This window comes from Vibrio sp. 10N.286.49.C3 (assembly GCF_041469545.1).
GTDB lineage: Bacteria > Pseudomonadota > Gammaproteobacteria > Enterobacterales > Vibrionaceae > Vibrio > Vibrio tasmaniensis_A.
Genome location: NZ_JBFRKT010000004.1, coordinates 57,672 through 102,336 on the forward strand (window position 1 = coordinate 57,672; position 44,665 = coordinate 102,336).

General features: G+C 43.9%; 41 protein-coding genes, 1 riboswitch and 1 other annotated feature (1 of these 43 running past the window's edge). Of the genes, 25 read left to right on the forward strand and 16 right to left on the reverse strand.

Features of this window, described 5'->3' with window-relative positions:
* Window positions 1–724 carry the 3' portion of a serine--tRNA ligase gene (gene serS / locus AB4180_RS02100; RefSeq protein ID WP_004734554.1) on the forward strand. Its footprint begins 584 nt before the window's first position, so 724 of the gene's 1,308 nt are visible here — the last part of the coding sequence; its start codon lies beyond the left edge, outside the window; it ends in the stop codon at window positions 722–724.
* 110 nt (window positions 725–834) lie between these two features.
* Here the strand turns inward: serS and AB4180_RS02105 are convergent, their stop codons facing one another.
* Complete coding sequence (locus AB4180_RS02105) at window positions 835–2,502, reverse strand: response regulator (RefSeq protein WP_102250135.1); 1,668 nt, start codon at window positions 2,500–2,502, stop codon at window positions 835–837.
* Between the two features lie 457 nt (window positions 2,503–2,959).
* On the reverse strand, window positions 2,960–4,243 hold the full coding sequence (gene bioA / locus AB4180_RS02110; RefSeq protein ID WP_102250134.1) for an adenosylmethionine--8-amino-7-oxononanoate transaminase: 1,284 nt from the start codon (window positions 4,241–4,243) through the stop codon (window positions 2,960–2,962).
* Between the two features lie 159 nt (window positions 4,244–4,402).
* On the opposite strand from bioA, the gene bioB reads away from it, so the two are divergent.
* The 4 genes from bioB to bioD are packed head-to-tail and all read left to right on the forward strand — an operon-like array spanning window position 4,403 to window position 8,137.
* Entirely contained in the window at window positions 4,403–5,455 is a 1,053-nt protein-coding gene (bioB, locus tag AB4180_RS02115; protein WP_009848820.1) for a biotin synthase BioB, read from the forward strand.
* Entirely contained in the window at window positions 5,442–6,653 is a 1,212-nt protein-coding gene (gene bioF, locus AB4180_RS02120) for an 8-amino-7-oxononanoate synthase (RefSeq protein WP_029223964.1), read from the forward strand. Before bioB ends, bioF begins: the two co-directional genes overlap by 14 nt.
* Window positions 6,654–7,457 carry a malonyl-ACP O-methyltransferase BioC gene (gene bioC, locus AB4180_RS02125; RefSeq protein ID WP_017098151.1) on the forward strand — a complete coding sequence of 268 codons (804 nt, stop codon included), beginning with the start codon at window positions 6,654–6,656 and terminating at the stop codon, window positions 7,455–7,457.
* A complete protein-coding gene (bioD, locus tag AB4180_RS02130; protein WP_029223965.1) occupies window positions 7,454–8,137 on the forward strand; it encodes a dethiobiotin synthase in 684 nt (227 codons plus the stop codon). Before bioC ends, bioD begins: the two co-directional genes overlap by 4 nt.
* Before the next feature lie 113 nt (window positions 8,138–8,250).
* Here the strand turns inward: bioD and AB4180_RS02135 are convergent, their stop codons facing one another.
* Window positions 8,251–8,418, reverse strand: a complete 168-nt coding sequence (locus AB4180_RS02135; RefSeq protein ID WP_017078977.1) for a hypothetical protein — start codon at window positions 8,416–8,418, stop codon at window positions 8,251–8,253.
* Window positions 8,419–8,695: 277 nt separating this feature from the next.
* Here AB4180_RS02135 and htpX point away from each other — a divergent pair, with 277 nt between their 5' ends.
* The gene (htpX, locus tag AB4180_RS02140) at window positions 8,696–9,559 is read left to right on the forward strand and encodes a protease HtpX (protein WP_017098153.1); all 864 of its coding nucleotides are present in this window, start codon (window positions 8,696–8,698) and stop codon (window positions 9,557–9,559) included.
* A 309-nt stretch (window positions 9,560–9,868) separates the two neighbouring features.
* Here the strand turns inward: htpX and purB are convergent, their stop codons facing one another.
* The 3 genes from purB to mnmA form a co-directional block, all read right to left on the reverse strand.
* Window positions 9,869–11,239 carry an adenylosuccinate lyase gene (gene purB / locus AB4180_RS02145; protein ID WP_017098154.1) on the reverse strand — a complete coding sequence of 457 codons (1,371 nt, stop codon included), beginning with the start codon at window positions 11,237–11,239 and terminating at the stop codon, window positions 9,869–9,871.
* A 143-nt stretch (window positions 11,240–11,382) separates the two neighbouring features.
* Window positions 11,383–12,000, reverse strand: a complete 618-nt coding sequence (gene hflD / locus AB4180_RS02150; protein ID WP_017098155.1) for a high frequency lysogenization protein HflD — start codon at window positions 11,998–12,000, stop codon at window positions 11,383–11,385.
* Window positions 12,001–12,046: 46 nt separating this feature from the next.
* Window positions 12,047–13,183 (reverse strand): tRNA 2-thiouridine(34) synthase MnmA, encoded by a 1,137-nt coding sequence (gene mnmA / locus AB4180_RS02155; RefSeq protein ID WP_017098156.1) that lies wholly within the window; start codon window positions 13,181–13,183, stop codon window positions 12,047–12,049.
* 203 nt (window positions 13,184–13,386) lie between these two features.
* Between mnmA and AB4180_RS02160 the strand changes: the two genes are divergently transcribed.
* Window positions 13,387–13,656 (forward strand): hypothetical protein, encoded by a 270-nt coding sequence (locus tag AB4180_RS02160; protein ID WP_004734567.1) that lies wholly within the window; start codon window positions 13,387–13,389, stop codon window positions 13,654–13,656.
* Window positions 13,657–13,758: 102 nt separating this feature from the next.
* Entirely contained in the window at window positions 13,759–15,063 is a 1,305-nt protein-coding gene (locus tag AB4180_RS02165) for an inosine/guanosine kinase (RefSeq protein ID WP_009848810.1), read from the forward strand.
* Window positions 15,064–15,230: 167 nt separating this feature from the next.
* Here AB4180_RS02165 and AB4180_RS02170 read toward each other — a convergent pair whose 3' ends face one another.
* On the reverse strand, window positions 15,231–15,641 hold the full coding sequence (locus AB4180_RS02170; protein WP_012604381.1) for an H-NS family nucleoid-associated regulatory protein: 411 nt from the start codon (window positions 15,639–15,641) through the stop codon (window positions 15,231–15,233).
* 378 nt (window positions 15,642–16,019) lie between these two features.
* A riboswitch (Lysine riboswitch) is annotated at window positions 16,020–16,197 on the forward strand.
* A gap of 112 nt (window positions 16,198–16,309) precedes the next feature.
* Between AB4180_RS02170 and AB4180_RS02175 the strand changes: the two genes are divergently transcribed.
* From AB4180_RS02175 to hisIE, 9 genes are all read left to right on the forward strand, one after another.
* Window positions 16,310–17,902 (forward strand): Na+/H+ antiporter NhaC family protein, encoded by a 1,593-nt coding sequence (locus AB4180_RS02175; RefSeq protein ID WP_029223134.1) that lies wholly within the window; start codon window positions 16,310–16,312, stop codon window positions 17,900–17,902.
* Window positions 17,903–18,091: 189 nt separating this feature from the next.
* Window positions 18,092–18,227: a sequence feature (His leader region), on the forward strand.
* A gap of 53 nt (window positions 18,228–18,280) precedes the next feature.
* Window positions 18,281–19,177: an ATP phosphoribosyltransferase gene (gene hisG / locus AB4180_RS02180; protein WP_102250133.1), complete on the forward strand. Its 897-nt coding sequence runs from the start codon at window positions 18,281–18,283 to the stop codon at window positions 19,175–19,177.
* Window positions 19,177–20,496, forward strand: a complete 1,320-nt coding sequence (hisD, locus tag AB4180_RS02185) for a histidinol dehydrogenase (RefSeq protein WP_102250132.1) — start codon at window positions 19,177–19,179, stop codon at window positions 20,494–20,496. Before hisG ends, hisD begins: the two co-directional genes overlap by 1 nt.
* Window positions 20,497–20,505: 9 nt before the next feature.
* The gene (gene hisC, locus AB4180_RS02190) at window positions 20,506–21,546 is read left to right on the forward strand and encodes a histidinol-phosphate transaminase (protein ID WP_102250131.1); all 1,041 of its coding nucleotides are present in this window, start codon (window positions 20,506–20,508) and stop codon (window positions 21,544–21,546) included.
* Window positions 21,547–21,684: 138 nt separating this feature from the next.
* Entirely contained in the window at window positions 21,685–22,773 is a 1,089-nt protein-coding gene (gene hisB, locus AB4180_RS02195; protein WP_065112180.1) for a bifunctional histidinol-phosphatase/imidazoleglycerol-phosphate dehydratase HisB, read from the forward strand.
* 25 nt (window positions 22,774–22,798) lie between these two features.
* Complete coding sequence (hisH, locus tag AB4180_RS02200; RefSeq protein ID WP_008223538.1) at window positions 22,799–23,413, forward strand: imidazole glycerol phosphate synthase subunit HisH; 615 nt, start codon at window positions 22,799–22,801, stop codon at window positions 23,411–23,413.
* A gap of 43 nt (window positions 23,414–23,456) precedes the next feature.
* The gene (hisA, locus tag AB4180_RS02205) at window positions 23,457–24,194 is read left to right on the forward strand and encodes a 1-(5-phosphoribosyl)-5-[(5-phosphoribosylamino)methylideneamino]imidazole-4-carboxamide isomerase (RefSeq protein ID WP_102250130.1); all 738 of its coding nucleotides are present in this window, start codon (window positions 23,457–23,459) and stop codon (window positions 24,192–24,194) included.
* Entirely contained in the window at window positions 24,176–24,949 is a 774-nt protein-coding gene (gene hisF / locus AB4180_RS02210; RefSeq protein ID WP_004734577.1) for an imidazole glycerol phosphate synthase subunit HisF, read from the forward strand. The genes hisA and hisF overlap by 19 nt, the downstream gene beginning before the upstream one ends.
* Entirely contained in the window at window positions 24,946–25,596 is a 651-nt protein-coding gene (gene hisIE, locus AB4180_RS02215) for a bifunctional phosphoribosyl-AMP cyclohydrolase/phosphoribosyl-ATP diphosphatase HisIE (protein WP_004734578.1), read from the forward strand. Before hisF ends, hisIE begins: the two co-directional genes overlap by 4 nt.
* Before the next feature lie 244 nt (window positions 25,597–25,840).
* Here hisIE and AB4180_RS02220 read toward each other — a convergent pair whose 3' ends face one another.
* From AB4180_RS02220 to AB4180_RS02235, 4 genes are all read right to left on the reverse strand, one after another.
* The gene (locus AB4180_RS02220) at window positions 25,841–26,365 is read right to left on the reverse strand and encodes a YchJ family protein (protein ID WP_102250129.1); all 525 of its coding nucleotides are present in this window, start codon (window positions 26,363–26,365) and stop codon (window positions 25,841–25,843) included.
* A gap of 117 nt (window positions 26,366–26,482) precedes the next feature.
* Window positions 26,483–27,700, reverse strand: coding sequence for an EAL and HDOD domain-containing protein (locus AB4180_RS02225; RefSeq protein WP_017093549.1), 1,218 nt, complete (start codon window positions 27,698–27,700; stop codon window positions 26,483–26,485).
* A 123-nt stretch (window positions 27,701–27,823) separates the two neighbouring features.
* Window positions 27,824–28,558 carry a UDP-2,3-diacylglucosamine diphosphatase gene (gene lpxH / locus AB4180_RS02230; protein ID WP_017093550.1) on the reverse strand — a complete coding sequence of 245 codons (735 nt, stop codon included), beginning with the start codon at window positions 28,556–28,558 and terminating at the stop codon, window positions 27,824–27,826.
* 350 nt (window positions 28,559–28,908) lie between these two features.
* Window positions 28,909–29,403: a peptidylprolyl isomerase gene (locus tag AB4180_RS02235; RefSeq protein ID WP_004734582.1), complete on the reverse strand. Its 495-nt coding sequence runs from the start codon at window positions 29,401–29,403 to the stop codon at window positions 28,909–28,911.
* A 191-nt stretch (window positions 29,404–29,594) separates the two neighbouring features.
* Here AB4180_RS02235 and cysS point away from each other — a divergent pair, with 191 nt between their 5' ends.
* Window positions 29,595–30,980: a cysteine--tRNA ligase gene (gene cysS / locus AB4180_RS02240; protein ID WP_017078988.1), complete on the forward strand. Its 1,386-nt coding sequence runs from the start codon at window positions 29,595–29,597 to the stop codon at window positions 30,978–30,980.
* 97 nt (window positions 30,981–31,077) lie between these two features.
* Window positions 31,078–31,656 (forward strand): thymidine kinase, encoded by a 579-nt coding sequence (locus AB4180_RS02245; protein ID WP_004734584.1) that lies wholly within the window; start codon window positions 31,078–31,080, stop codon window positions 31,654–31,656.
* A 129-nt stretch (window positions 31,657–31,785) separates the two neighbouring features.
* Here the strand turns inward: AB4180_RS02245 and AB4180_RS02250 are convergent, their stop codons facing one another.
* From AB4180_RS02250 to AB4180_RS02260, 3 genes are all read right to left on the reverse strand, one after another.
* Window positions 31,786–32,478, reverse strand: a complete 693-nt coding sequence (locus AB4180_RS02250; RefSeq protein WP_102250128.1) for a YdcF family protein — start codon at window positions 32,476–32,478, stop codon at window positions 31,786–31,788.
* Entirely contained in the window at window positions 32,471–33,325 is an 855-nt protein-coding gene (locus AB4180_RS02255; protein ID WP_102250127.1) for an NAD(P)H-binding protein, read from the reverse strand. Before AB4180_RS02255 ends, AB4180_RS02250 begins: the two co-directional genes overlap by 8 nt.
* A 114-nt stretch (window positions 33,326–33,439) precedes the next feature.
* Window positions 33,440–33,670: a TIGR02647 family protein gene (locus AB4180_RS02260; RefSeq protein WP_004734587.1), complete on the reverse strand. Its 231-nt coding sequence runs from the start codon at window positions 33,668–33,670 to the stop codon at window positions 33,440–33,442.
* A 259-nt stretch (window positions 33,671–33,929) separates the two neighbouring features.
* On the opposite strand from AB4180_RS02260, the gene AB4180_RS02265 reads away from it, so the two are divergent.
* A complete protein-coding gene (locus AB4180_RS02265) occupies window positions 33,930–35,234 on the forward strand; it encodes an ATPase (protein ID WP_102250126.1) in 1,305 nt (434 codons plus the stop codon).
* Window positions 35,235–35,596: 362 nt separating this feature from the next.
* Complete coding sequence (gene focA, locus AB4180_RS02270) at window positions 35,597–36,439, forward strand: formate transporter FocA (protein WP_009848790.1); 843 nt, start codon at window positions 35,597–35,599, stop codon at window positions 36,437–36,439.
* A 383-nt stretch (window positions 36,440–36,822) separates the two neighbouring features.
* Here focA and AB4180_RS02275 read toward each other — a convergent pair whose 3' ends face one another.
* Window positions 36,823–37,617, reverse strand: coding sequence for an ABC transporter permease (locus tag AB4180_RS02275; protein WP_065678784.1), 795 nt, complete (start codon window positions 37,615–37,617; stop codon window positions 36,823–36,825).
* A gap of 436 nt (window positions 37,618–38,053) precedes the next feature.
* Between AB4180_RS02275 and torE the strand changes: the two genes are divergently transcribed.
* From torE to torA, 3 genes are read left to right on the forward strand one after another with little or no spacing between them, the layout of a single operon-like run.
* Window positions 38,054–38,236, forward strand: coding sequence for a trimethylamine N-oxide reductase system protein TorE (gene torE, locus AB4180_RS02280; RefSeq protein WP_008222628.1), 183 nt, complete (start codon window positions 38,054–38,056; stop codon window positions 38,234–38,236).
* A 50-nt stretch (window positions 38,237–38,286) separates the two neighbouring features.
* Window positions 38,287–39,468 carry a pentaheme c-type cytochrome TorC gene (gene torC / locus AB4180_RS02285; protein WP_017060299.1) on the forward strand — a complete coding sequence of 394 codons (1,182 nt, stop codon included), beginning with the start codon at window positions 38,287–38,289 and terminating at the stop codon, window positions 39,466–39,468.
* Window positions 39,469–39,492: 24 nt separating this feature from the next.
* Window positions 39,493–41,955 (forward strand): trimethylamine-N-oxide reductase TorA, encoded by a 2,463-nt coding sequence (torA, locus tag AB4180_RS02290; protein WP_009848787.1) that lies wholly within the window; start codon window positions 39,493–39,495, stop codon window positions 41,953–41,955.
* Between the two features lie 332 nt (window positions 41,956–42,287).
* On the opposite strand, the gene AB4180_RS02295 is transcribed toward torA, so the two are convergent.
* Window positions 42,288–43,502, reverse strand: coding sequence for a putative manganese transporter (locus AB4180_RS02295; protein ID WP_012604363.1), 1,215 nt, complete (start codon window positions 43,500–43,502; stop codon window positions 42,288–42,290).
* Between the two features lie 201 nt (window positions 43,503–43,703).
* On the opposite strand from AB4180_RS02295, the gene AB4180_RS02300 reads away from it, so the two are divergent.
* Window positions 43,704–44,609 (forward strand): manganese-dependent inorganic pyrophosphatase, encoded by a 906-nt coding sequence (locus AB4180_RS02300; protein ID WP_102250125.1) that lies wholly within the window; start codon window positions 43,704–43,706, stop codon window positions 44,607–44,609.
* Window positions 44,610–44,665: the final 56 nt, after the last annotated feature.

Genomic DNA, 44,665 nt, shown 5'->3' on the forward strand with positions numbered 1-44,665 from the left:
GTACGTACCGTACCTAGTGAACCACGATAGCCTATACGGTACTGGTCAACTTCCTAAGTTCGGCGAAGACTTGTTCCACACAAGCCCGCTAACTGAGCAAGTAAGTGATGTACCGCTTAAGACGTTATCGCTTATCCCAACTGCGGAAGTACCGGTAACGAACATGGTTCGTGACACGATTACTGATGAAGCTGAACTGCCACTTAAGATGACAGCTCACACTCCATGTTTCCGTTCTGAAGCGGGTTCTTACGGTCGTGACACTCGTGGTCTTATCCGTATGCACCAATTCGACAAAGTTGAATTAGTACAAATTACTAAGCCAGAAGACTCAATGGCAGCGCTTGAAGAGCTAACAGGTCACGCTGAGAAAGTACTTCAACTTCTAGAGCTTCCTTACCGTAAAGTGATTCTATGTACGGGTGACATGGGCTTCGGTTCTGCGAAAACTTACGACTTAGAAGTCTGGGTTCCAGCACAAGAGACATACCGTGAAATTTCTTCTTGTTCAAACATGTGGGATTTCCAAGCGCGTCGTATGCAAGCTCGTTTCCGTCGTAAAGGCGAGAAGAAACCTGAACTTGTACACACACTTAACGGTTCTGGTCTTGCTGTTGGTCGTACTATGGTTGCTATTCTTGAGAACAACCAAGAAGCAGATGGCCGTATTGCTATCCCAACAGTACTTCAACCATACATGGGCGGCGTAACGCACATCGGCTAATGCCAATTTTGGTTAATCAAATTTAGATTAATCTGACTTGTTAGAATATTTAAAAGGCTTTGCTGTAATGGCAAAGCCTTTTTTGTATGCGGACGTTGTTTAAATAGAAGCTACATATATGAGAAGGCAGCCTCGGAAGTATTGTTTGCTTGTTTCCAGGCCAAGTCTGCTTGCTTACATGCCAGAAGCGCCTTTCGGTAATAGTTTTGATAGTTGTTTTGTGTCAGCTCATCAATCGTATAAAGCTGTGTGATCACTTCGTCACATTGCTTGATGATGGTTAGCACTTGTTTTGCACCCATTGAATCAGGCCAAATAACAGAGAGCAATTTTATCGTATTCATACATACGTTCTTGATCATCGGACATCGTTTATGAATATCTAAGTAAGCCACAAGCACCTGTTTGTAGTCTGACTTTGCTAGTTTGATGCCGATATTCTTCTCTTTGAGCCAGTTCATTTTTGCGGTGTTGCGATGTTTCATCTCAGTGCACATCGTTATCTGACTTGAAACCACTGTCTCGCTCGCTGTTTTCACTATCAACATGCTGCAACGGTTTTCCGCAATTTTAAACTCGTTTTCACAGCTCATCCTATCCAATAACCATGCATGGTGATAAATCACAGGGAAGGCATCAAAGTCATTCTTATCGTGCAATGCGGTTAGTATAGTGACTGCTTTTTGATATTGGTTAGCTTCCATCGCGATGTGAGCTGCGATAAGTGCTAAGTCAGTTTGAAGCCCTGATCTTGCCTCGGTAGGGATCTTCGAAATTAAGTAATTGACGTGACCCAAATTCGCTTGCTTATCGATGCCATCTGAGGCGCAATAGAGCAAGAATCGTATATGACTTAGCTTCATATATAGGTTGTCTCGAAAGGTGTCCTTATTGATTTGCACATGGTTTTGGTAGTGGAATAGCGCTGTTTTAGTATCATTAACCGATAAGCATAGATTTGCGATTGCAAGCTCTCTCTCAGAGTTACCTGGTGTTAGTTTACTCGCTAACTTGAAGTGAGCAATGGCTGCCGGAACCTTATTGCTGATCAGGTTTACTTGAGCTGCTTGGTCTCGATACAAAGTGCAGGTTGGCGCAGAATTGATCAAACTTTCAATCATCGACTGTGCTTCGCTAAGCTGCCCCAAATTCGCAAGGCTGTTTGCTAATCCTGCTTGAGCCCAATCAAAACTGCCTTCATCTATCGCTTTCTGATAGACATTCTTGGCTTCCTCGTAGAGCTCTAGTTTTGATAGAAAGCTCCCTCTAAATTGCTGGATTGTTGCGAAGTATTCGGGATGAAACGCGGCAAGCCCTTCGCAATGCTCTAGGCCCGCTTCATAGTTATTTTCTCTCTCAGCCTTATAAATGTCTTGTAAAATCAGCTTCTTCCTTAAGGAACTGGTGATGCGCTGTTTTAGAGTTTCGCGGTTAAACGGTTTTAACAAATAGTTGTCAGGTCGTAGTTCAAGGATAGGGCGTATCGATAGAGCTGAATTTTCACCTGTAACAAGAATAAATATTCCGTCATCTTTTAATCTGTTGGCTTGCTTCAATTCTTCAAATAGCTGTTTGCCGTTGATCGTGTTACCAAAGTTGTAATCACAAATGATGACATCAAAAGTTGAGTCATTCGTGATGGTCATTGCAACACGAGGTGATTTCGCAATGGCAATCAAACGTTCTGAAAAACCAATATGAACCAGCATGTTACGAATGGTTGATAACACTATCGTTGAGTCATCAATGATAAGTGCATTTAGTTGGGTTAATTTCATGCTTACTTTAAATTATTTACTGACGTGAATTACGTAGCTATTGCGGATTGTCTTGATGTCTTGCACGACCGACAAAACAAGAAGCGTTAGGTTTCTACGAAGTTGATATAAGCCTTCGCTAGAATTGGATTCTTTTTTTGCGAATATTTTTATCTAATAGGAGTTAAAAATATTGGCTAATTTGATTCTGAGATGAACTCGAATAAGGAAGGTCATTCATTATATTCAGTCCCAAAATGGCGCGTATTTTATGACGGCTTTTTACCCGATAGGTAACACTCTTTTGCTAATTGTTTTTATGGAGACGATTAAATTTATTTGTGGGGTTTTTCGAGTTCAAATCAAAGATAAAACAATGGCTTGGGGTGTGTTTGTTGGCTGGTTTTTCACGTGAAGGATAAGCCGCCGTTAGTATTTTATGGGCGGCTTATAGGTTTTCTAAATGATGTTTGTTAAATCAACTTGGTTTGAAGCAAGCAGATTGTTGGAGGGCTTTGTCAATAGATGAAACAAGTTGTTCGATGTGCTCAGCCTTGCTAATGAAAGGAGGCATCATATAAATCAACTTCCCGAACGGACGTATCCAAACGCCTTGTTCAACAAAGTGAGCTTGGATGGTTTCCATATCGACAGGTGTGTGGGTTTCAACGACGCCAATGGCGCCCAACCAGCGAACATCTTTGACAAGAGCATGCTTGAGTAGAGGCGGTAGTAACTCAGAAAAGAGTTGTTCAATCTGATGAGTCTGATTTTGCCAATGACCTTGCTCTATGATGGACAAACTTGCCGCACCTACTGCACAAGCTAAAGGGTTGCCCATGAAGGTTGGCCCGTGCATAAAGCACCCGGCTTCACCGCCACATACCGTGTCGGCGACATCTTTACTCGCAAGCGTCGCTGACAGCGTCATGTAGCCACCAGTTAAAGCCTTCCCTACGCATAAGATATCAGGTTGAACATCGGCATGTTCGCAAGCAAACAATTTCCCTGTACGGCCAAAGCCGGTCGCAATCTCATCCAAGATCAGTAAGACGTTGAATTCATCACACAGCAAGCGTACTTGTCTCAGGAATTCAGGGTGGTAGATGCGCATACCGCCAGCGCCTTGAACGATTGGTTCTAAGATCACAGCTGCCACTTCTTTGTGGTGGACCGTTAGCTTTTCTCGAAAGCTATCGATGTCACTGGAGTTCCACTCATCCCAGAAGCCAGTTTTTGGTGAATCGGCAAAGACGTGTTCAGGCAAAAATCCCTTGTAGAGACTATGCATTGAGTTATCAGGATCGGTCACTGACATTGCCGCAAAGGTATCACCGTGGTAACCATCTCTTAGTGTGAGGAACTTTGAACGAGGTTGTCCTTTAGCGTGCCAATATTGCAGTGCCATCTTGAGGCTAACCTCTACGGCTACTGAACCTGAATCAGCCAAGAATACGTGCTCGAGATTATTTGGTGCTAGGTTCAAAAGTTTCTTACATAAATCGATAGCAGGCTGGTGGGTGATACCTCCAAACATAACATGCGAAACCTTATCGATTTGGCTGTGAGCTGCAGCATTGAGCTCTGGATGATTGTAGCCGTGGATGGTTGACCACCAAGAGGACATACCATCAATAATTCGTTTTCCGCCCTCTAATTCTAGGTAAACGCCGTCTGCGTTAGTGACTGGGTAGCAGGTCAGAGGTGTCAACGTTGATGTATAAGGATGCCAGATATGCTGGCGGTCAAAGGCGAGATCCATAGTAACTTCCATTCTTGGTGTGGTTAAAAAGTAACCAGATGTAAACTTTTGATATTATCAATGTGTTGACAGTCTAAAGCTTGTCGGTAGACTATCCAAGCATAAATACAATCTCTATTGATAGAGATGTAACATCAAATAATAAAAAAGGATCGACACGTGGAAGTTCGTCATGACTGGACAGTTGCTGAAGTAAGAGCACTGCTTGAAAAACCGTTTATGGATTTAATGTTTGAAGCTCAAGTGGTTCATAGACAGTACCAAGAGCACAACCACGTGCAGGTGAGTACACTGTTATCGATTAAGACAGGTGCTTGTCCTGAAGATTGTAAGTACTGCCCTCAGAGTGCTCACTACCGAACGGATGTCGACAAAGAACGCTTAATGGAAGTCGAGCGTGTTTTGGATGCGGCGCAAAAAGCTAAGAACGCGGGCTCGACTCGCTTCTGTATGGGCGCCGCATGGAAAAACCCGAAAGAACGCGATATGCCTCACCTAACTGACATGATCAAAGGTGTGAAAGGCATGGGCCTAGAAACATGTATGACACTAGGCATGTTAACGCCTGATCAAGCAGGTGAGTTAGCGGACGCAGGTTTGGATTACTACAACCATAACCTTGATACGTCTCCGGAGTTCTACGGAAGCATTATCACCACTCGTACTTACCAAGACCGTTTAGATACGCTATCTCATGTGCGTGATGCCGGTATGAAGATCTGTTCTGGTGGTATTATTGGTATGGGCGAAAGTACTAATGACCGTGCAGGCCTGCTGGTAGAGCTTGCGAACCTTCCTGTTCACCCAGAAAGTGTACCAATCAACATGCTCGTAAAAGTCAAAGGCACACCGATGGAAAACGTCGATGATGTTGAGTCTTTCGACTTCGTCAAACTGATAGCGATTGCTCGTATCATGATGCCAATGTCTGCGGTTCGTTTATCAGCAGGCCGTGAGAACATGAACGAACAGATGCAGGCGATGTGTTTCATGGCGGGTGCGAATTCTATCTTCTACGGCTGTAAGCTACTGACTACGCCAAACCCAGATGAAGACACGGACATGCAGCTGTTTAAGAAGTTAGGTATCAACAGCCAACAGGTGGCTCAGAAGCCAGACGAAATTCAAGAAAATGAACTGTTAGATCAAGTGGTGGAGCGCGTTGCTGCTCGTCCAACGAAAGATGACATGTTCTACGATGCCACTGTTTAAATCTCGCATCAAAAGTGCCCTTGCTCATCGCCGTGAGCAAGGGTTAACTCGTCAACTTAAGGTGCTCGAAAACAGCAATAGCCCTTTGCTCAATAGTGAAGGTTCTCGCTTTATTAACTTTTCGAGTAATGATTACCTAGGCTTGGCAAACGATCCTGAACTGGTCGATGCATGGCAAACCGGACTTTCCAAATATGGTGCTGGAAGTGCAGCATCGCCATTGGTCACGGGTTTTAGTCCTGCTCATCGAAATTTAGAGGCTCAGCTGTGTGAATGGCTTGGCTTTGAACGTGCCATTCTATTTAGTTCTGGTTTCAGTGCTAATCAAGCTTTGTTGTTTTCTCTGCTCGATAAAGACGACTCTCTGTTGCAAGACAAACTTAACCACGCCTCATTGATGGAAGCGGGGATGCTTTCACCTGCAACCATGAAACGCTTTAAGCACAACGACACGCAACATTTAGAGTCGCTATTGAGTCGCACTCCACAATCCTTGGTCGTGACTGAAGGTGTGTTCAGCATGGATGGCGATCAAGCGCCTCTCAGCCGGATATCTAACCTAACTCATCAATACGACAGTTGGTTGGTGGTTGATGATGCCCACGGTATCGGCGTATTAGGTGATAAAGGGGCAGGGAGCTGCAGTGCGGCACAAATCTCCCCCGATATTTTGGTGGTGACCTTTGGTAAAGCATTTGGCCTTTCTGGTGCTGCGATTCTTTGTTCGTCAGAAGTGGGTGATTACTTAACTCAGTTTGCTCGGCATCATGTGTATTCGACGGCGATGCCACCTTCACAAGCGGTGGCTTTATCTCATGCGTGTCAGATGATTCAGACGCAAGAGTGGCGTCGTGAGAAGTTGACAGAACTTGGCGCCCTTTATGCTGAGCAGATGAGTGGCGTGAAAGGCTTTATTGATACTCAGACGCCGATCAAGCCATTTTTAATCGGCGAAGCCCAAGCTGCACTATCTATTGCTGAAGAGTTAAAGCGCAATCAAGTTTGGGTAACGGCAATAAGGCCACCAACGGTGCCTATTGGGACTGCTCGTTTGCGTATTACCTTAACGGCGAACCATAGTCAGGAACAGATTCTTCAGTTAACTGACTCGTTGCTTCAAGCAATAGAGCGAAGCAACGACTCTGGAAGCAAACCAAGCATAGAATCAAGCTTTGAATTAAAGAAAGAGGCTCAGTAAATGTCACAAGAAGCAGTAGTGCATAATTACGTAAGCCAAGATAAGAGTGCGATTGCTGAAGCCTTCGGCAAAGCAGCTGCAACCTATGACAAACACGCTGAGTTTCAGCGCGATGTAGGCCACCGACTATTGGATAAGCTACCGAGTGACCTCTCTGGGTTAAAGGTGCTCGATCTAGGTTGTGGTACAGGGTATTTCTCTGAACAGTTAGTTAAGCGAGGTGCTGCAGTGGTATGTGCTGACCTTTCCAATGGAATGTTGGACGAAGCAAAACAGCGCTGTGGTGTATCAGTCTCTTCATATCAACAAGCCGATGCCGAGCAATTACCGTTTGAAGACGGGCACTTTGACATCGTTTTCTCTAGCCTTGCGTTGCAATGGTGTGACGACTTGTCGTCGCCTTTGAGAGAGATGAAGCGTGTTACAGCGGTTGGTGGACGTGTTATTTTCTCAACTTTGCTTGATGGATCACTGTTTGAACTGAAAAAGTCGTGGTCCAAAATTGACGCACATCAACACGTTAACCATTTTATTACAATCAATCAGGTAAAAATTGCGTTAGCGCAATCTAGCTGTACTGCTCATCAACTAGACTTGCCCACCATCACCGTTTGGTACGACACTGCGTTTGAACTGATGCGCGACCTTAAAGGTATCGGCGCTAATCACGTAAGTGGTCGCTCACAAGGTTTAACAAGTCGCCGAATGTTGCGGCTTGTTGAGCGGGAATATAGAGAGTTTAAAAACCATCAAGGTTTCTTACCAGCAACATATCAAGTTTGTTTAGGGGTTATTCAATTATGATTGATGCATTATTCATTGCAGGTACGGATACCGAAGTGGGAAAAACTGTGGTTTCAAAAGCGATTCTTCAAGCTTTAGCCGCACAAGAGTTATCAACAATAGGCTACAAGCCAGTTGCCGCAGGGTGTGAACAATCCCCTGAGGGATTACGTAATAGTGATGCACTGCATCTTCAAGAAGCTGCGACGCAAGATATCGCCTACGAAGACGTTAACCCGTATGCGTTGTTGCTACCATCATCACCACACATTGCAGCAAAGCATGATGGTGTCGTGATTGATGAAACCGTATTATCAGCTAAGTTGGCAGAGCATAAGCGAAACTCTGACATCGTGTTAGTTGAAGGTGCTGGTGGTTGGCGTGTACCGGTTTCTGATGAAGAATATTTGTCTAGCTGGGTCAAAAAAGAGCAGCTGCCAGTGGTATTGACGGTCGGTATTAAGCTTGGCTGTTTGAGTCATGCACTGCTAACCGCAGAAGTAATTCGTGCTGATGGACTGAACCTAGTGGGTTGGGTTGCAAACCGCATTAACCCAGGTACTGAACATTACGCTGAAATTATAGCGATGCTTGAAGATAAGCTAGGTGCACCGAAGTTAGGTGAAATTCCGTATGTGCCAAGAGCAAAGTCTAAGAACATTGGTAAGTATATTGATATACAGCCATTGCTCGACCTTTAAACTTCGAGTTATACGTTAAACAAGAAAAGGGCTGCGATTGCAGCCCTTTTGCTATGTTAAGCCTTTTGGCCATGAGTTTATAAACAACTGGCCTTTGAACAAGTCGCTATGGGTTAGTGTTCTTTTGTAAGTCCCATTAGTGCTTGCTGTGTTTCTGTGATTTTTGTCTGTGCCGTTTGCGGTGTTAGGATCCCAATCTGCTTTTTTGCTTCTTCTTCAGTAATCCCTAGGTGACAGCACAGTAAATCGATAGCCATTTGAGTGTTAGTACCTTCAACCATGATTCTTCCCTTTTTGTACATGGACTAGCCAATAAATCATCTGAAGCCACTGTAAACGGATTGTTATACCGACACCATACGACTTAGGTCTAATAGACTGGAGGTGATTCGAATATGGTCTCGTAATCAAATGTTGCAATTTAATGCTTAACCTTGTTTTCTTAATCTAAGACTATATGTATAAGTAAGTATAAGTCTTCAAGGTTGGAATAAATTGCTGTCTGCCTTGTCTATAATAATAAGTTTTATAAAAACAGCTTTCATGCGGAGATAAGTAATGAAGCGAGTAATGTTGTTCCTTGCAACCAACCTAGCGGTTGTATTGGTACTAAGTGTTGTTCTTAATATTGTATACGCAGTTACAGGTATGCAACCTGGTAGCCTATCAGGCTTATTGGTGATGGCTGCAGTATTTGGCTTTGGTGGCTCATTCATTTCATTGATGATGTCAAAGAAAATGGCGCTACGATCGGTAGGCGGTATGGTCATTGAAAGTCCACGTAACGAAACCGAACATTGGTTGATGGAGACAGTAAGCCGTCAGTCTCAACAAGTTGGTATTGGTATGCCAACGGTGGCGATTTACGATTCGCCAGACATCAACGCGTTTGCGACGGGCGCTAAGCGTAATGATTCATTAGTAGCAGTCTCTACGGGTCTGCTACACAACATGACGCGTGATGAAGCTGAAGCAGTGTTAGCGCATGAAGTGAGTCACATCGCGAACGGTGATATGGTGACCATGACGCTAATGCAGGGCGTGGTGAACACGTTCGTTATCTTCCTATCTCGTTTCATCGCCAACATTGTTGCGTCGAATGACAACGAAGAAGAGGGTGGCAGCAACATGATGGTGTACTTTGGTGTGTCTATGGTGCTGGAATTAGTATTTGGTTTCTTAGCAAGCTTCATTACGATGTGGTACAGCCGTCATCGTGAATTCCATGCCGATGCAGGTGCTGCGCACTTAGTAGGTAAAGAGAAGATGATAGCAGCACTAGAACGTCTTAAGGTGAGCCATGAGCCACAACTAGAAGGTTCTATGATGGCATTTGGTATCAACGGCAAGAAATCGCTTACTGAGCTTCTGATGAGCCACCCACCACTAGACAAGCGTATTGCATCTCTACGTAACATGTAATCGCTACGTAATTCTCAGTCGCTAGTCGACAAGAGACCTTTTAAAGGCTTCCTTCGGGAGGCCTTTTTTGATTTTGGTGTTCAAGACAGTAAGTATCCGAGGGATATGTGTCTGGTGATAGAGGGTTACTAGTGATGAAGCGTTGCGATATTTATTGGTTGATATCGCACGGACTGACATGTATAGGGTAATTAGGAGGGGGGCTATGTTCTTTTGATTACAGCTCTTGCTCAGTGCACTTTCTTCCGCTCAACAAAAAGGCTTCCACATGGGAAGCCTTAGTCTATTCTGTGATTCGAAATTCGAATCTTACAGCTTGTCAGTTAGCTCGATAGCTTGACCGATGTAGTTCGCTGGAGTCATCTCTTTCAGACGAACTTTCTCGTCTGCAGGGATTTCAAGGCCGTCGATGAATGCACGCATGCCTTCGCCATCTACACGTTTACCACGAGTTAGCTCTTTTAGCTTCTCGTATGGCTTCTCGATGCCGTAACGGCGCATTACTGTTTGTACTGGTTCTGCTAGTACTTCCCAGTTCTTGTCTAGTTCAGCAAGTAGCGCTTCACGGTTAACTTCTAGCTTACTAATACCTTTCAGAGTCGAAGTGTATGCAATGATAGCGTAGCCAACACCAACACCTAGGTTACGAAGAACCGTAGAGTCAGTAAGGTCACGCTGCCAGCGAGAAACTGGAAGTTTTTGTGCAAGGTGGCTGAATACTGCGTTTGCTAGACCAAGGTTGCCTTCAGAGTTTTCGAAGTCAATTGGGTTAACTTTATGCGGCATTGTAGAAGAACCGATTTCGCCAGCAATAGTCTTCTGCTTGAAGTGACCAAGAGCGATGTAGCCCCAAACGTCACGGTCGAAGTCTAGAAGGATAGTGTTGAAACGTGCAACTGCATCAAAAAGCTCAGCGATGTAATCGTGAGGTTCGATTTGAGTTGTGTACGGGTTCCAAGTTACGCCAAGAGATTCAGTGATGAACTCTTCGCTGAACTGGTGCCATTCAACTTCTGGGTATGCAGAAAGGTGTGCGTTGTAGTTACCTACAGCACCGTTGATTTTCGCTAGGATCTCAACGTTTTCGATTTGCTTGTATTGACGTTCCATACGGTACGCAACGTTAGCCATCTCTTTACCCATAGTAGAAGGAGAAGCAGGCTGACCGTGCGTACGAGACAGTAATGGAATGTCACGGTACTCGTTCGCAAGCGCTTTGATAGCATCAATTACGTTACGGATTTCTGGAAGAATCACTGTGTCACGAGCTTCTTTAAGCATAAGCGCGTGAGATGTGTTGTTGATGTCTTCAGAAGTACATGCAAAGTGAATAAATTCGTTTACAGCGTGAAGTTCAGGAGCGCCAGCAACTTTCTCTTTCAAGAAGTACTCAACCGCTTTAACGTCGTGGTTAGTCGTGCGCTCGATCTCTTTGATACGTAGAGCATCTTCTTCACTGAAGTTAGCAGCTAGTTCATCAAGAAACTGGTTAGCTTCTGCACTGAACGCTGGTACTTCTTTGATTGCATCTGTAGCTGCAAGCTTTTGTAACCAACGAACTTCAACGATAGAGCGGTACTTTAGTAGGCCAAACTCACTAAAGATGCTGCGTAATGCAACAGTCTTGCTTCCGTAACGGCCGTCTACTGGTGAAACAGCAGTCAATGCTGACAGTTCCATGGTGTTCTCCTGAATTGAATTTTCTAAATTTTGAGAGGTTTATACCAGTAACAATCTCAATTGTCACGCATATTGCGCAATCGTTTGCGTGAGAGTTGTGTTGGTACAAAAAACAAGCTCGCGACGAGGCGCGAGCTAATAAATCACATGCGAGCTAGCAGGATTTGAGCCTGCTCGATCATCTTCTTGCGACCGAAGATAAGGTGGCGACGTTTACCGCCAACTTGACGCCATAACACAGCGCTTCGAATTCCTGATAACAGCAGGGCACGAACCTTATGCTGGCTCGACGTCTGTTGAAGTACAGCTGGCGTACCAGAAACCTGAATACGCGGGCCGATAGGGCTCACAACATCAAGGTAGATACTGGCTAGGTTGCTGATCATTTGCTCGTCAAACAGATCAAAGTGTTCAGTTTGACGTTCTGCAGTTTGAATACGGTCGCCAAGCTGAGACATAGAGTCGTTACGAGAAGATAGCTTACGCTCAAGTGCCATCAAGCTGATGATGTAGCGAGTAATATCGCTACCAGCGGGAGTACTATCGATACCTTTTACTAAGCACTTAAGGCCAAGCTTTAGGTTCGCTTCACGTCCAAAGACACCCACGGTGTTCGCTGGATTGGTATTTAAAATGGCACTGAGTGAAGCTTCGAAGGCATCTTTATCACAATGGCCGTCTTTCGCTACTTGTTGAACCAAAGCCACAGCTTGGCAAATTCCAGCGAAAGCAATAGTACGGTCATAAAGTGTATTAGCCACGTAGTAACTCCTAGTTGTCTTCTATTGTTTGTCGTTCGATTATTGGTTAGATGCGCTTTTCAATGATACCACCACCAAGACATACGTTGTCTAGGTAGAACACTGCTGATTGACCTGGGGTCACCGCAATTTGTGGTTCGTCAAAAATAACCTTAATGTTATCATCATCAATTGGGATGATTGTACAAGGAATATCGGTCTGACGGTAACGTGTTTTTACCGTGCACGTCATAACTTCAGTAATTGGTGTGCGATTAACCCAATGAAGCTGAGAAGCGATCAAACCTTCTGATTTTAAAAGAGGGTGGTCTTTACCTTGTACCGCGATCAGAACATTACGTTTAAGATCTTTTTCACCAACAAACCATGGTTCTTCATTACCGCCGCCACCTTTGGTGCCACCGATATGCAGGCCTTTACGTTGGCCTAGTGTGTGGTACATCAAGCCTTGGTGTTGCCCAATAACTTGGCCTTCTGGTGTCTCGATGTTTCCCGGTTGAGCGGGTAGGTATTTGCCTAAGAACTCAGTGAACTTGCGCTCACCAATAAAGCAGATGCCTGTTGAATCTTTCTTTTTCGCAGTGATCAAGTCTTGCTCTTCAGCAATACGTCGTACTTCTGGCTTCTCTAATTCACCCACAGGGAATAGGCTGCGTGCCACTTGATCTGAGCTTAGCGTATAAAGGAAATAACTTTGGTCTTTATTGCCGTCTAGGCCGCGTAGCATTTCTGGCTTCGCACCAGCGTCTAGCTCTTCTTGTGTTGGGAAAGTACGACGAACATAGTGACCCATCGCGATGTAGTCTGCGTCTAATACTTCATCCGCAAACTCTAAGAATGCTTTGAATTTGATTTCTTTGTTACAAAGGATATCTGGGTTCGGTGTACGACCCGCTTTGTATTCTTCCAGAAAGTACTCGAATACATTATCCCAGTACTCTGCTGCAAAGTTGATAGTGTGAAGGTGGATACCTAACTTGTCACATACCGCTTGAGCATCAGCAAGGTCTTCAGCTGCCGTGCAGTATTCTTCGTTATCGTCTTCTTCCCAGTTTTTCATGAAAAGGCCTTCTACCTGATAGCCTTGTTGCTGAAGAAGATACGCCGATACTGACGAATCTACACCGCCGGACATACCGACAATTACTTTCTTTTCGCTGTTTCCAGAGCTGATATCTGACATGTCTAAACACCGTTACTATTACTTGGTCGCAGATTCTAACAGAAAGAGAAACACCGTGACAGATCCGAGACCGGAATCACAGTTTCATTTGCACAAATAATGCGCTGACTTCGTTAGAGAATCGCATGAACGCGAGGAGACTCGCTAGGATGTCAGATCTATATGTGGCATAGTCGCTCAAAATCCAAGAGCTGAGATAAAAAATGTCTGAACAAAATGAGTTTATGCAAGAAGAACAGTTGATCGAGATTATCGAGAACCAACTTGAAGATGGACAACCAGTAAAAGTTAAAGAGACGCTAATGCGTTTAATGATGACAGGTACACCTCGTGAAGAGGCAATTGCAGCGATGGCATGTGCACTGGCAATTGAAGTATTTGATGTAATGAAAAACGGCGCAGAGTTTAATCAGAAACGTTACGCCGAGCATTTGGGCATGCTGCCTGATCTTAGCTTTATGGAAGGCGAATAAAAAAATAGCCTAGCAAACGTTTGCTATAGTTTGAAAGATTGCCGCGTTAAATATAGCGCGGTAGAATCCGCCACCTATTTCCCCTTGACTTAGACTAGCCCTATGAAATTCCCTGGACAACGTAAATCAAAGCACTATTTTCCGGTTCACGCTCGTGACCCTTTAGTAAGCCAAGCTCAAACGAGCAAAAGAATGTCACGTACCCATATTATCGGTATTGACCAAACTTTGGTGGATATTGAAGCAAAGGTGAGTTCTGAGCTAATCGAGAAATATGGCTTAAGTAAGGGACACTCTTTGGTTATTGGTGATGAAGCTGCTGAATCTTTGTATCAAGAATTAAAAGAACAGTGCCTGATCACTAATGAATACGCAGGTGGCACGATCGGTAACACATTACACAATTACTCAGTATTGGCGGATGACCGTTCAACACTGTTAGGTGTAATGAGCCAAGATATTAAAATTGGTAGCTACGGTTACCGCTATTTATGTAATACATCAAGCAGAATGGATCTGAACCATTTACAAGGGGTAGATGGCGCAATTGGTCGCTGCTTTGCATTAATTACAGAAGATGGTGAACGTACTTTCGCAATTAGCGAAGGACAAATGAACCAATTAAAACCAGAAAGCATCCCTGAGAAAATTTTCAAAAGTGCTTCTGCTTTAGTATTAACGGCGTATTTAGTTCGTTGTAAACCAGGTGACCCTATGCCTGAAGCAACAATGAAAGCTATTGAGTACGCGAAGAAATACGATGTACCTGTTGTTTTAACGCTTGGTACTAAATTCGTTATTCAAGATGATCCAGAGTTTTGGAAAGATTTCCTTGAACAACATGTAACCGTTGTTGCAATGAACGAAGACGAGGCTGAAGCATTAACTGGTGAAAGCGATCCTCTAGCTGCTTCAGACAAAGCACTAGATTGGGTAGACTTAGTTCTATGTACAGCAGGCCCTGTGGGCTTGTTTATGGCGGGTTACACAGAAGATGCAGTGAAGCGTGAAACATCATTACCGTTGTTACCAGGCTCGATTGCTGAATTTAACCGTTATGAGTTTAGTCGTCCCGCACATAAAGATTTATGCGAAAATCCAACGAAAATCTATTCGCATATCGCACCTTACATGGGCGGCCCAGAAAAGATTAAGAATACTAATGGTGCCGGTGATGCTGCGTTGTCTGCTCTATTACATGATATGGCCGCTAATAAGTACCATAAAGAAAATGTGCCTAACTCAAGTAAGCATCAGCATTCATTCTTGACGTATTCTTCTTTCTCACAAGTTTGTAAATATTCAAACCGCGCAAGTTATGAAGTATTAGTTCAGCACTCGCCACGATTATCTCGAGGCCTTCCTGAAAGAGAAGATAGTCTAGAAGAAGCGTACTGGGAAAGATAAGGCATTTTTTTGATTTATATTTCTAATAGTGAAATATAAAAAAGGCTCCGAAAGGAGCCTTTTTTGTTTCTGAATATATTGAAGCCGTAAATAATACTTTAGTCGACTTAAATATTAATTCTATTGCTTAGTGGGTTATTGATTATTCACTTAGCAAACTCGATGCCTTAAAGAGCAAACTCTTCTAGAGATTTACCAGCATCTAGTTGTTCTTGGATAGCTGAAGGCGTACGGCCTTGACCTGTCCAAGTTTTCTCGTCGCCATTCGCGTCTACGTATTTGTATTTCGCAGGGCGAGGAGCACGTTTAGATTTTGTTGTTTTAGATTTTGCTTCACCAGAAAGTGCAGCAATAAGATCGGCAACATCGATTCCGTCTTTTGCAATTTGTTCTGCGATAGCAGAAAGTTTAGCTTCTTGCTCTGCTTTTGCTGCGCGTTCTTCAGCTTCAGACTCTTGACGTTCTTGTACAACAATAGTCAGCTTGTCTAGCGCTTCTTCAAGTTGCTCAAGAGTTAATTCACGTGAGAACGCACGAAGGCTACGGATATTTAATAGAGTTTTTGTTAATTCAGACATGATATTTCCCATCAAGGTAAACTAAATAATCCTCCTAATAATAAACAGAGGCTAAGAATAAAACAAATAGTATTTCTTCTATTAGTTATTTAAATAAAAAAATGAGACGAGTGCTTTAAGATGAAAAGATAGACCTCTAATGAACTTATAATAACTATTAAGAATATCTTTAAAAAAAACAGGTGAGATCTGATATGTGTTAAGTGGAGTAATCCGTAAAAGTTGACTATTCTTCTATTGATTACTTCATTAACAAAAAACTATTTTTCTCGGAATGATATGTTGCATTGTTGCTATTGATGGGTACAATTGCGGCTACCTGATGCGGTGCTTTGGTTAATCTGTTGTTAAACTCTGGTTTACACGGTTAATAATGTTACCGCACGTAGAGGTGCAATTATAAAGAGTAGTTTTCGTTGGGGTGATGCCAATGAACGGGAATGAAAGGTGTAATTGCCGAAGTAAATTGTATATCTAAGCAATTTGCTGGGGTTGTGCTCAATAGGTACAACACTGCCATAGTCTTAATTTTAAACTATGGAGCGCTACTGTAGGGTTGGGTGAAGTGTTCACTTCCCTTTCGCTTAGTTCAACATGAGCTTGATAAGCCGTATCAAGTTTATCTGCAGTAGATCTCTAGCCAAATAAAAAACTGGTTTTTGAAGATCATGAATTTAATAGATTTTGCAACATCGCCTTTATCGCTGCTTCCTCCCTTGGTTGCCTTGACTCTTGCTATTGTTACCCGTCGTGTATTAGTTTCCTTGGGTGTCGGTATCGTCATGGGTGCGATTCTACTTGCTGACTACTCAGTAGGTAACGCAGCTAGCTACGTCTTTACTAAAGTATCTGGTGTTTTCATCGAAGATGGTGGTATTAACACTTGGAACATGAGCATCGTTGCTTTCCTAATTATCCTTGGAATGACAACGGCATTATTAACACTGTCTGGCGGTACTCGCGCATTCGCTGAGTGGGCACAGTCTCGTGTTAAGAGCAAACGTGGTTCAAAACTACTTGCTGCCTTCTTAGGCGTATTCATCTTTGTTGATGATTACTTCAACAGCTTAGCGGTAGGTGCCATCTCTCGCCCTGTAACTGACCGCTTCTACGTATCTCGCGCTAAGCTAGCTTATATCCTAGATTCAACTGCTGCTCCTATGTGTGTGATCATGCCGGCTTCTAGCTGGGGTGCTTACATAATCACTATCATTGGTGGCATCTTAGTGACACACGGTGTGACAGAGTATTCTGCACTGGGTGCTTACGTTCGCCTTATCCCAATGAACTTCTACGCTGTGTTCGCACTATTAATGGTGTTTGCCGTTGCGTGGTTTGGTTTAGATGTTGGCAAAATGCGCGAGCATGAGATTGAAGCCTCTCAAGGCCGTGGTTTTGAAGGTGATAATGATCAAAAGCAAGCGCACGATCTAAACGAAGAGCTAGATATTCAAGAGAGCGAAAACGGTTCTGTTTCTGATCTCGTTATGCCAATCGTAGCGTTAATCGTCGCGACGGTTGCAGCAATGCTTTACACCGGTGGCCAAGCGCTTACTGCTGATGGTCAAGCATTCAACTTGCTTGGTGCATTTGAAAATACAGATGTAGGTAAGTCTCTGGTTTACGGTGGTGTTATTGGTTTACTCGTTGCGCTAGCAACGGTATTCAAACAGAAACTGCCTATGGCTGATATCACAAGAACAATGTGGATTGGTGCAAGCTCAATGTTTGGCGCTATCCTTATCCTTGTATTTGCATGGACGATTGGTTCTGTTATTGGCGACATGAAAACAGGTTCGTACCTATCCTCTCTAGCAACAGGTAACATCGATTACCACTGGCTACCGGTTATCTTGTTCCTTCTTGCTGGCCTAATGGCGTTCTCGACAGGTACATCTTGGGGTACGTTCGGTATCATGTTACCGATTGCGGGTGACATGGCTGCTGCCTCTGACATCGCGCTAATTCTTCCTATGCTAAGTGCGGTTCTTGCGGGTTCTGTATTTGGTGATCACTGTTCTCCAATCTCGGATACAACGATTCTGTCTTCTACAGGTGCGCGTTGTAACCACATTGACCACGTATCGACTCAGCTCCCTTACGCGCTGTCTGTGGCGTTCGTATCGTGTATTGGTTTTATCACCCTAGGAATGACATCATCAACTGGCATTGCATTTGGCGCAGCGTCTCTAACGTTTGTTGCGGTATGTTTTGCATTGGCTTATTTCTCTCGTTGCAAGATAGCAACGTGTAAAAGCTAATCATCATTTGATTGAATAATGAGAAGGGAGGCGTTTGCCTCCCTTTTTTTGTGTTCGTTAATTTAATTTTAAATTTCGTGAAAAAAGTTCGAATAAATGGTTGAAAAAGGGTGTCAGCTTAGTTAGTGTGGAGACAAGACAGCAAACAACCTAAGAGCTGATAAGTATGCGTAAATTAGTAATGAACATTCATCACCATCATCACCCTATCTAGTCTTTCGGGGAGATTTACGTATACCCGGGAGCAAGAATTCTCCCGGAGGTTAAGTCAAAGAATTTAGATTTAAACCCTCGGGACGACAAAGTCTTCCGAGGGTTTTTTAGTTTTAGCACTTTTAAATAATCAATAAATTCAAATATTTGCACAGGGATACAGCAATGCAGACACAACGCCTAAGAATCGCAATTCAAAAGAAAGGTCGCTTAAGTAAAGAGTGCCAAGATCTACTTAAAAAGTGTGGTGTGAAATTTAACATCATGGGTGAGCGCTTAGTTGTTCATTCACTAAATATGCCAATCGACTTGTTACTCGTTCGTGATGACGACATCCCAGGCCTTATCATGGATGGTGTGGTTGACCTTGGTTTTATCGGTGAGAATGAACTAGAAGAAGTTCGCCTAGACCGTGTCGCTCTAAAGGAGCCTTCAGAGTTTCGTACACTACGTCGTTTAGACTTCGGTGGTTGCCGCCTTTCTATCGCAATCAACAAAGATGAAGAATACAACGGCCCACAAGACCTAGCGGGTAAACGTATTGCGACAACTTACCCACAATTACTAAAAGCCTACATGGACGAGCAGGGTGTTGAATTCAGCGCTTGTATGCTAACGGGTTCAGTTGAAGTTGCCCCTCGCGCAGGTCTAGCAGACGCTATCGCAGATTTAGTTTCTACAGGTGCAACGCTAGAAGCAAACGGTCTAAAGGAAGCAGAGGCTATCTTCCAATCTAAAGCAACACTGATTCAACGTGTTGGTGATTTCGATGCAGACAAAACGGCATTGATTGAAAAACTACTGACTCGTATGCAGGGTGTTCAACAAGCGAAAGAGTCGAAGTACATCATGCTTCACGCACAAACGTCTCAGCTAGAGCAAATCAAAGCTCTACTACCTGGGGCTGAAGATCCTACGGTTCTTCCTCTATCTACAGACAAAGACAAAGTTGCCGTTCACCTCGTAAGTACAGAGAACTTGTTCTGGGAAACTATGGAACAGCTGAAAGAGTTGGGTGCAAGCTCGATTCTAGTATTACCAATCGAAAAAATGATGGGGTAGTGACGATGAGAACCGTTGTTTGGCAATCTTTAAGTGAATCACAGCAAGACTCGGTATTAGAGCGTCCAGCTATTACTGAAGGTGCAAACATCACAGCGACTGTTTCTGATGTTATTGCAAAAGTACGAAATGAAGGCGATGCCGCACTTAAGGAACTGACTGAAAAGTTCGATGGTGTGACTCCAGAATCTATCCGAGTTAGTTCGGGTGAGATCGAAGAGGCATGTGCTCGTCTAACACCAGAGATGAAGCAAGCGTTGGAGCAAGCTTACAGCAACATTGCTAAGTTTCACGAAGCTCAAAAGCCACAGCCAATTAAGGTTGAAACACAGCCTGGTGTTGTGTGTGAGCAGGTGACGCGCGCGATTAATACTGTTGGACTTTATATTCCGGGTGGCAGCGCGCCACTTCCGTCAACGGTTCTTATGTTAGGTGTACCCGCTCAAATCGCGGGTTGCCGCAAGGTTGTGCTTTGTTCACCTCCGCCAATCGCGGATGAAATCTTGTATGTCGCTAATCTTTGTAAAATCGATGAGGTTTACAATGTAGGTGGTGGTCAAGCCGTTGCGGCGATGGCTTACGGTACGGAGAGTGTCTCTAAAGTAGATAAAATTTTCGGTCCTGGTAATGCGTATGTAACGGAAGCTAAGCGCCAAGTGAGTAACGACTTCCGTGGTTCTGCGATTGATATGCCGGCAGGCCCATCGGAGGTGATGGTGATTGCAGACGAAACTGCGGATGCTGACTTCATTGCTGCTGATCTACTGAGCCAAGCTGAACATGGCCCAGATTCACAGGTTGTATTAGTAACACCATCGCCAGTTATTGCCGACCAAGTAACCGATGCGGTTCAGAAGCAACTGAAAGAACTGTCTCGTGCGAACATCGCTCAGCAAGCATTGGCTTCAAGCCTAATCATCATTGCTGAATCGATCACTCAAGCGATTGCGATTTCTAACTTCTACGGTCCAGAGCACTTGATTGTTCAGACCAAGAACCCACGTGAATTGCTGCCGTTGTTAGACAATGCAGGCTCAATCTTCCTTGGTGACTGGTCTCCAGAGTCTGCAGGTGACTACGCATCAGGTACAAACCACGTTCTTCCTACTTACGGCTATACCAAAACCTATTCAAGTCTAGGTTTGGCTGATTTCTCTAAGCGTATGACGGTACAAGAGTTAACGGCTGATGGCTTGAAAGGTCTAGCGCCAACGGTAGTCACAATGGCGGAAGCCGAAGGTTTGGATGCGCACAAACGTGCTGTGACCATCCGAGTTGAAAAATTAAATCGATTTGAACAGTTAAATCAAGCGAAATAAGGGTAGGGCATGGAAAAGTTAGCAAGAAAACAAGTTCAGGCTCTTACACCTTACTTGTCTGCAAGACGCATTGGTGGCAGCGGAGATGTGTGGCTAAACGCTAACGAGTCTCCGTTTGATAACGAGTACAACCTAAACTTGTCTCGTCTTAATCGCTACAGCGAGTGCCAGCCTAAAGAGCTGATCGATGCTTACGCTCAATATGCAGGCGTGAAATCAGAGCAAACGCTGACCACTCGTGGCGCTGACGAAGGTATCGAACTTTTGATTCGAGCTTTCTGCGAGCCGAACGAAGACTCGATTCTGTACTGCCCTCCGACTTACGGTATGTACGCCATCAGTGCCGAGACGATTGGTGTTGAGCGCAAGGTCGTGCCGCTAACGTCTGAATGGCAATTGGATTTACCGGCGATTGAAGCTCAACTTGATAACGTAAAAGTGGTCTTTGTTTGTAGCCCAAATAACCCAACAGGTAACTTAGTTAACCGCAAAGACATCGTTAAACTGCTTGAGATGACTCAAGACAAAGCCATTGTTGTGATGGACGAAGCGTATATCGATTTCTGCCCTGAAGCATCAACGGTGGATTTGCTTGCTCAGTATCCGAATCTAGCGATTCTTCGAACTCTCTCGAAAGCATTTGCATTGGCGGGTTTACGTTGCGGATTTACTCTAGCAAACCAAGAACTGATTGATGTACTGTTGAAAGTGATAGCACCTTATCCGGTGCCTGTTCCTGTTGCTGACATTGCTGTTCAAGCGCTGTCAGAACACGGGTTAGCAAGAGCAAAATTTCAGGTTCTTGATTTGAGTGCCAACCGAGCTTATTTACAAGCGGGCCTAATGGGCATGCCTCAAATAACGGTATTCGATGGTTGGGGTAATTATCTTCTGGTTAAATTCCCTAACGGTGATGATTTATTCAAAGCAGCATGGGACAGCGGTATTATTTTACGTAATTCGCCAATTGAAAACTGTGTTCGCATTAGTATTGGTAACCGCGAAGAGTGCGAAAAGACACTTGGATTCATTCGTAACTTTTATCAGTAACGAACGGCTTATCAGTAATAACATTTGTCAGTCTTGAGTTGATTAATAATCGGCTCAAGACTGACAAATGAAACCATTATTTGGGTTAGCGTTTGATTTTTGCTAGGCCACCAGATTTAAAATTAAAAGGAAGTTCAAGTGAGTAAACAACAGAAAATACTTTTTATAGACCGTGATGGCACCTTAATTGTTGAGCCGCCAGTCGACTTTCAAGTAGACCGTTTAGACAAGCTAAAATTCGAACCGTTAGTGATTCCAAGCTTGCTTGCTTTGCAAGATGCTGGCTACCGCTTAGTGATGGTTACTAACCAAGATGGCTTAGGTACCGATAGCTACCCGCAAGAAGAGTTCGATGCTCCACACAACATGATGATGGAGTTCTTTGAATCTCAGGGCGTTAAGTTTGATGATGTTCTAATCTGCCCTCACTTTGACGAAGACAACTGCTCTTGCCGCAAGCCAAAGCTAGGCATGGTTAAAGAATACCTTCAAGGCGGTAAAGTCGACTTCCAAAAGTCAGTCGTGATCGGCGATCGAATGACGGATCTTCAACTTGCTGAGAACATGGCAATTCGTGGTATCCAATACGGACCAGATGCGCAAACTGAAGGCACACTTAACTGGCCACAGATCGTTAAAGATCTAACGGTTAATGCTCGTGTTGCTGAAGTAGTTCGTACGACCAAAGAAACCGACATTAAGGTAGCCGTAAACCTTGATGAAACTGGTGGTAACAAGATCGATACTGGCATGGGTTTCTTCGACCACATGCTTGATCAAATCGCGACACACGGCGGTTTCCAAATGAACCTGACTGTGAAGGGCGATCTACACATTGATGATCACCACACGGTAGAAGACACAGCGCTTGCGCTAGGCCAAGCACTGAAAGATGCGCTAGGCGACAAACGTGGCATTGGTCGTTTTGGTTTCAGCTTGCCAATGGATGAGTGTTTAGCTCAATGTGCGCTAGACCTTTCTGGTCGCCCATACCTGAAGTTCGATGCTAAGTTCAGCCGCGAACAAGTGGGTGATCTTTCAACTGAGATGGTGGTTCACTTCTTCCGCTCTCTAACCGACACACTGGCTTGTACGCTACACCTTTCTTCTGCTGGCAATAATGATCACCACATCATTGAGAGCTTGTTTAAAGCGTTTGGTCGTACTCTTCGCCAAGCAATTAAAGTTGAAGGTAACGAGTTACCAAGCAGCAAAGGCGTCCTGTAAGGCTTACGTTAGCAAGGAAAAAACAATGAAAGATCAAAAAGTCGTCATTATTGATACTGGGTGTGCCAACGTTTCATCGGTGAAATTTGCGATTGAACGTCTGGGCTATGCGGTTGAGATCTCAAAAGAGCCAGAAGTGGTTCTTGCAGCTGACAAGCTATTCCTACCGGGTGTAGGCACAGCAAGTGAGGCAATGAAGAACTTGCAAGAGCGCGACCTTGTTTCTCTTGTGAAGCAAGTAGAGAAGCCTCTGCTGGGTATCTGTTTAGGTATGCAGCTGTTAGGCAAACTGTCTCAAGAGAAAGGCCAAAAAGCTGACGAGTTAGTTGAATGCCTAGGATTGTGTGATGGCGAAGTTCGTTTACTTGAAACGGGTGATTTGCCATTACCACACATGGGTTGGAACACAGTAACCGCGACACCTAACCACCCTCTATTCAAAGATATTGAAGAGGGCGAGTACTTCTACTTTGTACACAGCTTCGCAATGCCAGTGGGTGACTACACAATCGCACAATGTGATTACGGCAATCCGTTCACTGCCGCAGTGCAAAGTGGCAACTATTATGGTGTTCAGTTCCACCCAGAACGTTCGTCAAAAGCTGGCTCTAAGCTGATTCAGAACTTCTTGGAATTGTAACAAGGATTAGGCAGCGGCTACCGTTGCCAGATAAGGAATGTAAATGATTATTCCCGCATTAGATTTAATTGAAGGCCAAGTAGTTCGCTTATTTCAAGGGGACTACGGGCAAGTAACAGAATACAAAGTCGATCCAGCAGAGCAGTTCAACCTTTATCACCAAGCTGGTGCTGGCTGGCTTCACCTTGTTGACTTAACAGGTGCAAAAGATACCACTGCTCGTCAGTTAGACTTGATTGCTAAGCTACTGGCTAGCACGCCTGCGAACATCCAGATTGGTGGTGGTGTTCGTAATGAACAAGATGTCGTTGATCTGCTAAAAGCGGGCGCACAGCGCGTTGTGGTTGGTTCTACAGCAGTTAAGCAACCAGAGTTGGTTAAAGGTTGGATGGAGAAGTACGGCGCGGACAAAATCGTGCTGGCTCTGGACATCAACATTGACGAAAGCGGCACACGTAAAGTAGCGATTTCAGGTTGGCAAGAAGATTCAGGCGTGACCATTGAAGCGCTAATTGAAGATTACCTCACGGTTGGCCTTAAACACGTTCTGTGTACTGATATTTCACGTGATGGCACGCTAGAAGGGTCAAACGTAGAGCTCTATGTTGATCTTTGTAAGCAGTACCCAGAAGTGCAATTCCAATCATCGGGTGGCATTGGCAGCCTAGCTGATATCGAAGCACTGAAAGGCAGCGGCGTTGCGGGTGTGATTGTTGGTCGCGCACTGCTTGATGGCAAGTTCACAGCAGAGGAGGCATTTGCATGTTGGCAAAGCGAATAATCCCTTGTTTGGATGTCCGTGATGGGCAAGTGGTTAAGGGCGTTCAATTCCGTAATCACGAAATTATTGGTGACATCGTTCCGCTAGCACAACGCTACGCAGAAGAGGGCGCTGATGAATTAGTATTTTACGATATTACCGCATCAAGTGATGGCCGTGTGGTCGATAAAAGCTGGGTGAAACGCGTAGCAGAAGTGATTGATATTCCTTTCTGTGTGGCTGGTGGTATTAAGTCCGCGGAAGATGCAGCGCGTATTCTTGAGTTTGGTGCAGATAAAGTATCCATCAACTCGCCTGCATTGGCTAACCCACAGTTGATCACTGACCTAGCTGATAAGTTTGGCGTGCAGTGTATCGTTGTCGGTATCGATTCATACTTCGATAAAGAGACGGGTAAATATCAGGTTTACCAATTCACAGGCGATGAAGCGCGTACCAAAGCAACCAAGTGGGAAACCAAAGATTGGGTGCAGGAAGTACAGAAGCGTGGCGCCGGTGAGATCGTGTTAAACATGATGAACCAAGATGGCGTTCGCAACGGCTATGATATCGACCAGTTAAACATGGTACGTTCAGTGTGTAATGTACCCCTGATTGCATCAGGTGGCGCAGGTGCGATGGAGCACTTTGCTGAAGCCTATAAAAAAACCAACGTGGACGGAGCACTTGCGGCTTCGGTATTCCACAAGCAAGTCATCAATATTGGTGAACTTAAACAGTATTTGAAACAACAAGATGTAGAGGTGCGACTATGAGTTTTGAACCCGTAAGCTTATCAAAAACAGAAGTAGGCGCATTGTCAGAGCGTATTGATTGGGAAAAAGTAGATGGCTTAGTGCCAGCTATTGTTCAAGATTACCAATCGAGCCAAGTGCTGATGATGGGATACATGAACCCAGCAGCGCTCGAGAAAACAGGTGAAACTGGCCAAGTGACGTTTTTCTCTCGCACTAAAGAACGTCTTTGGACCAAAGGTGAAACGTCGGGTAACGTATTGCAACTGCAAAACATGTCATTGGATTGTGACAACGATACCTTGCTGGTTAAGGTTAATCCCATTGGCCCAACGTGCCACACAGGTACAACAACGTGTTGGGATGGAGACAAGCAAGAAGAAACACAGATGGTGTGGCTTCATCAGCTTGAGCAGCTACTGGCTGCCCGCAAGGACGCAGACCCTGAGTCTTCTTATACTGCCAGTTTATATGCCCGTGGCACCAAGCGTATTTCGCAAAAAGTGGGCGAAGAAGGCGTTGAAGTCGCGCTTGCGGCGACGTCGGGCGATAAGGCGGAATTAGTGTGTGAGTCAGCAGACTTGATTTATCACTTGATGGTTCTTTTACAAGACCAAGGCTTATCGATGAACGATGTGGTGAACAAATTAAAAGAGCGCCATAAGTAAGCTCTCTTTAGATTAATCGAACTACGTAACAGATAGATAAAAGCCCCGTAAACAATTATGTTTACGGGGCTTTTTAGCTTTTTAATTTTCAATCTTTTCAATCTTTTCAATCTTTTCAAGATTTCAAGATTTCAAGATTTCCAAGACCTACGTCACTTTGCTAAACTCTGGCTTTACGTCATTCCGAGGAGCCTAAGCGACATCAGGAATCTCTTTACTTAATCAAACATTTTAATTTTTTGACTTACCCGCAGCACTTCTTATATTTCTTTCCGCTACCACAGATACATGGGTCATTGCGGCCGATTTTAAAACTTTCAACCGTTTGGTTTAGACGCGGGTCAATTTCTGGCTCTTCTTGTTCTTTTTGTTCATCTTCTTGCTCAGGGAAGGTGCCATCAATGTAATACCAAATACCGTCTTCACGAACAAAGCGAGAACGTTCTTGCATACAGAACTGCTCAGTCCCGTCGTTGAAGTAAGCTTTAAACTCAACAAAGCCTTCGTTCTCATGTGAACCTGCGGCAGTATCGATGACTTCTAAACCCGCCCAATCACTATCTATGGATTCAGCAATACCTTCTCTCTGTGCTTCTGCATTACAAGTCGGGTGGTAAGTAGCAACCACATAATCAACCAAACCAAGTACATGTGCAGAATAACGTGAGCGCATTAATTGCTCGGGTGTTTCAACTGCACTGTGGTTAAGGTGTGCTGATTCGCAACATTGTTGGTAAGTATTTTTGCTACCGCATGGGCATAAAGACATAGTCAGGTCCTGTAAAAATGGCCTCTATTAAGAGGCCATATATGATGCGTTGGAGTTTACCAAGAAATGATTGCTCACCAAAGCTTAGTTTCTATTGAAGCAGCAATGTGAAGTGAACTATTTCAACGAAGGTGATAACAGCTCTTGAGCCCAAGTTGTCGCTTCATCATAAGCTTGACCGAGTTCCGCTTCACTTAGCTTGAGAAGTTTACGAATGCGCGTTGCTTCGTCCCAGCGAGCTTGCTCATAAGCGATAACCATCGCCAAAATTGCACCCAGCACACCTTTTCGTTGAATCAGAGCTTGCTTGATTTCTTCATCGATTGGTACTGAGTCCAAGACTTGCTGTAACGGTTGGTCAAAGAGTGAATCAAGTAGAGAGAACATACCGGTCAAAAAGGCTTGTCCGGGCTCTACCTTTACATTCATTTTTTCTACTAAGAGTTCACACTCACGTGCTCGTAACACGGCTAAACCATAGAGTGAGTCCGGCTTATCTTCTTTCGCTGAGGCAATCGCTACCAGTGAAACGAACTTACGCAGCTTTTGTTCGCCAAGGAAAATAAGTGCTTGGCGGAATGAACGAATGGTCGTTGCTGAGCCGCCTGCGGAGTTCACGTAGGCAAGTAACTTGTAAGACAGCGTGACATCTAGCGTAATCAAACGCTCGACTTCGCCAAAGTCGATAGGGTCGTGCGCAATCTCTTTTAACAGCTGAACAATCGTCAAGAACGCAGGGTTGAGAGCGCGAGTTTGAATCATTTCCGGCTTGCTGAAGAAATAACCTTGGAAGTAGGTGAAGCCTGCTCGATTTGCTTCTTGATATTCATCGTAAGTCTCGACCTTTTCTGCGAGGAACTTAATATCCAACCCTTTGAGAGAGTTCATGAACATCGAAGCTTTCGCGATTGAGATCAAACGGATATCAAACTTGATAATTGAAACGTACGGTAAAAAGCGTTTCCATGCTTTGCTTGGTACAAAGTCGTCTAACGCGATGGTGTAACCCGCGTCATAGATAGCTTTTATTGCTTCAAGTAGTTCGTCTGTTGGTTCGCAGTCTTCAAGAACCTCAACAACGAGGCTTTCTTTGGGGAACAGAGTCGGGACTAAGTTGATTAGGCTTGCATAAGGGAAGTTCACGAACCCCAATTTATCACCCAACGTATTATAGTGAGTTGATAAAAAGTGATCGGAAAGCAAACGGCTAGTAGCGAGCTCCGGCTCTACTTCAGGGAAAGTGTTCTTAGGACCATCCCTGAATAGCAACTCGTAACCTATGGTTTTCTTGTCTGTATCGAGTATTGGTTGACGCGCTACGTATGAATATTTCAACTTGGTACTGTGTTCTGTTTATTTCTGGTAGAGAGATAATAGCTAATTCAGTAGAAATTACCATACACTTTCTATGAAAGTCTGACCGATAATAATAATCAAAGTGAAAGTTTAATAGTGATGTTAAAAGCGGTTGCTAAACTCTCGATTTTGTAGTTCAAAACTTTGCGGAGTGAACACCAGCACTGAACCTTGCGTATACCAATCACCCAATACGATACGAGTTTTAGTGCAATTATTAGCGTTGAAGGTGTGAATGTTAGGGCGATGAGTATGGCCGTGGATCATAAGATCGACGCTGTTTCGTTCCATCACATCTTCCACTTCTTGTTGTGTCACATCCATGATGTCGAGAGATTTGGTCTGCTTGTCATCTTTGATGTCAGATTGAACCTTCGAGACAATTTTCTTCTTGATGAAAAATGGAATTCTGTTGAAGACCCATTGCAGCCATGGTTGATGCACTTTTTCACGGAAGGCGAGGTATTTTACATCTTCGGTACACAGGGTATCACCATGCAACACCACCGCTTTTTGCCCGTAGATATCGATCGTTGATACTTCATCTAGAAGTTGCACACCCGTTTGCTTGGCAAATTTTTTACCAACTAAAAAGTCACGGTTACCTTGTGTGAAGTAGCAAGGTACGCCCGTTTTCACTAAGTCGATAAACGCTTGGCGGATAGAAGTCGCGAACTCACTCTTATCGTCGTCGCCAATCCAGAATTCGAAAAGGTCGCCTAATACGTAAAGTGCATCCGCTTCTACGGCTTCTTTCTTCATAAAGGTTAAGAAGCAGTCAGTGATATCTTGTCGTGAAGGAGTAAGGTGCAGGTCTGATATAAAATATGTTTTCATAGGTCTAAAAAAAGGGAGCGATTCGCTCCCTATATCCTGATTTTATCGGCTCATCAATTATTAATACTAGGGCGTGTTGACCTTTGGCGGTTAAATTTTGTTCGAGATAAAAGCGTTTTAATCGAGGCGAGGGATAAGCAGCCTAGTCACTCTAAGCAAATTTCCCTCAACAAAGAGTAAAACGCTTTTAGCCGAACCCTTTGGGCAGCGTTTGCTGGTCATTTTTACTGCGTTATCGGCTTCTCATGTAGGCTAGCTACACATCAAAGCCTCTGCCTTGTATAAATCCCCAGCAATTCGCTGCAAAAATCAGCTCAAAAGGTCAATACGCCCTAACCGAAAGCGATGAATTAAGCTTCGATTGTAGTACCAGTGATGATCACTTCTTCTAGAGGTACATCTTGGTGCATACCCATAGAACCAGTGCTAACACCTTTGATCTTGTTTACGATATCCATGCCTTCAACAACTTCTGCGAATACACAGTAGCCCCAACCGTCTAGGCTTTCGCTACGGAAGTTTAGGAAAGAGTTGTCGTTAACGTTGATGAAGAACTGAGAGCTCGCTGAATGCGGTTCCATAGTACGAGCCATTGCTAGCGTACCAACTTTGTTCGCTAGGCCGTTGTTTGCTTCGTTCTTGATAGTTGCACGAGTTGTTTTTTCTTTAAGGCCAGAAGTCATACCGCCGCCTTGAACCATGAAACCATCGATAACACGGTGGAATAGCGTGTTGTCGTAAAAACCGTCACGGCAATACTGTAGGAAGTTTGCGCTTGTTTCTGGTGCTTTTTCTTCGTTAAGTTGAACTTTGATGTCACCAAAATTTGTGTGAAGGATGATCATGATTGTTACCTTACTGTCTTTTTAATATGAAGTTCGAATTCTAGCGCATGTTGGCGGACTTTCAAATCACCAAATCATTAACTTAACTTGGTTGTTTGAGGTAATTACTGCTTTGGGGGATTACCTAATAACGCATGAATTGATATACTTGACCTCTTATTTTGATTAATACACAAATATAGATAGAGATCATGCTGAAAATTTATAACACACTCACAAGACAGAAAGAGGAATTCAAACCAATTACAGCTGGCAAAGTCGGCATGTATGTCTGTGGGGTAACCATATACGATCTCTGTCACATTGGTCATGGCCGCACGTTTGTTTCTTTCGATGTAGTAACTCGTTACCTTCGTTACCTTGGTTACGATTTGAACTTCGTTCGTAACATCACTGATATCGATGATAAAATCATCAAGCGCGCTAATGAAAACGGTGAGTCTTGTGATTCTCTGACTGAGCGCCTGATCGGGGAAATGCACGCGGACTTCGATGCATTGAACATGAAGCGCCCTGATGTTGAGCCTCGTGCGACTGAATTCATCACTGAAATCGTTGAGCTTGTTGAAAAGTTAATTGAGCGTGGTTTTGCTTATGTTGCAAGCAACGGCGACGTGATGTTCGAAGTTAAGAAATTTGACGAATACGGTAAGCTTTCCAAGCAAGACCTTGATCAGCTTCAAGCGGGTGCTCGTGTTGATGTTGATTCTGCAAAACGTAGCCCGTTAGATTTCGTTCTTTGGAAGATGTCTAAGCCAGGTGAACCTACGTGGGAATCACCATGGGGTCCAGGTCGTCCGGGTTGGCACATCGAGTGTTCAGCAATGAACTCTTCTATTCTTGGCAATCACTTCGATATCCACGGTGGCGGTTCAGATCTACAGTTCCCGCACCACGAGAACGAAATCGCACAATCTTGCTGCGCACACGGCACCCAGTATGTGAATACTTGGATGCACAGTGGCATGGTGATGGTAGACAGAGAAAAAATGTCTAAGTCACTGGGTAACTTCTTCACTATCCGTGACGTACTTCAGCATTACGATGCAGAAACAGTACGTTACTTCCTAATGTCTGGTCACTACCGTAGCCAACTGAACTACAGTGAAGATAACCTAACCCAAGCTCGTGCATCACTTGAGCGTCTCTACACATCACTTCGTGGCCTAGACGTTACAGCAGCTCCGGCTGGTGGTGAAGAGTACGTGACTCGTTTCTCTACAGCGATGAACGATGATTTCAACACTCCAGAAGCTTATTCAGTACTGTTTGAAATGGCTCGTGAAATCAACCGCATCAAAACTGAAAGCGTCGAAAAAGCAAGTGCACTAGGTGCATTGATGCGTGAACTGGCAGACATCATCGGTATTCTTCATCAAGACCCAGAGGCTTTCTTGCAAGGTGATGCGGCAGGCAACGATGACGAAGTGGCTGAAATCGAAGCGTTGATCAAACTGCGTAACGACTCTCGTGCTTCGAAAGATTGGGCGAATGCTGACCTTGCACGTGACAAGCTAAACGAGTTGGGTATTGTTCTGGAAGATGGTCCAGAAGGTACGACTTGGCGTCGTAAGTAAATATTATAAAAAGGGCTGATTTTCAGCCCTTTTTTCTAGCAAAAATTCTCTAATATCACCTTTTTATCTTCAACTTTTAATTAACAGGAATATTTCTGTGGCTCAGATGTATTTTTATTACTCGGCAATGAATGCGGGTAAATCAACAACACTTCTTCAGTCTTCATTCAACTACCAAGAGCGTGGCATGACGCCAGTGATCTTTACGGCTGCATTGGATGATCGTTATGGTATCGGTAAAGTTAGCTCTCGAATTGGTTTGCAATCTGAAGCTCAACTTTTTAAAAATGACACCAATATGTTTGACGCTATCCAAAAACTCAATGAAGAAGAAAAGCGTCATTGTGTTTTGATTGATGAGTGTCAGTTCTTGTCGAAAGAGCAGGTGTACCAGTTAACAGAAGTGGTCGATAAACTGCATATCCCTGTACTTTGCTATGGTTTACGTACCGATTTCTTGGGTGAACTGTTTGAAGGTAGTCGTTACTTATTATCTTGGGCAGATAAACTGGTTGAGCTTAAAACCATTTGTCACTGTGGCCGTAAAGCTAATATGGTGATCCGTACCGACGAGCACGGTGTGGCGATTGCTGAAGGTGACCAAGTGGCTATTGGCGGTAATGATCAGTATGTTTCTGCTTGCCGTCTGCACTATAAAGAAGCGTTAGGTAAATAAACCGATCTCATAGTTCAGCTTGCTAAAACGAAAAACGGTGACCAAGTGTCACCGTTTTTGTTTATTGAGCCTGTGTTTTTACTTTATTCCAAGTCACGCTTTTGTTTTATTCGAAATGAAGCTTTTGATTTATTCGAAGCCGAGCTGCTTCAATGCTTGATAGGCATGATCAACGTCATCGGGGATTGGCATCTCAATTTGAAAGCCTTGGGCTGGGTAGAATTTGATTCGTTCATAATCAGCAATCAATGCGCCCAACACCATGTCTAACGGCAACTCTTCGTTAAAGTAATCATCCCAATTTTGCCATTGTGAAGTCACGGTTATTTCTACACTCTCTTCAGGCCATTGTTTACTAAACGTGGCGTAGGTACGTTTCTCCATAAAGGGCTTCTGTACTAAGGTCAGTCTTTTCGGTGACAGCCCACGCTCAATAAGCAATTTGTGGGTGAATCGTACATTCTCCCCAGTATTGGTTGCGTGTTTCTCAATGATAATGTCAGAGTCTGGCACGCCAGCATCTCGTGCAATAGCCGCGAATGTTTCGGCTTCTGAACGCTCAAAGCTCCCTTCTGTAAAGCGTCCCACACCGCCAGAAAATACGATATAAGGCGCCACACCTTGGTGATAGAGCTCGGCAGCGTATTCAGCGACACGGGTATCATTACTGCACAGCACAAAGATGCAATCTGAAGGCGTAACCTTGTGACCCATAGACATGAAGTTCCAAAGGGTGTCGATCGAACGATGTAGCTTAATCCTTGAGTTATTTGTTACAGATTGCTTAGCTATGTCTTGGTTAGCTATGGATTGATTAGTCATAAAGAGCGTCCAGCGTGGAATCGAATTTAAATGAGTAACCTAAGTCGAGAATCTTTTTCGAAGATATCAGCTTGTCTGGCGTATCTACCACGAGGGGCAACGGCTCACTGCTATTGGCGCTTTTTAGTGCAGCGGCATAAAACTCCGCCTTACTCACCGTGTTTGGGGTCGTAACATTAACCACTTCGTTGTGCAGTTGGTTGATAGCGAAGTTGACAGCGCCAATCGCGTCGTCAAGATGAAGCATGTTGGCTGGCGCTTTAGTGCTGACCTGTTTCAATTTGCTTGCAAACCTAGAGGGGTGGCGGCTAGGGCCAATCAACCCGCTAAAGCGAAGGATGGTGTAGTCGATACCGGAATCAATGATGTACTGTTCTGCTTGTAGCATCACGCGTGCATTGTCCGAAAATGAGTTGGCCTGTTCATCACTTAACGTAGAAATCGCTAATGAGGCATCTTGCTCGTATAAGATCCCTGGCTTGGTCGGGTAGACCGTGGTCGAGCTAACCATGATCAGCTTTTTGACATTGGCTTTCTGACAAGCTTTGGTTAGCTGTTGCCAGTATTCAGCATATTCTTGTCCCGCACCTTTTCTAAAGCCGGGAGGGAAGCTACCAATGACGATCTCTGCATTATTTTCGAGTAACAGCGAATAGAGTTGGCCGATAGTATGTTCAGGCTCTGATGAGTCAAAGCTGAAAACTTCACATGGGATACGCTTGTTACCAATGGTGTCTGCACCCGCTTGGGTGGTCTTCGTAACGACGACCTGGTTACCATGTTTGACGAGATGTTCAGATAAAGGTGCACCGACCCAGCCTGCACCAACAATAAATATAGAAGCCATGTGTTCCTCACAACTGCAGATGACGAATTTACATTAAGCCTAACAAACCTTTGGCCAAAAATGAAAAAACTCCACGGCCGAAGCGAGTGGAGTTTTTACTAGAACAATGGAGCTTTAGTTTAGTACGCGAAGTAGTTTGTCTGCGCGCTCTGCCATCTGTATACCTTCATCTGTTAGGTAACCGCCGTCTGGCTGAGTACAAAGGTTCTTTTCGAATAGGCGCTTAACAGCGTCTTGAGTTTCTTGAGCTGCCTCTTGATGAACTTTAATTCCAGTAGCGGCACTACTTACATCAAATTGAAGAAGGAGGTTTAAATCAGCAATGTTTTCAGCGTTGTACTTCATAATTAACCTATATATTCATAACGTTCTCTACCTTCACCTTAGTGCGCATTCACGGCTCAAGCAATAGCAAATAAATAGAATTGATAAGTGATACCAAATTGAATGATTAATCGTCGTATGGTGGGTTTATTTTAGTTAGATTGCGTGATTTGCAGCCACTTAAATTCTGAACGATGTTTATTGGGAAGTGGTTGTAATATATTGTGTTACTAGAAATATATTGCATCCAGCTAATATTGTATAAAAAGGAAACGCATCAGTGAGAGTGAACAAAGTAGCATTAACGATCAGTATGCTATTTGCTATCTCAGGTTGTCAAAGTACACCCTCAGAGCAGACAGGCGCGAACCAAACCACAAATGACAATGAATCAACAGTAGAGGTCCGTTCATTTCAGTCTGTCCAAAGTGTTTACTCCGAGTGGGAGGCTAAGCTTGAAGAACACGCTCAATTGTCTCTCTATGCTCCAGAGAATTACAATGAACTATTAGACGCTTGGGATGATGCTGAAAGCATTTATGCGGACTTACTGAAAGATCAAACACGGTTAACCAAGAGTTACTCGATTTTTTCGACATTAACTTACGCCGAAGCCTTTGATGAAAAAATCGCGTTGATTCGATCAAATTATGACTCGATCTTAGTGCTAAAGGAAAAGGCTGACAGAGTATTAGCCGACTCGATAGTGCAAATGGATTACTTAAAGTTTCTTGGTGCCGACACTATGTTTGCATCGAGCTACAAGCGCTTGTATTCAGAATACAGCGAGCTGTTTGAGTATGTGCTGGTCGACGAACTTGAAGATGCTCAGGAAGCACAGGTAGAGTTTCTTAATAACGCGAGTTTGTTAGAAGTTAAAGTGGCCCACAAGAAGTACATCGAACCTTTGAAGGATGAGTTGGAGTTCTTGGAAGATGAAGATTTCGACGACGTTGTTCCACTGACGTTTGCTAAAGCGGCATCTCAAATTGCTTTGGCAGAAAGCCAAGTGAAAGCCAGTCCCCGTGAAAAGTCGATCATTGAAGACGCAGTTCACGCTGCAGAGTTCGAATTAAACCACGTGCGCAGTGTTGCTCATGAAGTTAAAGTGCTCGCAAGTATTAAAGGTGACAAATTTGAACAATCGGTTTTAAATGCCGAGAATCAGTTATTGAGCATTTCACGAGTGGTTAATGATGAAGATCACCGTGATGTTGTATTGCGCCTTCAGTCTCAAAAAATTGTAGCGAGTGTTAAAGCGCTGAAAGGCTCAGACATGACGGCGTCATTAAAGTCAGAGATTAAAACTTTGACTGAACGACTCGCTAAGTTAGAAAGTGAGTATCAGAAACAAACACAGAAATTGGTTGAAGCGACCAAGCACAACCAATTGTTAGATGATCAGGTTACCAAGAGTGATGCTCATATAAAGAGCCTAGAAGAGTTAGTGGATAGTTTGAAAAGCTTAGGTGGTAAAGTTGCCAGCGAAAGTGACTCTGATGTGATTCTTCCTAGTATTGAATCTAGCCTAGAGGATGCATCTAACGAACAATCATTAGAAGAAATGATTGAACCTTCGGTTTAGTAAGACTAATTTCTTTATTTGTGATTGAGTTAAAAGCGCCTAAGGGCGCTTTTTTACGTTCTGTTGATCTATGTCAAAATCTGGAAACAAAAGTGTCCATTGAGTCATTATAGTGTACGTTATTCCTTTGGTTTTAACGTAACTTGTTGATATTTATAGATGTGTTGTTTTCTATGCTGATAACTAATCATTCAGCAGAGTTTTATTTTTACTACTAAAGTCGTATGAATTTGGAATAACTTGGGCTAATTTCTTTCAACAGGATTGTGAGAGGCATTTCGAGCTTAAAATAGGTCTTGAATTCAGAAATGAAAGAGAGGATTATCGCGCTCCCGACGACATGTTTCAAAATGTAAATCATCATGAATCTAAACCAATTCGACTCATTATTACCGCCACAAATGGCTGAGCGCGCTGCAGATATTGGCGTAGGTAAAGCAACCAAAGATCCAATCAAATCTTTTCTCCTAGCGATCTCTGCTGGCATACATATTGGTATCGCGTTTGTGTTCTACACTATCGTGACTACCGGTGCTGGTGATTTACCGTGGGGTATTACTCGCTTATTGGGTGGTCTAGCTTTTAGCTTAGGATTAATCCTTGTTGTTGTTACTGGTGGTGAATTGTTTACCAGCTCGGTGTTGACGCTTGTTGCTCGCGCAAGTGGCAAGATTACCTGGCGTACATTAGTTAAGAACTGGACCACGGTTTATGTAGGTAACTTAATTGGTGCATTGCTGCTGGTGGCCTGTATGCTTCTGACTAAACAGTACATGTTCGATCATGGACAAGTGGGTTTGAATGCCATGGCGATTTCCCAACACAAAATGCACCATGATTTTATCCAAGCTATCGCGCTTGGCATCATGTGTAATGTGTTGGTTTGTATCGCGGTATGGATGACGTTTAGTGGACGTACACTGACTGACAAAATCGCAGTTATGATTTTACCTGTTGCGATGTTCGTATCAGCCGGTTTTGAGCACTGTATTGCCAACATGTTCCAAGTCCCTTTAGCTATCGGTATCAAAACATTTGCTCCCGCAGAATTTTGGACAATGACAGGCGCTAACCCTGCGGACTATGTTGATCTGAACATGATGGACTTTTTGATGAACAACTTGCTGCCCGTTACCATTGGTAACATCATTGGCGGTGGTATCTTTGTTGGTATGTGGTACTGGTTGATCTACCTACGTGACTAATAAGGGTGGCGTGATCCACCAAGCAAAGGTTTCGTGATTAATTCCGATTACGCGGTTAATCCAGTTTACGAGTTAACTGGGTAACTTGGACTCAGTGAAAACACTGAACTGACTTATGACATTTACAAGACGGCCTGCATTGCAGGCCGTTTTTATTTGTGGAAAATCTACTTATTCATTTCTTAAATTATCATGTGAACGCTCAATAGCGATGATCACCGTGTGTGTATATGTCTTTGAAAACACCCAAAGATCAAAGGTAATGATCTTTCCCTAGGTGGGAATGGACAAAAAAGGATCTATATTGATTTGGTTATCCACAATTTCTGTGGATAACCTGTCTCAAATTCAGTGAGTAACCAGATCTAAGTGGAGTAGGGAGGCTATTTCGAAGGCTGTATTTGCGCGAGAACTCGGCCTTCTTTAGTAAGAGATGTCTTCAATGAGAGCTGAAGTGCAAGTGCTAAAGAGCAGCTCATCATCACGAAGATAGCTAACATGATCATCAACTGATACTTAATCGCGATCATTGGTGATGCACCACCTAAGATCTGTCCTGTCATCATTCCCGGTAGCGTGACTAAGCCTGTAGTGGCCATAGAGGCCATAATTGGTGACATCGCTTTCTGTATCGCATTACGAACAAAAGGCGCGGCTGCATAGGAAGGAGACGCGCCCAAAGCGATAGCCGCTTCGTACTCTGATTTCTGCGTTTCAAAAGCCCCAAACAAATTCTGCAATGCCACGATATTACTGCTTAAGCTATTACCTAACAGCATCCCTGCAATAGGGATAAGGTACTGTGCGTTAAAAACCGGTGTCGGTTTAATGATGAAAAAGCAGATAAACAAGACAATAGGTACACAAGTTACAGCAAGGCTAACGGCTATAGGAGCTAAAAGTAGGTTTTTGGGGAGCCTAGATTTTTCAACAATTGAGCTTGCCCCAACGATGATCATTGCAAATAGCCACAGTAAATTGACCCATAAGCTATTTAAGGTGAACAAGTATTCTAGGTAAAGTCCAACCAGAAATAGCTGAATAACCATACGGATTATGCTGACAGAAGCCTCTTTACCAAGGCCGAGTTTTAACTTGTGGTTGATGGTAATGGGTAGCAAGAGAAGTGAGCTGAAGAACAATAACTGCCACCAAGATATATCAATAACGTCTTGCATAATGATTCCTTTTAAGTGGTCTCCATCATATCTGAAAGTGCCAAATGATGCATTTCAACTGTAAAGTCACCAATTCTAAAAATGATCAATCATTTAACAAACAAAACACTAGATAGTGGTTGTTTGAGGCTTTTTTAGCTACTACTTAGTAGGTAAAAAGTTAAAATTGGTTGTCATATGGTTGCTTGTATGTTGGTTTTTAACATTTGTGAAATATACTTAATTCTTCACATTTGTTAATACTTTTTAATAACTTTGTTTAACTGAAAACAAGTTTGGATGACCTCAAAAAAGTATTGATTAGCAAGGGTTATAACGGGGGATTTGATTGAACCCTACTTTGTGTATGGTCTAAAATTTGTTGTTAGATACTCAAGAACTTTAGCCCCATAGAATGGGTTACTCGAAATTACTAAATACAAAATAGGCAAAATGTATGAGTGATGTTAATAAAATTGAAACTGGCGAAAAACGCTCGTTGGAGTGGAAGTCTTTCCTCTTCATCGCGGTGGTTCTCTTTCCAATATTAAGTGTGGCTTTTGTAGGCGGTTACGGCTTCCTAGTTTGGGCACTGCAAGTGTTTGTATTCGGACCTCCTGGTGCTCACGGCGGCATGTAATGCCCTCTAGTAACAACATTTTTTAAAATCAATATTTAAGAGAGCTAAACATGAAATCATTTTTAGTTAAATTATGGCGCACAATGACTCGCCCTGCAGTACACATCAGTCTTGGTGTACTAACTATGGGTGGCTTTATCGCCGGTGTTATTTTCTGGGGCGGTTTTAACACAGCTCTAGAGCACACAAATACAGAAGAGTTCTGTGTAAGTTGTCACACCATGCGTGACAACGTGTACGTAGAACTACAAGAAACGGTTCACTGGAAAAACACTTCTGGTGTACGTGCTACTTGTCCTGACTGTCACGTTCCACATGAATGGACAGCAAAAATTGCTCGTAAGATGCAAGCATCTAAAGAAGTATTCGCTCAAGTGTTTGGTGACTTAGATACACCTGAGAAATTCGAAGCTCGTCGTATCGAACTGGCTAAACACGAATGGGATCGTTTCTCTTCGAACAAATCTCTAGAGTGTAAAAACTGCCACAACTACGATTCAATGGATTTCGAAAACATGCGCCCAACAGCGCGTATCCAGATGAAGAACGCGGCAGAGCGTGATCAAAGCTGTGTTGACTGTCACAAAGGTATTGCTCACAACCTTCCATTAGATATGGCATCAGCGAGCGGTATTGTTGGCGAGCTAGAAAACGTAGCAAGCAGCACATCTTACGCAAATGGTTCAGACGTGATCTCTATTCGTCACCTACCAATGTACACAGATGAAACAGCTGAAGTTGAAGCGGGTCTATTAAGCCCTGCAAGTAAAGTTGCTGTGATCGACGAAAAAGGCGACATGATCAAGATTCAAATCGACGGTTGGCGTAAAGCGAAAGGCTTCGGACGTGTAATCCAAGAAGACTTCGGTATGAACATCTCGACTGCAATCTTGACGAAAGAAGTATCTCAAAGTGACGTAATCACTGTTGGTGAGAAGAAAGAAGATGAGCTAACTGGCCTTCCTTGGGAAGAAGTTAACCTAGCACTTTGGATGAAGAAAGAGTCTATGGTTGATAACTTCGATCCAATCTGGAACGCAGCTGGTCAAGCGTACCAATCTAACTGTTCAACGTGTCACTCACAGCCAGATGAAGCTCACTTCAGCGCTAACGGTTGGGTAGGCATGCTAGATGGTATGATTGCATTCGTTAACTTCGATACAGATACAGAAGCACTTGTTCTTAAGTATCTACAGAAGCACTCATCAGATTTTTCTGAAGGCCATCACTAATAAGACGTCAATTGGAGTAACACAATGGCAATTACAAGAAGAAGTTTTCTGAAAGGTGTCGCGACGACAAGTGCGGCATCGGTTATCGGCCCAAGCTTATTGGCGTCGGCTTCAGCATCTGCTGCAGAAACAGACGGCGCGTGGAAAGTCTCTGGTTCTCACTGGGGTGCATTCCGAGCTCGCGTTTACGCGGGTAAAGTACAAGAGATTAAACCTCTAGAAATCGATCAACACCCAACTGAGATGTTGAAAGGTATTAAAGGTATTATCTACAGCCCATCACGTGTGCGTTACCCAATGGTTCGCCTAGATTGGTTGAAGAAGCATAAATACAGCGCAGACACGCGTGGTAACAACCGTTTTATTCGTGTGACTTGGGATGAGGCACTAGACCTTGTTTACCGCGAACTAGAGCGCGTACAGAAAGATTACGGTCCATGGGCGCTTCACACAGGTCAAACTGGTTGGAGACAAACGGGTCAGTTCCACAGCTGTACTAACCACATGCAACGTGCAATGGCACTTCACGGTTACTCTGTGAAGAAAATCGGTGACTACTCAACAGGTGCTGGTCAAACGATCATGCCTTACGTGCTAGGTTCTACTGAAGTTTACGCACAAGGTACATCTTGGGAACTTATCCTAGAAAACAGTGACAACATTGTTCTTTGGGGTAACGATCCAGTTAAAAACCTGCAAGTAGGTTGGACATGTGAGACTCACGAGTCATTCGCATACTTAGAACAGCTGAAAGAAAAAGTCGCTAAGAAAGAGATCAACGTTGTTTCTGTTGACCCTGTTAAAAACAAAACAGGCCGTTACCTAGAAAACGAGCAAATGTACATCAACCCACAAACTGATGTGGCGTTCATGCTTGGTGTTGCTCACGTTCTTTACAACGAAGATCTATACGACAAGAAGTTCATCGAAACTTACTGTCTAGGTTTTGAAGACTTTATCAAGTACGTTCAAGGTGAAACGAAAGATAAAGTTGAGAAGACACCTGAGTGGGCTTCGGCTATCTGTGGTGCAAGCGCGGACTCTATCCGTGAATTCGCTAAGATGCTGGTTAACGGTCGTACGCAGATTCTTGTCGGTTGGAGTATCCAACGTCAACAACACGGTGAGCAGCCTTACTGGATGTGTGCCGTTATCGCAGCAATGGTTGGCCAAATCGGTCTACCTGGCGGTGGTATCTCTTACGGTCACCATTACTCTGGTATCGGTGTTTCTTCAACTGGCTTCGCTGCTCCGGGTTCATTCCCGTTGAACATCGACCAAGGTCAATCGCCTAAGCACACTAACACTGATTACAACGGTTACAGCCGTGTAATCCCTGTTGCTCGTTGGGTAGATAGCTTGCTAGAGCCAGGTAAGAAGATCAAAGCGAACGGTTCAACGGTTACACTACCGGATATCAAGATGATGGTATTCAGTGGTAATAACCCGTGGCACCACCACCAAGATCGCAACAAGATGCGTAAAGCATTCAAGAGCCTACAAACTGTAGTGGCTGTTGATTTCGCTTGGACTGCAACTTGTCGTCACTCTGATATCGTGCTTCCTGCATGTACTCAGTGGGAACGTAACGATATTGATGGTTACGGCGCGTACTCTGGTCGTGGTTTGATCGCGATGCACAAACTAGTCGATCCTCTGTTCCAGTCTAAAACTGACTTCGAGATTATGTCTAGCCTAACTAAGCGTTGGGGTCGTTACGACGATTACACGCGTGGTATGGACGAAATGCAGTGGGTTAAATCTCTGTATGACGAATGTCGTGCATCAAACGAAGGCAGCTTCGAAATGCCTGAGTTTGCTGAGTTCTGGGAGAAAGGTTTCCTAGACTTCGGTAAAGGTAAGCCATGGACTCGTCACGCTTCATTCCGTGAAGATCCAGAGATCAACGCACTAGGTACGCCTTCTGGTTTCATCGAAATCACAAGCCGTACTGTTGGCAACATGGGTTACGAGCACTGTCAAGAACACCCAATGTGGTTTGAGAAATCTGAACGTTCACACGGTGGTCCAGGCTCTGATAAACACCCGTACTGGCTACAATCTTGTCACCCAGACAAGCGTCTTCACTCTCAGATGTGTGAATCTGAAGAGTGGCGTGCGACTTACGCGGTACAAGGCCGTGAGCCAATCTACATCAACCCAATCGATGCTAAGAAGAAAGGCATCAAAGATGGCGACGTAGTACGTGTGTTCAATGACCGTGGTCAACTACTAGCAGGTGCTGTTCTAATGGATAGCTACGCACCTGGTGTTGTTCGTATCGAAGAAGGCGCTTGGTATGGCCCGATCAACGAGAAAGTGGGGGCGCTAGATACATACGGCGATCCAAACACACTAACTCAAGACATCGGTACGTCTGAACTTGCTCAAGCAACGTCAGCAAACACATGTTTGGTTAACTTCGAGAAGTTCCAAGGCAAACTGCCTCCAGTAACTTCATTCGGTGGTCCAATCGAAGTTTCTTAAGTCTCGTACTTAAGAACCAAGATTAAAGCTTGAATTAAAGCCCCTGTAAGCACTCTTACAGGGGCTTTTTGTTTTTCCAGCCTGTGTGTGGGATTTGTAATTAAGCATTGTCATAGCGCCAGAGGGGGCGTTTTTGAGACAGGCTATAACGACGTGCCGTTTGAGATAGGCTGTAGAACTATGAACTATGAACTATGAACAATGAACAATGAACTATGAAGCAGGAAGGGAGTGTAAAAAGAATCTGTTGTAAGGATTTAGGCAGACGGGAACAAAAAGGCCGATACAAAGTATCGACCTAATAGAGACCTATGGAATTGAATCAGCTTGAGTTAAATCTCGAACATAAACCAATAACCGTATGCACAGATTAATGCGGGTATGCCTGAATATAATGTGGCCACAAGAGCCGCTTTTGGTGCCATTGCGATAGCAGGGAATAAAGCGTCACCATCATTTGATATTGCGTTACCGACCTGAGCTGAAAGTGGCAGTGCACCTGAAAGGTAAAGGCTAGTGACCAACAATTGTGGACCACACCCCGGCAGTAAGCCCATCAACACACCCGCCAGGGGGAGCATCATACCCCAGCTTGAGAATAGCGTCGCAAAATCGACATTTGCAAGCACAGAGCCAAACTCGAAGAAAAGAAAAGCGACCACTACCCATGCAGTGACAAAGTTTGTATCTTGAGCTGTTTTTTGTAGTGGGTGAGAACCTATACATTTTTCATCTTCACTTACGGCCGATTTGTAATCCTCAATTTCACGAGTAAGCCCCCACAAAAACATCGAGCTGATCAGTAAAATCGTTCCCGTCCATTCCATAGACATCTCAGGCAGTGTCAGCAACTGGTTTACATCGATTTGAAAAGAGCCAAGAAGGGCAACAGCGGCTCCCGGAATAATAAGCACAGACCATAGGTAACCCTGAAGGTTTATCGCTTTTTTAGAGACAGGGCTTTGACCTTGAGGTTGTGAGGTACAGCTGTTTTCCGCTTCATTTCTCTCTGCCTGTTTCGGGCGTAAAAAGTCGTCTGCGTGAAACAAGTTTATGATTCGTCCTGAGGCGGTACCCACGATTACACCCATCGCCATCATGGCTAAACCTGTTTTGGGTTCGCTAGCAATTAACAGGAAGGCCGCGTCACCCATGGTTGAGACGAGTACAGCCACAACCGCACCAAATCCGAGTTTGCCTGAAATAAATTGTGTGGTGACCACAATCGCTCCCCCACAGCCTGGCAATGCGCCCATTAGCGCGGCGAATACAACTTGGTTTGAACGAGATTGATGGACGAGCTTATTGAAGACGTTATCTTTGTTGATGTATAGACTTAACCAGTGGTAAATCGCTAGGGTTAGCGCAACGTAACATGACACTGCCCAGAAGGCGTCAGACAAGGTAGTGACCGTCAATTCTCGCGTAGCAGGAGCTGCAACTAACGCCGCAAGTGAAATAGGTAAAAGCAGGCGCTTAAAAGACAGTGAAAACTGAGTTGTTTTCGCAGCGCTGCTGCTTGGCAAAAAAGAGATTAGTCGATCCATAAGTGTCACTCAAAATTTGTGTATTAAGATAATCATATACGAATGATAATAATTATCAATTGCATTCGTTGTTTTTTTATCTTTTGTTACCATTGGCCAAACCCACGAAACATGACCAATCTAAAAAAATGAGGTAAAGTATGCCTAATAAAGAGAGACTCTAAAGGTAGAGTCATAATTGTTAGTGTAATAGGAAGAAACATGATTTTAGTTGTTGGTCACAAAAACCCTGATAGTGACAGTATTTGTAGTGCGTTAGTTGCAACTGAGCTTCTTAAAGCTCGTGGCGAGGAAGCGACACCAATTCGCCAAGGCGAGATCAACCGCGAAACTCAACACATTCTAGAAGTCGCTGGTGCTGAAAAGCCAGAGCTTCGTACTTCTGTTGCTGGTGAGAAAATCTGGCTAGTAGACTACTCAGACCTAGCACAAGCACCAGATGATGTTGCTGATGCAGAGATCGTAGGTATTGTCGATCACCACCGTCTAGGCGACGTGATGACAGTAAACCCAATGGAAGCTTGGATCTGGCCTGTTGGTTGTACAAACACTGTACTTTTCAACATGTTCAAGATTGAAGGTCACGCAATCTCTCAACAAATCGCTAAACTAATGATGTCTGCAATTCTTTCAGACACAGTTGGTTTCGCTTCTCCAACATGTACTCAAAAAGACAAAGACGCGGTTGCTGAGCTTGCTGAAATTGCTGGCGTAACTGACGTTGATGCATTCATCAAAGCGCTTCTAATCGCTAAGACAAACATCGAAGGCCTATCTGCTGCACAGCTAGTAGAAAAAGACCTTAAAGGCTACCCATTCAACGGTCGTGATGTTGTTGTTGGTCAAGTTGAACTTGCGACTCTTGAGCAAGTAGACGGCATGATCGAAGCGCTAGAAGCTGATCTTGAAGCGCGTTGTGAGAAAGATGGTCTAGCATTTGCTGCGGTAATGCTAACTGACATCACTACTGCTCAAACTCGTCTTCTATACAAAGGTGAGTGGGCTGAGAAACTGGTTAAGCATGAGAAAGACGGTGTATTGATGATGGAAAATACACTAAGCCGTAAGAAGCAAGGCTGGCCTTGGCTACAAGGTGAGCTTGTTTAATCAAGTCGCTTAATATTAAACGCCTGCTTATTTAGCATAATGCCGATCGTTTAAGA

Excerpts from the sequence above, each read along its gene's own strand:
- hisIE (WP_004734578.1), top strand. The coding sequence starts at position 24,946 with ATGAGTTTTGAACCCGTAAGCTTATCAAAAACAGAAGTAGGCGCATTG.
- torA (WP_009848787.1), top strand. The coding sequence starts at position 39,493 with ATGGCAATTACAAGAAGAAGTTTTCTGAAAGGTGTCGCGACGACAAGT.
- bioD (WP_029223965.1), top strand. The coding sequence starts at position 7,454 with ATGATTGATGCATTATTCATTGCAGGTACGGATACCGAAGTGGGAAAA.
- AB4180_RS02220 (WP_102250129.1), bottom strand. The coding sequence starts at position 26,365 with ATGTCTTTATGCCCATGCGGTAGCAAAAATACTTACCAACAATGTTGC.
- AB4180_RS02295 (WP_012604363.1), bottom strand. The coding sequence starts at position 43,502 with ATGGATCGACTAATCTCTTTTTTGCCAAGCAGCAGCGCTGCGAAAACA.
- AB4180_RS02165 (WP_009848810.1), top strand. The coding sequence starts at position 13,759 with ATGAAATTCCCTGGACAACGTAAATCAAAGCACTATTTTCCGGTTCAC.
- AB4180_RS02255 (WP_102250127.1), bottom strand. The coding sequence starts at position 33,325 with ATGGCTTCTATATTTATTGTTGGTGCAGGCTGGGTCGGTGCACCTTTA.
- AB4180_RS02160 (WP_004734567.1), top strand. The coding sequence starts at position 13,387 with ATGTCTGAACAAAATGAGTTTATGCAAGAAGAACAGTTGATCGAGATT.
- bioC (WP_017098151.1), top strand. The coding sequence starts at position 6,654 with ATGTCACAAGAAGCAGTAGTGCATAATTACGTAAGCCAAGATAAGAGT.
- torC (WP_017060299.1), top strand. The coding sequence starts at position 38,287 with ATGAAATCATTTTTAGTTAAATTATGGCGCACAATGACTCGCCCTGCA.
- cysS (WP_017078988.1), top strand. The coding sequence starts at position 29,595 with ATGCTGAAAATTTATAACACACTCACAAGACAGAAAGAGGAATTCAAA.
- hisG (WP_102250133.1), top strand. The coding sequence starts at position 18,281 with ATGCAGACACAACGCCTAAGAATCGCAATTCAAAAGAAAGGTCGCTTA.
- hisA (WP_102250130.1), top strand. The coding sequence starts at position 23,457 with ATGATTATTCCCGCATTAGATTTAATTGAAGGCCAAGTAGTTCGCTTA.
- AB4180_RS02235 (WP_004734582.1), bottom strand. The coding sequence starts at position 29,403 with ATGATCATCCTTCACACAAATTTTGGTGACATCAAAGTTCAACTTAAC.
- hisC (WP_102250131.1), top strand. The coding sequence starts at position 20,506 with ATGGAAAAGTTAGCAAGAAAACAAGTTCAGGCTCTTACACCTTACTTG.
- purB (WP_017098154.1), bottom strand. The coding sequence starts at position 11,239 with ATGGAACTGTCAGCATTGACTGCTGTTTCACCAGTAGACGGCCGTTAC.
- focA (WP_009848790.1), top strand. The coding sequence starts at position 35,597 with ATGAATCTAAACCAATTCGACTCATTATTACCGCCACAAATGGCTGAG.
- AB4180_RS02260 (WP_004734587.1), bottom strand. The coding sequence starts at position 33,670 with ATGAAGTACAACGCTGAAAACATTGCTGATTTAAACCTCCTTCTTCAA.
- AB4180_RS02105 (WP_102250135.1), bottom strand. The coding sequence starts at position 2,502 with ATGAAATTAACCCAACTAAATGCACTTATCATTGATGACTCAACGATA.
- mnmA (WP_017098156.1), bottom strand. The coding sequence starts at position 13,183 with ATGTCAGATATCAGCTCTGGAAACAGCGAAAAGAAAGTAATTGTCGGT.
- AB4180_RS02135 (WP_017078977.1), bottom strand. The coding sequence starts at position 8,418 with ATGGTTGAAGGTACTAACACTCAAATGGCTATCGATTTACTGTGCTGT.
- torE (WP_008222628.1), top strand. The coding sequence starts at position 38,054 with ATGAGTGATGTTAATAAAATTGAAACTGGCGAAAAACGCTCGTTGGAG.
- hisH (WP_008223538.1), top strand. The coding sequence starts at position 22,799 with ATGAAAGATCAAAAAGTCGTCATTATTGATACTGGGTGTGCCAACGTT.
- htpX (WP_017098153.1), top strand. The coding sequence starts at position 8,696 with ATGAAGCGAGTAATGTTGTTCCTTGCAACCAACCTAGCGGTTGTATTG.
- bioA (WP_102250134.1), bottom strand. The coding sequence starts at position 4,243 with ATGGATCTCGCCTTTGACCGCCAGCATATCTGGCATCCTTATACATCA.
- lpxH (WP_017093550.1), bottom strand. The coding sequence starts at position 28,558 with ATGAAAACATATTTTATATCAGACCTGCACCTTACTCCTTCACGACAA.
- AB4180_RS02250 (WP_102250128.1), bottom strand. The coding sequence starts at position 32,478 with ATGACTAATCAATCCATAGCTAACCAAGACATAGCTAAGCAATCTGTA.
- AB4180_RS02175 (WP_029223134.1), top strand. The coding sequence starts at position 16,310 with ATGAATTTAATAGATTTTGCAACATCGCCTTTATCGCTGCTTCCTCCC.
- bioF (WP_029223964.1), top strand. The coding sequence starts at position 5,442 with ATGCCACTGTTTAAATCTCGCATCAAAAGTGCCCTTGCTCATCGCCGT.
- AB4180_RS02275 (WP_065678784.1), bottom strand. The coding sequence starts at position 37,617 with ATGCAAGACGTTATTGATATATCTTGGTGGCAGTTATTGTTCTTCAGC.
- AB4180_RS02300 (WP_102250125.1), top strand. The coding sequence starts at position 43,704 with ATGATTTTAGTTGTTGGTCACAAAAACCCTGATAGTGACAGTATTTGT.
- hisF (WP_004734577.1), top strand. The coding sequence starts at position 24,176 with ATGTTGGCAAAGCGAATAATCCCTTGTTTGGATGTCCGTGATGGGCAA.
- AB4180_RS02170 (WP_012604381.1), bottom strand. The coding sequence starts at position 15,641 with ATGTCTGAATTAACAAAAACTCTATTAAATATCCGTAGCCTTCGTGCG.